Below are 57,671 nucleotides of genomic sequence, written 5' to 3' on the forward strand. Positions count from 1 at the left end.
TGTAGGTACATCGTGACTGCTTCAATTTGTACTTCTTTTGAAAACATAGTAAAACCCCGTAAGTTTTGGAAATTACTCCAACTTACGGGGTTCAGTTCAGGTAGAAGAAATTCTATCTCAGTTTTTTTACTAAAAAATAATATAGATAATTAATGTCTGGTATAATAGAAAGGTGTATATATAAAAGAAGGTAGGACTATGTTTAAACAATTACAAGCAGACTTAGCAAAAGAACACCATATTCATTTTAATGACTTAAAGTTGTTGGAAGAAGCGCTAACACAAGCAAACTATATCAATGAGCACCCGGGTTACACTGGGGGCGATTATCAACGTCTTGAGTTTTTAGGAGACGCTATTATGCAACAATCCACGGCGGTCTACTTATTTAAACGTTTTCCAAACTGGGATGAAGGTCGATTGACAGAGTTGAGGATTTCAATGGTCCAAACAAGAGCGTTCGCAGCTTTGTCACGTGAGTTGCATCTAGATCGTTATGTGCAATTAGGTCGTGGAGAAGAATTATCTGGGGCCCGAAATCGAGATTCATTGTTAGAAGATTTATGGGAAGCATTCATCGGTGCTTTGTTCTTAGATCAAGGACAAAAAGTTGTTATGGACTTTTTGAAAGAAATTATGTTTGTCAAGATTGATGAAGGTTTCTATGATCAATTTGTAGATTATAAATCTAAATTACAAGAGTTTTTGCAACGACATGGAACAGTTAAAATTTCTTATGAAAAGCTTGACGAGCGAGCTATTTCTAATAATGAACAAGTCTTTACGATACAAGTATCCGTTGATGGTAAACCATTAGCAACTGGTGAAGGGAAATCTACCAAGGATGCCGAAAAAGCGGCTGCCCGAAAAGCTTACCAAACTTTAATGAACAACTAGGACTATGAAATGAAATTAAAAACTTTGGAAATAACTGGTTTTAAGTCGTTTGCTGAACGAACTAAAATTGAATTTATGCCAGGTATTACCGGGGTTGTCGGCCCCAATGGATCAGGAAAATCAAATATTATTGAAGCAATTCGCTGGGTAATGGGTGAACAGTCTGCTAAGGGATTACGCGGTGATAAAATGGCCGATGTTATTTTTGGCGGTACGTCAGAAAGGGCGCCTTTAAATCGTGCTGAGGTTGCAATAACTTTTGATAATACTGACCATTATTTAAATTCAGATTATTCAGAAATCACAATCACACGAACGTTATACCGCAATGGTGATTCAAACTATCAAATCAATGGGGTGCAGGTACGGCTGAAGGACATTCATGAATTGTTTATGGATTCAGGGCTAGGTCGTGAAAGCTTTTCTATTATTTCACAAGGGCGTGTTGAAAGTATTTTTAGCGCAAAGCCAGTTGAACGACGCAGTATTATTGAAGATGTTGCGGGTGTTTATAAATATAAGCAAAATAAAGATAAAGCAGAAAAAGAACTAGGCGATGTCCATGATAATTTAACACGTATTACAGATATTTTGTATGAATTACAAGGACGCGTTGAACCGTTGGCGCAAGAATCAGCAAAAGCGGAAGATTATTTAACAACCAAAGCCTCTTATGATCAGTTGGATCAATCACGAATTGTGCTTGAGTTACTTGATTGGTATCAAGAAAAAGACGAGTTAACGACCAAATTAACAACGGTTCAAGATGACTATGATACGCAACAAAAAGTTGTGCATACTAAGAAAAAAGAGCTGGAAAAATTTAGGCAAGAACAAATTGCGTTGAATGAAAAACAACAAAAATTGCAAGAAGTCTTGTTAGAAAGTATCAAGCAAGTTGAACAATTGACTGGTGAACAAAATTTGCAGTCAGAACGTCTTAAAAATCGAACTGAAACAACGACTGACTTAAATAATCGTTTAAAAGTAGCAACTGAGCGTTTAACCTCACTTGAGGAAACATATCAAACATGTTTACAAGAGCTAACGGATCAGCAGGCTAAATATACGCAGTATCAACAAGCAATCCAGCAAGCAACTGATAGTCATCCGCGAACTAAATTAGCAAAGCTCAATACCACTATTGAGCAAGTTCGTCATGATTTAGTTGCTATTATGCAAGATTTGACGAGTGCTAAAAATGAGCAGAATTATTTAGCTCAAGAAAACCAACGTAGTGATGCAGAATCATTACGACTACGCCAACGTCAAGCGAAAATCGATCAACGGTTAACTGAGGCGAACAGTTTGGTTGAAGAGCAAAATCAACATGTTGATCAGACAGAGAAAACATTAACCGAGGCTCAGAGGTCATTTGAAGAACTTAAGAAAAAAGGCCAAGAGTTGGAGCAACAACGTAATACTGAGCGACAAGCTTGGTTTACGAAGATGGAGCAGGAACAACGGTTAAGTACACGGTTGCAATCGTTACAACACTTATCAGAAAATTATGATGGTTATTATCAAGGTGTTAAGAACTTAATGAAGGCGCAACAACAATTTGAAGGTATTCAAGATGTTGTTGCGAACTTGATTTCGGTTGATGATCAACACCGGGTTGCTATTGAAACAGCATTAGGATCAGCATTGCAACATGTTGTTGTTCAAAATGAACAGGCTGGAAAAACGGCCATTCAATATTTAGCTAAACACCGTTTAGGGCGGGTTACTTTTCTGCCACAAACGACAATTAAAGCACGTCAGTTACCTGATTATCAGATAACAACGGCCCAGAACCTACCTGGATTTGTAGGAATTGCATCGAGCTTAGTGACAACAGCAGCGGCCTATCAAAATATTATTGCGAACCTATTAGGAACCACAGTGGTTGTTACCGATATGTCAGCAGCTATTCAGATGGCTAAGCAATTAAAACATCGTGTCCGTTTAGTTACTTTGGATGGACAAATCATGAATGCTGGTGGATCAATGACCGGAGGAGCCACGCGTCAGCATGGTAATGGTTTACTTTCTCAAAAAACTGAGATCGACCAATTAACGCAACAAGAGTCTGAATTACATAAGGCTACGCTGGCACTAGAACAGCAAGTTAAACAAATCGATCAGCAGCTTAAGGAAGTTACAGAAGCATTCAATCAACAGCAGGCACGAGTGTTATCAGCTAACGAAGAATGGCAAAATAATAAAGCTAATTTACAATTAGCAAAATCAACGCTCAAACAAGTCAAAAAGGAACAAGCTGCGTTACAATATGACTATCAGTTGGCTGCTGATTCTCAGCACAAGAAAGCATCTGTTGATCAGAACGAACAGTCTATTGCAGAGTTGTCTGCGCAACAACAAAAATTGCAACAGAATTTGGATGACTATTTGCGGCAACGATCAGACCTGGAGTCTGAGATTGCACAAGCAGATCAGCAAATCAGTGACTTCAAATCAGCTTTTGCTAAAGCTGAGGCAACGTTATCTTCATTGACTACTCGAAAAAAAGACTTACTTGAGCAGAAAAATGCTGAACAAGATCAGGTTAAAACCATTCAGCGGCAAATTACTGATTTGAAGCAAGATAAGAATGATGTTCAAAAACGTTTGGCACAACAACTAAAAGATGTGCAACAACAGAAAATGATCGCCGAACAGGATTTGGAAACGCTAAAATTTGAGTTACAGCAAGTTCAGGAGCAATATGATACAACGAACAGTGAATTAAGTATTATCCAAGATACAGTTAGTGATATGCTGACAAGTATTTCGCAATACAATGGTCGTTTGGGTGAACTCCGATCATCTATTAATACTAATGAACAGTTGTTAGAAACAACTTATGATACGTCATTTGAGTTTGCAAAATCTGAGATGTTAAATCTTGATATTGCGACAATTAGGACAAAGTTGAAATTGTTAAAACAGGGCTTGGACGAAATTGGTCATGTTAACTTAAATGCTATCGATGAGTATCAAACAGTTAAAGAGCGGTATGATTTTCTGACGCAACAAAAACAAGACCTAATTGCGGCTAAAGATAATTTACAAGAGACAATGTCTGAGATGGATACGGAAGTGATTACACGGTTCCAATCAACATTTGATGCGATTGCAGAGCAGTTTGCTAAAATCTTTGTTAAGATGTTTGGTGGCGGTCAAGCGTCATTGGTCCTAACAGACCCAGAACACTTATTAACCACTGGCATTGATATTAAGGCGCAACCACCTGGAAAAAAGTTCCAACAAATGAGCTTGTTATCGGGTGGGGAAAAAGCGTTAACCGCAATTAGTTTACTATTTGCAATTCTTGCGGTTAGACCAGTGCCGTTTGCAATTCTTGATGAAACTGAAGCTGCGTTAGACGAGGCGAATGTGGATAGATTTGCACATTATCTTCATGAAGTAAACCATCGTACACAGTTTATTGTTATCACTCATCGAAAAGGAACTATGACGGAAGCTGATGTACTTTATGGTGTAACAATGCAAGAGCCAGGAGTCTCAACCATGGTTTCAGTTAATTTGACTGATCTGGATGAAACACTGGTAGAAAATTAGGGGGATATGAATAATCATGGGATTATTTGATTTTTTTAAAAAGAAGCCAGTCAAACAAGTTGAAGTTGAAATCTTATACCCAAGTAATTGGGAAAATGGGATGCCACCAGTAAAAGTTGTCGCTGTTGAAATATTACAACCAACACCTGGGGAAGCAATTGACATTGAGTTGCCCAAGGCCGATACTACAGAAACAGAAACAGAAACAGAAACAGAAACAGAAACAGAAACAGAAGATGCTGGTGAAAAACTAGATACTGGTCTACAAAAGACTAAGAAGACTTGGTCTGAACGTTGGAATGCCTTTATGGCCAATTTTCGCTCAGTCGATGAAGACTTCTTTGACGACTTAGAAGAAACACTAATTGGTGCCGACGTTGGTGCACAAACAGCATTACAATTAACAGATGAATTACGCGATGAAGTTAAATTACAAAACGCTAAAAGTAAGCAAGAAATTTCTGAGGTAATTATTGACAAGCTGGTTGATCTATATCGTAGCCAGGGAGTTAATGAAGATGCCTCAATGCACTTTGCACCTGAAGGACCAACTGTGATTTTGTTGGTCGGTGTTAATGGTGTTGGTAAGACGACCACAATTGGGAAACTATCTGCTTATTATAAGCGGGCCGGTAAAAAAGTTGTTTTGGCGGCTGCCGATACATTTAGAGCTGGGGCCACTGAACAATTAGTCGCATGGGGTGAGCGTAATGATATTCCTGTTGTGACTGGATCATCAAAGGCTGATCCGGCGTCAGTTGTTTTTGATGGTGTTAAAACGGCTATTGATACTCAGGCCGATATATTATTTGTTGATACAGCTGGTCGTTTACAGAATAATGTTAATTTGATGCAAGAATTATCAAAAATGAAGCGCATTATTACACGTGAATTGCCAAATGAACCACAGGAAGTATTATTGACATTAGATGCAACAACTGGTCAAAATGCTGTACAACAAGCAAAACTATTTAAGGATTCAACGGATGTGACCGGTATCGTGTTAACAAAGTTGGATGGAACAGCCAAAGGTGGTATTGTGCTACCAATTCGAAATGAGTTGCACTTACCAGTTAAATGGGTTGGATTAGGTGAAAAGGTTACGGATATTCAACCATTTGAGGCAAATGACTTTGCCAAGAGTCTATTCGGTAGTTTGTTAACGGAGTCAAAATAATGGAACTAGAAAAAAGTATGCGGCTTAATATGTTGTTTGACTTCTATCAGCCCTTACTGACAGTAAAGCAAAATAATTATTTGCAACTATATTATGCGGATGATTATTCTCTGGGTGAAATTGCTGAAGAATATCAAGTTTCTAGGCAAGCAGTTTATGATAATATTAAAAGAAGTACCCAGTTGTTAGAGAATTATGAAGACAGATTACATTTGTACGATGACTATCAAAATAGACAACAAGCAGCTGACCACTTGAATGACTATATTCAACAAAATTATCCTGATGATGAAGCTTTGATTCGCTTAGCATCGAGATTATTGACATTAGAAGAGGAGTAAAGCAATGGCCTTTGAAGGTTTAACAGATCGACTACAGAAAGCCTTGAGTGGCTTACGTCGTAAAGGGAAAGTTACAGACGCAGACTTACGCGAGACGATGCGTGAAATCCGGCTAGCATTATTGGAAGCCGATGTTAACTTTAAAGTTGTTAAGGACTTTGTACGCAGTGTTCGTGAAAAAGCAGCTGGTGCTAAAGTCTTAGACGGACTTAATCCAGCCCAACAAATTGTCTCAATTGTTAATGATGAGTTGACGGCAATGATGGGTGAGTCAGCCGTAGAACTTAATAAGTCGCCTAAGATACCAACAGTGATTATGATGGTTGGTTTACAAGGTGCTGGTAAAACGACGACAGCTGGTAAGTTAGCACTGAAATTAAAAAATGAACAAAATGCACGACCATTAATGATTGCAGCCGACGTTTATCGTCCAGCTGCCATTGATCAATTAAAGTCATTAGGTGAACAAATTGATGTGCCCGTATTTGATATGGGGACGGATGTTAATCCACGTGACATTGTTAAAGCAGGAATGGAAAAAGCGGCTGAGTTAAAGTCGGACTATGTTTTCATTGATGCGGCTGGTCGTTTACAAATTGACGAAGAACTGATGCAAGAGTTGGCTGATGTTAAGGATATTGCGCAACCTGATGAAATCATGTTGGTTGTCGATGCGATGACTGGTCAGAACGCGGTAGAGACCGCTGAAGGATTTAATAATCGCCTTGATATTACTGGTGTTGTTTTGACGAAGTTGGATGGTGACACCCGTGGTGGAGCTGCCTTGTCAATTCGTGCGGTGACTGGTAAGCCAATTAAGTTCGTTGGTCAAGGAGAAAAAATGACTGATCTGGATATTTTCTATCCAGACCGGATGGCTAGTCGAATTCTTGGTATGGGTGACTTATTAACTTTGATTGAAAAGGCCCAAAAGGATTATGACGAGAAGCAAGCCAATGAAACAATGGAAAAGATGAAATCAAATACGTTTGATTTCAATGATTTCATTGATCAGATGGATCAATTGCAAAATATGGGATCAATGGAAGATATTATGAAAATGATTCCAGGTATGGCGAATAATCCAGCTTTGAAGAATGCCAAAATTGATCCGAAAGATATGGCACATATTCGCGCAATTGTGATGTCTATGACCCCTGAAGAACGTGAAAATCCCGATGTTTTGAATCCATCACGTAAGCGCCGTTTAGCAGCAGGAGCTGGTCGGCCAGTGGTCGAAGTCAATCGTATGGTTAAACAATTTAATCAGATGAAGAAGATGATGAGCGGCGTGATGAATGGTAACATGGCTGGTATGGAACAAATGATGAATGCTATGGGTGGTGGTGCTAATGGTGCCGGCTTCCCAGGAGCTGGTGGCGGTATGAAAGGTAAGATGGCCGACATCGCAATGAAACAAATGGCACGCAAAATTCGCAAGAATAAGAAAAAGCGTCGTTAATTTTAAAGTGTAAAGGAAAATCACTTTACAGCATTTGCTAAGTCTGTTATAGTTATAAATGTAGAAAACAATTGGAGGAATTATTTAAAATATGGCAGTTAAAATTCGCTTAAAGCGCATGGGTTCAAAGAAGCACCCTGTATACCGTATCGTTGTTGCTGATTCACGTTCACCACGTGATGGTCGTTTTATCGAAACAGTAGGTACTTACAACCCACTTGTACAACCATCAGAAGTTAAATTAGACGAAGAGCTAGTTTTATCATGGTTGAACAATGGTGCACAACCATCAGATACTGTTAAGAACTTGCTATCAAATGCAGGCATTATGACAAAGTACCATGATGCAAAGTATTCAAAGTAATTTGATACATTAAAAAAGGAATCCATTTTTGGATTCCTTTTTTTGTGCCTTTTAACTATTAGTATGTTTTAATTGTCATTCAAAACCCTTTTATTTTGCGTATTTACCAGATAGTTTCTAAGTCATTAAAGACGCGCAATGTTAAATGATCACCAGTTAGTTGCCAAAGACTGACCGCACCATTATCGGGTTCCGCATGGTCACCATCAAGTTGTGCAAAGTGTTGACCTAACGTACTCAATAATCTGCCGTGTGAAACTAAAAGTACGTTTGCATTTTCAGGGCTTTCGGCAGCAATTTGCTTAAAGCCATTCATCAGTCGTTGCCAAAATATAACAGCTGTTTCGGCATCCCCGGTCGGGTCGGCCTCATGAATGGCGTTTATTATTTTGAATGGACCAAGTTGACGAGTTAACTGGGCAAACGTCGTTGTCGTGGATAACCCACGTTTTTTGGCAATTGCTTGCGCCGCAACGTTGTTAGAAATACCGTCAAAATAACCAAAAAATTGCTCTCTTAATTCAGGTAAGGATTGTAATAATGAGGCATCAGTATGATTATTTTGTTCTAAAACCATTTGCGCCGTTGTTACCGCACGTTCCAAGTCAGAAGAATAGGCGCGATCAAATATGATGTGTTGTAGGCGCTCACCGGCGGCTTGGCCATCTTGGATGCCTTTTTCGGTAAGTGGGGCATTAGTCCAGCCTTGAATACGATTGTATTTATTGATGTACGTTTCACCGTGCCTGACGATATAAAGGTTGATACTCATTGATTACTCTCCTTAAAATGCCGTTGTTAGTTAGATTTTATCAGATAATTCTCAAGATTTCCTATTCAGTTAGTTTTCTTTTACTGGTATACTACAATTAATATGACTATTGAAAAGGAAGAGAACATGGCACTTTATAAAGTAGGTAAAATTGTTAATACGCACGGTATTCGTGGTGAAGTACGCATTGTGCCAACGACAGATTTTCCTGCAGAACGCTTTAAAAAGAACCAAAGTTTGGTTATTCAAGCACAACAAGGTAATGTAACAGTAAAAATTGCGACAGCACGTCAGCATAAACAGTTTATGCTGGTTAGCTTCGTCGATATGGCAAATATTAATGACGTTGAGCAATACAAAGAGTGCGAGGTTTTTGTGACTGACGAGTTGCAACAGGGCTTGCCTGATAATGAGTATTATTATCATGAAATTATTGGCTTGAGTGTTATTGATAATGCAACCAATGAAAGCCTTGGTCAGGTGAGTGAAATCATGCCATTGCCAGCAAATGATGTCTGGGTTGTTCGTGCGCGGGGTAAGGAAGACTTATTCTTGCCATTTATTGCGGATGTTGTTACCGACATTGATTTAGATGGCGGTACTGCCAAAGTAAATTTGTTAGAGGAAATTTAAAATGCGAATTGATGTATTAAGCCTATTCCCAAATATGTTTGCGCCAATGCGAGAATCTATTATTGGTAAAACAGTTGAACGGGGCTTGGTTGATTTTAATGTGACTGATTTTAGAGATTATACAGAAAATAAACATAATAAGGTTGATGATGAAATTTATGGTGGTGGACAAGGCATGCTTTTAATGCCACAGCCATTATTTGACGCGATGGATGCCGTAGAAAAGCAAGCTGGCAGCCGTGGTCGCGTTATTTTGATGGATCCAGCTGGTAAGACTTTCAATCAATCCATTGCCGAGGAACTTGCGCAAGAAGATCATCTGACGATTATCGCGGGTCATTATGAAGGTTACGATGAACGTATCCGGACGTTAGTTGATGATGAAATTTCCCTGGGAGATTTTGTATTAACTGGTGGTGAACTAGGGGCGATGACTGTGGTTGATGCCACAGTACGTCTATTAGATGAGGCTCTTGGGGATGAACGTTCTGCTGTTGATGAATCATTTTCGACTGGCTTACTTGAATATCCACAATACACACGGCCAGCTGATTTTAGGGGCTTGAAAGTGCCAGATGTTCTACTATCTGGTCACCATGCTAATATTGCAAAATGGAAGCATAAAGAGGCGTTACGTCGTACCTATCAACGACGACCAGACTTGCTGGCTGATTATGAATTAACGCCGGCAGATCAAAAATTGCTAAAGGAAATCAAACAAGAAGAACAAATCAACTAGCCATTGCTTGTTAACAGATTATTAATGTGGTATTATTTTAATCAGTGCTTATAGCACAAAATAAAACCCGATAATCCGCTGGCCGAGTGGTGCAATGATTGTCGAAGAGGAGATTTAATTATGCGTCAAAACGCTTTGTTAGAGAAGTTGGTTGCTGACCAATTACGTACAGATATCCCAGAGTTCCGTGCCGGAGATTCAGTTCGTGTTCACGCACGTATCGTCGAAGGTTCACGCGAACGTATCCAAATTTTTGAGGGTGTTGTTATCAAGCGTAAGGGTACTGGTATCCAAGCTACTTACACTGTTCGTAAGATTTCAAGTGGTGTTGGTGTGGAACGTACATTCCCATTGCACTCACCACGTGTTGACAAAATTGAAGTAATTCGTCATGGACGTGTACGTCGTGCCAAGTTGTATTACTTGCGTGCATTGCACGGAAAGGCTGCTCGTATTCCAGAAGCACGCCGCAACTAATAAGGGTAAACTATTAGTAAAAAGCCAACCTCTGTGGGTTGGCTTTTTTTGCAGATAAGATGATACGTTAGAGGGGTTAAGTTTGTGAGTGTTGGTAGAAAAACTAAGAGAGAAAAACGTAGTATTGGTTTAGGTTGGCGAATTGTTATTGGCTTAATTGTAGGTATTATTCTGGGGGTTATCTTCTTTAAGAATAAGACGGCTATCACTGCAATGCAAAATATTGGAACAATGTTTATTGGGCTAATTCAAATGATTGTGTTGCCAATCGTGGTATCTAGTTTAACAGTGGGTATTGCAAAGATGGGTGATATCCGTAAATTAGGTCGTGTCGGATTGAAGACGTTGATTTACTTTGAAATACTATCAACGATTGCAATTATATTAGGAATGATTGCAGGAAACGTTTTCGAACCAGGGGCCAATGTCAATGTGCACAACTTGCAAGCAACCAATATTAGTAATTACTTGTCGACGGCAAAATCAGCCAGCGATGGTGGTATTTGGGCAACGATAATGGATATCGTACCAACCAATTTCTTTGCATCATTATCAGAGAGTAACATGCTACAAGTTATCTTATTCTCGGTATTCTTCGGTCTAGGAACTGCAGCAATTGGACAAAAAGGGCAGATTATTATAGATCTTTTTGATGCAGTGGCAGAGGTCATGTTTAAAGTTACAAATTGGGTCATGCAATTAGCACCTATTGGTGTTGGTGCTTTGATTGGTGCAACAGTTGCCCAAATGGGACTAAAGTCATTGGAGTCACTAGGATACTTCATATTTGTTTCTTACCTGACGATGATTTTCTTTATGGTTGTTATTCTAGGTATCGTGTTGAAAATTTATAATGTTCGTGTATTTACCTTATTTAAGGTATTGCGTGATGAAATTATCTTAGCCTTTACAACCGCATCTTCAGAAGCAACATTACCAAGAATTGTGTCAAAGATGGAAAAGTTCGGAGTCAGTCAAGGAATTGTTTCCTTTGTTGTTCCAACAGGTTATACATTTAATCTTGATGGTTCCGCTATATACCAAGCAATTGGTGCGTTATTTATGGCACAGGCCTATAATATTCATTTGTCATTGGTCCAACAGTTGACCTTATTGGTTGTCCTAATGATTACCTCAAAGGGAATGGCTGGTGTGCCAGGGGCATCGTTCGTTGTACTTTTGGCCACGGTATCATCAATCGGTGTACCGCCTTCAGGATTAGCCTTTATTGCCGGTGTTGATCGTTTGATCGATATGGGACGTACGGCAGTTAATGTTGTTGGAAATTCAACGGCATCAATTGTCATCGGTAAGTCTGAAAAGGACTTTGACGAAGAGAAAAATGTTAAATATTTAGCAAGCTTTAACGATTAACAAAGCAACAACAGCTAGATATAGCCATCTCGGTTATATCTAGCTGTTGTTTTGTTTATAAGTTAAAAAACTGCGATAAATGGGCTTTGTGTATGGAATAATGCCTTTTTTTGTGTGATAATGGATAAATGATTTTTGTTTAAGATAGGAGGGAGATGTTGTGACAATGGTACGTGTACGTGAATATGGTATGAAGACGATTGTATTTGTTTTAGCAGCCGTTCTTGTAGCCATTTCAATGAATAGTTTTTTCATCCCAAACAACATCTTTTCAGGTGGTTTCAATGGTGTGGCACAACTAATTAGTTTGTTTTTTGATTCAGTAGTTGGGATACATATTGAAGTTGGGGCAATTATTATGGGGTCAAATATCCCACTAGCGATTGCTGGTTGGATTTTTGCAGGACGTAAGTTTACAATTTTATCATTTTTAAATAATTTTGCTGCTTCGTTTATGCAAATTGTATTACCTAAATCTTCTTTGGTGTCCCAAGAGCCAATTTTGGCAGGTTTGTTTGGTGGCCTATTATTAGGTATTTCAATTGGTTTAACATTTAAAATGGGCTTTTCTACCGGTGGTATGGATATTGTCGCCATGATTGTCCAAAAGACAACCGGGAAATCAATTGGCTCGATTAATATGTTTATTAATGGTTTCATTGTCATCGTTGCTGGTGCCTTTATTGGTTGGCAAAATGCGATGTATACGATTATTGGTATTTATGCCACATCTGTTGCCGTAGATGCTATTCATACACGTCATCAAAAGTTAACAGCGTTTATCGTTACCAGTCATCCGGATGAGGTCATCAAAGCCTTACAGGAAGCATTGGTTCGTGGGATTACGGTTATGCCTTCCCGTGGTGCATTTACGCAAGAACCTAATACAACACTAATGATGGTTCTATCACGTTATGAGCTGACAGAAATGCAAAATTTGATTAAATCTGTGGATGTCGATGCATTTGTGAATATTGTTAGTACTGTTGAAGTTTCTAATAACTTTTGGAATGAAGACCTACAGTCGCAAATTAGGCGTGAGCGCACGGTTGCTAAGGCACAGATTACGGATGCGTTGAATATCAGTGAAGAAGCTGATAAAATTGATGCAGACACTAAGAAAGATAATGAGGGACGTATATAATGCCATTAGTTCATATTGATTTGGTTGCAGGACGTAGTGATGAGCAGTTAAAAGCGATGATGACGGATGTCACAACAGCTCTTGAGAAACACATTGGTGTGCCTCGTGAAAATGTTAAAGTGGTTGTTAACGAAATGCAACCCGATCGTTTCATGGATGGCGGCGTTTTGCGTTCTGAGAAATAATTTCGTACAATGGAAGATGAAGCACGTTATGTGTTTCATCTTTTTTTGTCATGAGGGGCATAATCAATTATTGGTTATTGAAAAATAAAAGTAGGAGCTATAGAGATAAATGGCTGATCAATATATATTGGCGCTCGATCAAGGTACAACAAGTACACGAGCAATGTTGTTTGATAAAGACGGGCAAGTAGTTGCCACGGCGCAAAAAGAGTTACCCCAGATTTTTAATAATCCGGGTTGGGTAGAACATGATGCGAATGGTATTTGGGAAGATGCCCGCCAAGTAATGGCTGAGGTTGTCATTAAAGCTAATATACCGCCGTATAAAATTGCGGGGATTGGATTAACCAATCAACGTGAAACAACGGTTATTTGGGATCGTTTAACAGGTGAACCAATTGCACCAGCAGTTGTTTGGCAATCAAAACAAAGCGTTGAAATTGCTGAAGAGTTAAAAGCTGAAGGATTGACGGACTACATTTATCAGAAGACAGGATTATGGGTCGATGCCTATTTCTCAGCGACAAAAATTATGTGGCTGTTAGATAACGTACCTGGTGCACGAGAACGTGCTGAAAAAGGCGATTTGTTATTTGGGACAGTTGACTCATGGTTGTTATACAAACTAACTAATGGGCATGTTCATGCGACTGACTATTCAAATGCATCGCGTACAATGTTATTTAACATACATTTAAAAGAGTGGGATCAAGATTTACTCGAGAAATTCAATATTCCCGTCACGATGTTGCCTGAAGTTCGCGATTCCTCAGGGATATTTGGTTATACCGCCGAATATGCTTTCTTTGGTATTCAAGTACCGATTGCAGGAATTGCAGGTGATCAACAGTCAGCATTGATTGGTCATCAAGCATTTCAGCAAGGGGATGTTAAGAATACATATGGCACAGGTTCATTTATTGTGATGAATACAGGTCAAGAAATTGCAACGTCAACTAATGGATTGCTATCGACAATCGCCTACAGTATTAATGGACAAGTAACTTACGCCCTGGAAGGCTCTGTCTTTATAGCGGGGGCGGCTATTCAGTGGTTACGTGATGGGTTACAACTAGTTAAGAGTGCCAAAGAAACCGCAGCATTGGCTGAAATTGCCCGTGAACAACATGTTGATCCGATTTACTTAGTGCCTGCTTTTGCTGGGTTAGGGGCACCTTATTGGGATCAGAATGCACGCGGAGCTATGTTTGGACTAACTCGTGCGACAACTAAGGAAGACCTTGTGAGAGCCACATTGGAATCAATTGCATACCAAACGCGAGATGTATTAGACGCTATGCAGGACGATACAAATATTGATATAACAAATCTGGTTATTGATGGTGGGGCTGCTGCAAATGATTACTTGCACCAATTCCAAGCTGACTTAATCAATACAGTGGTTAAGCGACCTGAGCAATTGGAGACAACTGCATTAGGTGCAGCATATCTAGCTGGTTTAGGTGTTGGTTTCTGGGAAGATATAGCTAGTTTACCAGTGTCTAACCATCTACAGCTAAAAGAACCTATTGCCGAACGCCAAACTCAAGTGCAACATGCTTATAAGGGCTGGCAACGTGCAGTGGAAGCGACACGACTTTTTCCGACAGATTAATATGAGTTAAACGAAAATACAAAAAGTTTAAGAGACATTGATTTACTGTGCCAAGATAGCTAGATTGATGTCTCTTTTTTGGTTATAATAAAGGCGAACAAAGTTTCCCCTAAAAATTTAAGGAAAATTAAGGTATGATATAGATGTTAAATAAAGTTTAAATATAAGCTGGTGTCTGTGTATTTAAACCTGGGTTTAACGATTAGGATTTGAGAGGAGTTATGCCTATGGTACAGGTTTCAAAAAAGGTGATTACAACTGGTCTTGTTGGTGCACTGGGTGTTGTGGCAACCACACAAGTTCCAGATGTACAAGCTGCGGTCAGGGGCGCTGTGAACTTAGCCCCTGATTCGGAACATGTGACGCAATTTCAGAGTGTGACGAATTTTATTCAAGAAGTGGCATCTGGACAGAATCACGGTAAAGTGACAACGAAGTCGGATGTTCTTCGAGAAAAGGGATCAAAAAAATCAGCAATTGCGACCTTTACGGATACGACCAAGCATGCTGATAAGAAAACGACAACTGATGTGGACAATGTAGCATCTGAAGCAATGACAGAAGCGCTAGTCACCTCTAGTCAAGCAGATGAGACAACATCGTCATATTATGATGATTCAACAACGGATACAACAGAAACCGATGCTTCAACGACACCAGCTGAAGATGCTGTGGTTTCTGAAGCAAATAGTGATAGTACACAGTCGGACGCAACGAGCGTTTATACGATTAAAGACGGTGATACATTAGCAAAAGTAGCAGCTGCTACCGGAATTTCAATTGCTGATTTACAAGCGGCTAATCCAGATGCTGATACTAGTATGTTACAAATTGGGCAGTCAATCTCTGTGCCAACCGCTGGCACAGATGATGTTTCCCAAACGGCTAATTATGACACACAGTATGACGCAACAGCGGATACAGCAACGTACGGAGCGGATACAACGGTAGTTGACGATGCACAGACACAGTCAGCTTATACTGATACTGAACTAGTACCACAATCTGTGCGTGATTTCACTGCAGATACGACTTCAGCAACTTTGCAATCGGATATGCAAGCCGATGTACAATCCTTGGAAAGTGCACCAATAGAGAATCAACAAAGTCATGAGACAACGACAAGCGGCAGCCAGGTGATGTCTAATGGTGATGTTGTGCTAGATGCCTTACCAGCTAAGCAAAGTAGTGCAGATACGGTAACTAAAGATTCTAGTTCATCAAATGAACAGACGTTGAGTGCGCGGAATGTTGAAACTGACACATTAACACAGACCCAAAGAAATGATATTGTTTCGGCAGCGTTAAAATATACCTCACAAAATATTCCTTATGTGTGGGGTGGTAAGACTGCTGCTGGATTAGATTGTTCAGGATTAGTGGCAAAAGCATATCGGACGGCTGGCGTTTCAATTCCAGCATATACGGTCGCTGAAGAGGCCTATGTTGCAACACAAGATGTCCAAAGTGAGTCAGATATTTTGTCTGAAGCACAGCCAGGTGATTTATTATTCTGGGGTGGTCATGGGGCCACTTGGCAAGTCGCTATTTATGTTGGTGATGGGCAATATGTCATTGCTTCTGAGCCTGGGCAACAGGTTCAAGTTGCTAACATAGCGGATACAGATGTCTTACCTGATTTTGTTGGGGCATATAGTTTTCATTAAGTAAAAAGTACGTTAGAGATTAAAAGGGACGTTAATCTAACCAATTTAACTTGGTAGATTAACGTCCCTTAAATTTATAGTTTCACTTACTTTTGTGTAATCAATTAAACAGTTTCTAATTCTTTTAGACGGTCATCAATTTGTTGTAAAACAATTTTTTGACTGTCTTTATTTTCAAGATCATATTTTTGCAAATCAATTTTCATTTTTGGTGAAGCATCATAATCTGCATACCATTTCTGATAGGCTGACCACATCTTAAAGTAGTACTGTCGTAAATCAGCATTGTCTTCAAATTGCTCATAATCGCGACCGCGTTTTTTAATACGGTAAAGGATGGTGTCAAAATCGGCATCAGCAAATACCATTAAGTCTGGACGACCTTTTTTCATCGTTTGGATTTCATCCATCATGTTTTTAAGTAATGTCATATAAACATTTAACTCAGCATCAGAGATGTTACCTTCACGATGATTTTCTTGGGTGAACAGCGCATCTTCGTAAATAGAACGATCTAAGACATTATTATCATCCGATAAAGCTTTCTTGATCATTGCGAAACGCTTGTTCAAAAAGTAAATTTGTAGTAAAAATCCATATTGTTTTGGATCTGCATAATAAAGAGGCAACACAGGATTTTCACCTACAGGCTCAAAAAAGGCCTGTGTATTAAGATGTTTTGCAATCAAATCAGTTAGTGTGGTTTTCCCGACACCGATCATACCAGCTGTGATAATCACCATGGTAGTCCTTCTTCCTTCAGGATTATATTTTCTCTAAATACTCATCTTATAAAGTACATGAGTGAGCTTATCAGCTGATAACTATATTAGCCAATATAATAAATAAATTCAACATCTTGACAAAATAAAAAGAACGTCCTTTCATAGACAAATGCCTATATATCAAGGGCGTTCCCGTTTGAAAATAAAAAATTAGTCTTTCTTTTCTGCTAATGCGTCACGAATTTCTTGAAGAACAACCAATTCAGTTTCTTCTTCTTCCTCTTCGTCTTCGTCTTTTTTAGCTAGTGATTGTGCTTTGCGGATAGACTTCAAGATCAAGAAGATGGCGAAACTCGTCAATAAGAATGTAATCAATGTACCAATGAATGATCCAATCTTGATATTAGCTGAACCGACATGCCAAACAATCGTTGAAAATGAGATTGAGCCAGTAATAATACCAATTAAGGGCATAACTAGATCATCAACGACTGAAGTCACAACTGTTTGGAAAGCAGCACCCATAATAAAGGCAACGGCCAAGTCCAAAACGTTACCACGCATGATAAAGTCTTTAAATTCATTTATAAAATTACGCATAAAATGTCTCCTTTTATTAACCTACTAATAAATATGTCACAGTGTTCTATTCAAGTCAAAATAAATGTGCAAGATACTAGAATTTTTTTAATTATCTCTTTTTATATTAAATATCGTTACAAGCAAATTAATTTTTTCTGGTAGAATAAAGAAAATATGTGACATAGAGGGAGTAGTTAATGAGTTATAAGATGTTGGTATCCGATTTAGATGAAACGTTTCTAAATGATGATGGTACCATTCACAAAGAAAATGTACGCGCAATTAAGCAAGCAATGGCAAAAGGATTTAAGTTTGTTCCTAATACCGGTCGATCATTTAAATCTGTCCAAAATATGTTAAAAAAGTTAGGATTATTTGATCAAGCAGACCAGTATGTTATTTCATATAATGGCGCTGCAATTGTTGAAAATCATGGTAATCGTGTCATAGCCACGCAAGATATGCCAGTATCCCTAGCAAAGCAGATAGTTGCTGCGGGATATTTGAGCAACCAAATTGACGTTCATATTTACACAGTGGATAAATTATTTATTTACGATCTTAACGAGTCAGATAAACATTATATGGCAACTCGCGGCGTGGTATATGAAACAATCGATCAACTTGATTTATCATTTTTAAATGATGAACAGCCAATTATGAAAGTGATTTTTGAAAATGAGGATGCTACCATTCAAAAACAAATACATGATGCTGTTCTTGAGAAAGTAGGCAGTGACAGTGTTGAAGCAACGTATTCATCAGGACGTTATGTTGAGTTTAACTTGCAAGGCGTTGATAAGGGGAGTGCTTCATTATTATTAGGTAAGAGACTAGATATCAAGCCTTCTGAAATAATGGCTGCTGGTGATAATAATAATGATTTAAAGATGATTAACGCCGTAGGATTAGGTGTTAGTGTTGCTAATGGGATTACATCAGTTAAAGCAGCTGCAGATTTTGTAACGCAACGCACGAATAATGAAGGTGCGATTGCCGAGATATTAGATCAATTTGTATTGGTAGGTGAAGACTAGTATGCGTTTTGCAATTCAAATTGGTGCGAGTTTTATCGTTGTTATTGTTTTTATTGGTTTTGTCTGGTTTGCAAAAATAGCAAATTGGCCAACATGGGTGATTGGTGTCGCCTTGTTTGTATTGTTTGTCCTATTCACGATTTTGATAACAGTGTTATCATTAGCGCTGCAACCAAAAAATCAGGAGGATGAACATGAAAAAGATTAATCAAGTCGGCAGCTTGATAACTGGAATCATTTGGGTAGTTGTTGGGATTATTTTAGATTTTGTTATTCAGTTAGGTAGTACTTACAGTAAAGTGGGAATCGTAAATTGGCTAGGTGTTGATAAAAATCATCCCATTGGTATTGCGGTGATGTTAATTGTTGCCGCTATATTAACAGCGATAACAGTCTGGATATTATCTTATGCAGTCAAAAGAAAGGCTCCCAAGACAAGCTTACACCCGTTTCGTGGAGACAAACTAGCTTGGGTTGGCTATGGTTATGCCATGATTCTTGGGGCTGGTATGGTAACAGTCGCCTTACAGTATGTTTTTTCTCATCAAAAGATGACCGCTAGTAATCAAGTCGCACTAGAGGAAATGGCTAAAAAAGGGGGCGCAGCACTTGTTTTTGTTGTTGTCCTGGCCGTCTTTGTTGCACCGTCGGTCGAAGAACTAATTTTTCGTGGCATAATTTTGAACTACTTTTTTAAAGAAGGACCTTGGTGGTTTAATGTTATTATTTCGGGTGTTTTATTTGGTTACTTCCACGTTTATCAAGATTTCCAAATTTTTGCTCTTATTCAATATTCATTAATGGGGATATCGTTGGCAGTTGTTTATAAGAAGACCAAGCAAATTCAGTATTCAATAGCTACACACATGTTGAACAATGGGATTGCCGCTCTTAGCTTAATTAGCATGGCATTTGGTTCATAATAAAATAATTCGTATAACTATATTTTTTAATCAATTTAGATTATGATTGATGTAGATATATTGCGAAGTACGATGTGAATGGGGGAAACATTATGACTGAGTATTTACATGTGACGTTTGGCTCAAAGGATGTTCTACAAAATGTGCGAAATAATAATTTAGAACGTGGACTTCTACTGATGAGTGATGAGTCCGATCGGCAGAAGTATGAATTGCTGGAAAAAACAACTGATAAAAAGTCTGTGTTCGCTATGCCGGTAACTTATGAGATTCTTGCTAGCCATGGGGAGACTGATGAACTAAGAGGTTGGATGAATTTTACTTTTATTAGGTTAAACGACTTAGAGCGAGACAATTTTATTCGGCGATATAAAGCCAGCAAGTTAGATATTGAGACACCTGGCTTTATCAGTTCATATATTTTACAAAAAACAACGAATGCGCATGAACTCGTTATTTTGTCGACATGGCGTTTAAAGGAAAATTGGTCTGATTGGCAAGAATCAACTGATTTTCCATTACATCGCTATGAGTATGCCCAATACAATTTATACAGAAAACAGCTTAGTTTTGCAGCCTTAGCAAAGCAAAAGCTATAAAAATACTACCCAATGACATTGATTTCTGTTATAGTTATCATTGTTATGTAATGGGTATGCCGTCGTGGCGGAACTGGCAGACGCGCACCGTTCAGGTCGGTGTGAGATTTATCTCGTGCAGGTTCGATTCCTGTCGACGGCATATAAATGGCTCTAAGAAACCTTTATTTATAGGTTTCTTGGAGCTTTTTTTTGCATTTGTAGCACTCATGAATTTTTTATTTGATTCATAGATTTATTTACTCTTGTGAGCACATATATTTAAAAAACTATCGCTTCATACCTTGGTTTGGTAATATGGAGATAGTAAATAAACGGAGGATATCACATGGGATATAAGCACCTTGAAAAAGGATATAATATTTTTTTAGGCGTAGGCATGCTTATCTTAGGAATCATTATGTTTGGTTTCTTTGTGAAAGATTTGTGGGTCTTATTGCAAATGATTTGGCAAGTTGATCTGCAAAAAAATTTCTATAGTATTGCACAATTAATTTTGGAAACCTTTCTATTCTTTGAGTTTGTCGTATTAACGCAAGAGTACTTTTTACAAAACCATATTTCATTGCAAAATTTCATGTATATTGGTGTAACGGCAATGTTACGTAATTTATTGGTTTATCACGATGATACGATGGGGATACTGATTCAATCGGTCTCAATTGCCATTATGATACTTGTTCTAGTTATTTATCGCTGGTCACGACGTTACTTAGCAGATTTAGAACAAGAAGAGGCTAGGAAAGAAGCGATATTTGCTGAAGAACATCACAAACAAGAACTAGAGAATAAAAAATAGTCAATATGACAAAGTATGTATGCTGACGTACTTGACTGCCGCATGTTAACTAAAGTGAAAAATGGGTTGGGGGCACAGAAATGTTTGATCTAAACAATATACCAAAACAATATTGGTACAAAATAAGATGGGGCTTTTTCTGGGGGCTATTTATACTTGGTATGTTATTTAGTAACTATACAAATGCAGCAACCTGGCTCTTTATTGGTGGTATTACTGTATTAGGTGTATCAATCAAACAAATTTTTCGCTGGGTTTTACCGATTGCTTTTGTTTTGTTAATTATCGGTACGCCACAATTAGGATTGATGACGCAAGGAATATTGGTGCTGACTGTCATCGGATTACGTGAATTATTAGTTATTCCACATGCAAACAATAAACGATTAAAACACCAGTCACGATTAAAAATTAATACGAATGATTTAACACGGCGGGATGTGCGTGTTTTTAAACAAACGTTTAAACGATTGCGAGCATCTGCGGCGCATATTGAAGTTTTGTTGGCGGAAACAGTCGGACTAAGGCGCATTAACGTAGAAACAAAAGTCGTCACATATATTAATGCTACACTAGCGGAACTGGCAGCGAATCCTACCCAACTTACGGTAGTGGATGATTTTGCATACCGACGATTGCCTAACTTAGAACAATTGTTGGTAAGCTATGTAGAAATCGCACACCATGCGGTTATTAGTGATAACGATAAAAAGAAATTAAAAGAAGCGCGACAACTGATTAAGCAATTAGCAATTGCTGTCCATGACGATTATCGCTTGGTGATTCGTAAAGATGTGAATAATTTAAATGATCGGATGAGCACAACGAAAGATACTCTGGGAGGCAATCATGATTGAAGAACAACAATCAAAAAATGATGATATAGCAACTGATGAACATGACAGTGTCGGTGATTTAACGGCACAGGAAAGGTCAGAGGCTTTGAAGTTAGCACAACAGCTTGATGTGGAACACATGGATTCAATTATTTCGTATGGTGCTGATACACAACAAAACTTAACCGATTTTTCTCAGGGGGTACTAGACAAGGTGCAATCACAGGATGTTGGACCAATTGGTGATACACTCTCAGAATTAATGAGCAATTTGTCGCAAGCCAATCCATCTGAATTAGCACCTGTTAAGCAGGGATTTTTTGCACGACTATTTAAAAATATGCAAAAATCCATCTATGAATTAACCGCAAAATATCAAAAAATTGGTGCTCAAGTTGATCAGGTAGCTGGGCAATTACAACATGATCAAGCAGAGTTAATGTCAGATAATCGTATGTTAGATGATTTGTATAGTGAAAACATGGCTTTTTTCCAGCAACTCAATGTCCATATTGTTGGTGCAGAGATGAAATTAACGGATATTGAAAAAAGAGAATTACCAACCGCACAAAAACGTGCCCAGGAATCAGATAATCAATTATTGGCGCAAAAAGTGCAAGATTTAGTGCAATTTCAACAACGACTTGAAAAACGTGTGCATGATTTAAAATTAACACGACAAATGACGCTGCAGCAGGCGCCTCAAATTAAATTGATTCAAACGACTAACCAGGTTCTGGCTGAAAAAATTCAAACGTCGATCAATACGTCTATTCCGCTTTGGAAAAATCAGGTTACTATTGCGTTAACATTATTAAAGCAAAAGAAGGCTGTGACAGCGCAGCGTGCCGTATCTGATACGACGAATGAATTACTTAAGTCAAATTCAGATATGTTGCAGCAAAATACGATTGAGACGGCTAAGGAAAACGAACGTGGTGTTGTTGATATTGAAACGTTGCAACATACACAAGACCAATTGATTAAAACAATTGAAGAAACCTTGACCATTCAAGAGGAAGGTCGGAAGAAACGTGTAGTAGCCGAACAACAAATGAAGGAAATGGAAGTAGAACTTAAAAAGAAATTACTATCAATGGCAACAGAAGAAAATAATAAACAATAGTCATCCTGCTAAATGAGGTTTTTTTAATTTATTACAATTATTTGACAAAAAAGGGTTACATGTTTGGGGCAATACCGTTATAATGGACACTATAAGGAACAGTAGTATGAATAGTCGTATCATTGTAGTGCCGAGAGGAGGCCCATTATGGTAACGTTATATACATCACCAAGTTGTACCTCATGCCGAAAAGCGCGTGCATGGCTCGAGGAGAATGAGATTTCTTATCAAGAACGAAATATATTTAAAGAACCATTGACTCGAGAAGAGATTAAGAACATTTTGCGTATGACTGAAGATGGTACTGAAGAAATCATCTCAACAAGGTCAAAATTGTTTACAGAACTAGACATTAAATTAGATGATATGTCATTAAGTTCATTAATTGATTTACTACATAGTCAGCCAGCGTTGTTGAAGCGTCCATTAATAATGGATGAAAAACGTATGCAGGTTGGTTATAACGAAGATGAAATTCGGCGATTCTTGCCTCATGAAATGCGTCAGGCAGAGTTAGCACGGGTTACTGCTATGGTTGACCTATAGTGGCTGTCTTTTTATGAAAATAGTTTATTATGAAGTTGATGTTCTGTTGTGACATCAACTTTTTTGTATAATGTATTCGACTAACAAACTAAGAATTTGTTATAATGTATTATTGAAACGATTTCTCATGATTGAATGAGAAGAAAGGGGTGCCCATTATGGAAATGGAACGAATAAATGATGATACCATTCGCGTTGTTGTCACAAATGACGATTTAGCGGAGCGTAGTATTTCAATTGTTGATTTGCTGGGCAACCAAGATGAAATTGAAGAGTTCTTCTATAATATTCTAGAAGAGGTCGATGTCGATGGCGATTTCGAAGATAATGAAGCAGTCACCTTCCAAGTATTACCAAATCGAAATGGGTTAGAACTATTTATTTCTAAGAATATCGATGATAAGTCAATGATGGAAGGAATGCTAAATTCCGTATTAGGTAAGCGGGATACCGGTGAGGCTAATGATGACGTTTCTGATGATCTATTAGACAAATTATTAGCTAGTGATAGTATGGATAATCAGAACAAGCCAGAACAACCCGTTATTAAACAGCCCGAGGTAAAAGATGTGACAACGTCAGATAAGCAGAACCATTTAGTTGATAAGTTGTTGGACTCAGACAATGTTGCTGACCAAGAACTAGTACTGCAATTTGATGACTTTGAAAACATTATTCAGTTTTCGTTAATTATGCAGAAACAGGATTTTGCTTTTAGTACAGAGTTGGTCAAATACCATGGCAAGTTTTATTATATCTTGGGAGTCGATGGCCAAGCCCTGCAAGATAATTATGATATGAAAGACTTAACAGCTGTTGCTCGTGAATTTGCTAAGGTAGCAGAGGTATCGGCGGAAGTTTTGATAGAACATGGTCAAGTTATTTTTGCAAATGATGCACTTGAACAAGTGCTAACTTACTTTAATTAAAAAATAAATGCACTGGGACAGAGTAATCTGTCTCAGTTTTTTTGTAAAACAGACATCAACGTACGTCTATTATTACGGAGGTTGGTGAATGTTTATTGCTAAGAATACAACGACAATGGCGTATATTGATGCTAATTCAGCAAATGTAATAGATAAATACGAATGTCCAGGTTGTGGTGAACCAGTTCATTTAAAAAAAGGGAACATAAAAATAGCTCACTATGCGCATAAGCAATTTGGACAATGCCATGTGAGTACTGAAGGTGAATCGGCTACGCATCTTCAAGGAAAGCTGGCTTTGTTTCAATATTTTAATGATAGGTATGATGAAGTTAAATTGGAGCCATGGCTCAGTGAAATCAAACAACGTCCTGACTTAATGGTAAGAAAAGGGACTACTTGGACCGTCATTGAGTTTCAATGTGCGCCAATTACAATTGAAAGTATTCGGGAGCGAATGGCTGGTTATCGGCAGTTACAGCTGCAAGTTATTTGGATTTTGGGAGAACCCTATCAGAAAAAGCGAATACAGTCATCAACAATGGCGAAATTTGCCACTTTACATCGTAAAGAATTAAAAATATTTTTCTGGCATGCTCAGGAGGGGATTTATTACAAGGCATGGTGGCAAATTGATCATAGAAAACCTGTTAACCGGCATAAAAAAGTTGATAATCAAGTACAGCAACTGTTTAAAATACAACAAGCAATTATACAGGCAAGACCACAAGTTTGCGCAATACAAAAACAACTCTATGCACAGAATAGGAACGTTGTCGGTATACCTTGGATTTGCCATCCAGCTTATTCATTACCAGGGGGACTTAAGATACCGCAATGGCAGGTAACTGTACGAATCATTATGTTATTAGAGCATAAACCAATTACCATAGATGCGATGTATCAACATTTATTTGCACAAGAATGGCACGAATTCGGTTGTTTAAAATTGGCAGATGTACAAAAGTTATGGCTTGAATGTTTTTTAAACGATGCTATTAAGTTGGAAAAAATTCAATTTATAAATAGTCGATTTCAATTGGCAGGTACCGTCAGTTGGTTTGATAATTACCATGATAAATTAAAGGCATTTCAGGAAAATAGATAAAAAATTGAAGAGAAAAGTATATTGAACGTTAGAACTCACTCTGAAGAGATAGGTAAACTATGGTAGAATGAAAGTTATATTAGACTGAAATGAGGGAAAACAATGGCTAAAGAATTACCTTTACGTGAAGATTTACCAGAGTCTGCGACATGGGATTTGAGTACGATCTTCCAAAGTGATGAAGACTGGCAAGATACCTATAATGAAGTAGCGGAGCGTCTTGATACGGCAGAATTTTTTGCTGCTAATGCAACGCAATCGGGAACCGCGTTATATAATGCATTGCAGTATGGGTTAGGATTGATGCGTGATTTAGAAAAGCTATATGTGTACGCTTCAATGAAATCTGACCAGGACACAGCTAATGGATTCTACCAAGGCTTAAGTAACAAAGCTGAAAGCTTGGCCGCCAAAGTTTCTGCAGCCATTTCATTCTTTGATCCAGCAGTGTTGTCACTATCGTCAGACCAATTGGCCGACTATTTTGCAGCTGAGCCACGTTTGAATGATTATAAACACTATTTTGACGATATTTTGACGCAAAAAGGACATGTTCTGCCTGAAAATGAAGAGAAATTATTGGCCGCTGCTGGGGATGTATTTGGCGCTCCAGAACGTGCTTTTGGTATGTTAGATAACGCTGATATCCAATTTGACGCTGTGGAGAATGATGAAGGTGAATTAGAAACACTATCAGATGGTGTGTATTCACGACTTCTAGAATCTGTTAATCCCGATGTACGTAGAAATGCCTTTAAAACGTTCTACGCATCTTATATGGCACTAGATAATACGTTTGCCTCATTAATTGGTAGCCATGTTAAGGGACACAACTACCTAGCAAGGGTTCATCATTATGATTCAGCTCGTCAAGCGGCCTTAGCTGCTGATAATGTTCCTGAAACAGTTTATGATACGTTAGTTACTGAAGTAAATAAGGCGTTGCCATTATTGCATCGTTACATGAAGTTACGTAAACGTTTGTTAAAGCTATCAGAATTACACTCTTATGACCTTTATACACCTATTCTCGGTGAGCCGGATTATGAGATTGACTATCCTCGTGCACAAGCTGAAGCATTAAAGGCATTAGCACCTTTGGGTGAGGATTATCTGGCTATTGTACAAAAGGCCTTTGATAGTCGTTGGATTGATGTTATTGAAAACAAAGGTAAACGATCAGGTGCTTACTCAGGTGGTTCTTACGATACCAATCCATTTATCTTACTAAACTGGGTAGATAATTTGAATAATTTGAGTACATTGGTACACGAAATGGGACACACCGTCCATTCATATTTGACGAGGACAAATCAACCATATCAATATGGTGATTACCCAATCTTTCTTGCCGAGATTGCCTCAACAACCAATGAAAATTTGTTGACTGATTACCTGTTACATACGATTACTGATAAGAAATTAAAAGCTTACGTATTAAATCAATACTTGGATGGTGTCAAAGGTACTCTGTTCCGACAAACACAATTTGCTGAATTTGAACAATGGATGCATGAAACTGACGCTGCAGGGACACCGTTAACGGCTGAAGTACTTAATGATGCTTATGCCGAATTGAATCAACGGTACTATGGCCCCGCTTTAACTGTAGATGAAGAAATTGCGCATGAGTGGGAGCGCATTCCGCACTTTTACTATAATTATTATGTTTTCCAGTACAGTACTGGTTTTGCGGCAGCAACGGCTTTGGCAGATAAAATCTTACATGAAGGTCAACCGGCAGTTGATGCATATAAAGAATATCTTAAGGCAGGTGCGTCAGCCTTCCCAATCGATGTTATGAAAAAAGCAGGTGTCGATATGACGAAACCAGATTACCTACAAGAAACTTTCAAAGTATTTGAAAATCGTTTGAATGAATTTGAGCAGTTGGTAGAAGAGCTAGATTTCGAATAAGCAAAGGTCTGGTGATTGATAGAAAATAATGGTGATATGGTTATCATATCTGGTGGTATACATTTACCTATAAAAGTCTTACAATTGCCAGCAAGCACATAAAACGTTAGAATAGTGGATATACACAGGATGCTAGGAGGGAAAATATGACAGGTGGACAAATTGCTTTAATAATTTTAGCTGTAGCCGTACTATTATTAGTTCTATTTATTGGACTTTTCTTGGTGAAGTTAACGCAAACATTAGGTGTTGTCACGAAGGATGTTGATATTATTGCACGCGAGGCTAATGATATATTAGCTAATGTAGATGTATTGTTAAATGACGTAAATGGCAAGGTGGCGACAGTTGATCCTGCCTTCCAAGCAATTGCTGACTTGGGGACTTCAGTATCAGAATTGAACGATGCAACACATAACTTAACTGATAAAGTAAAATCATCATCTGGTTCAAATAAAACGAAAGTAGCGTCAGCAGTGTTTGCTGCTAACGCGGCACGCAAGAATCGTAAGAGTGCCAAAAAAGCTGCGGCTGCGGAAAAGTAGTCATTAGTTAATAAAACAAAACGGAGGATACGTTCATGTCAAAAACAAAAGGATTTTTAGCAGGTGTCGCATTTGGTAGTTTAGTTGCTGCGGCAGGTTATGGTTATTACAAGATGTTAACTGTTGAACAACAAGAGGACTTAAAAGACAAGTTCGATGAAACAGTCGCTGACGTCCGTGATAAGGTAGTAGATTATAGTTATGCTGCAACTGATGCAGTAGCTTCAGTTCGTGACAAAGCGGACGACTTTGTATCTGATAAAAGTTATGCTTTCGATGAGAAAGTGACTGATTTAAAAGAATCAGCTGAGGAAAAGTCAGCTAACTTACGTGCAAAGGCTGATGAATTGGTAGCTTCAGCGCAAGAAAAGGCAAACGACTTGCGTGACCAAGCGCAAGATTTGACTGATCAAGCTAAGGCAAAGGCCGACGATTTCAAAGAACAAGTTAAGGCCGATGTTGCTGAACAAACTGAAGAGGATATTGTTCTTTCACCAGCTGATGACGCGGTTGCATCAGAAACTTTTGAAAGTTTTGAAGATGATGTTGAATCGGAGGTATTAGAACCAACTTCAGGTTTGTCAAAAACTGATAAAGAAGGACTATCTGAAAAAGCTGACAAGTAAATTGCGTATGTTTGGATAATTCAATATAAATTAAAAAACGCTAGCTCGAATTAGTTAATCGAGTTAGCGTTTTTTAGTTATACGTATTAAATTTTACAAATTATTCAATGATACGTAATTCCTTAGGTGAGTGTGTATAAGGATCAACACCAGATTCGGTAACAATGACAGAATCTTCGATACGAATACCTAAGTCACCCGGAATGTAAATACCTGGTTCAATTGAGAATGACATACCTGGTTGTAGGACTAGATCATTTCCTTGAGCAATTTGAATTGACTCATGGACAGATGAACCAATACCATGACCAAGACGGTGAACGAAGTATTCACCATAACCGGCCTTAGTGATAATGTCTCGGGCAATACCATCTAATTCACCAGCCGTCATACCTGGTTTTGCAGCTGCTTGAGCAGTGAGTTCAGCTTCTAGGACAACATCGTAGACTTCACGTTGATGATCTGATACTGATTGGAAGGCAACAGTACGTGTGGCATCAGATACGTAGCCATCGTAGATAGTACCAAGGTCGAATAGTGCAAGGTCACCAGACTTTAACGTATTGTTGCTTGTGTCACCATGTGGTTCAGCAGCATGGGCGCCGAATTGAACAAGTGTATCAAATGACATACCAACAACGCCTGATGATTTTAGATCATATTCTAATTTTGCCATGACTTGTAGTTCTGAAACACCAGCTTGCAAGGCCTTAAAGGCAAATTCAAATGCACGATCGGCATCTTCACCAGCTTTATGTAATTTAACAATTTCGTCGGGAGTTTTGATCAAATGTAGTTTGGTCATTAATGGTGATAGATTACCAATAAACTTTGCCTCTGGGATGGCTGTTTGAATAAGAGAAGCGCGCTTTAGCGTTAATTGCTCTTGTTCAACTGCCCATTTTTCTGTATGTTGTGTGTGGGCATGTAAGTGTTGACTAATTAAATCCCATGGGTTTTCTTGGTCTTGGTAACCATAAACAGGGTGTGTCCAACCTGCGCTTTTCACGGCTTCAACTTCAAGTGCTGGTGCAAAGATGAATGGTTCATCTTGTGGGAAAACCACTAGAGCAAGCACACGTTCGATAGGGTCAGAATTGAAACCTGTTAAGTAATCAATTGAATGAAAATCTGAGAAGTAAGCAACATCTAATTGTTGTTCTTCTAGCCAACTTTGGATTGATGAAAGTTTATCGGTCATTAAAAATTCTCCTTTGATTGAAATACATGGTTAATTGTACGCTCATTTTAAAAAAATGCCTATCCATGATTAAAAGTTATGTTACAATAAATCGTTGTGTGAAATTTTTATTAAATAATGAAACAAATCATGAAAACATGTTACAATCACATTGTAAGCGTTCCCGTAAAATAAAGAAGGTCTTTAGTTATTATATGAAATACTTTCATTTAATGTTTAGGCTGAATTAAAAATTTGTATTTTTTAGGAGAATAGTAATGGATAAACAAACGGTCACAATTTATGATGTGGCACGAGAAGCCAAAGTCTCAATGGCCACAGTTTCACGTGTCGTGAACGGCAATGCAAATGTTAAAGCCGAAACAAAAGAAAAAGTCAATGCAGTGATAGCAAAGTTAGGTTATCGACCAAATGCAGTTGCTCGAGGATTAGCTTCACGACGGACAACGACCATTGGTGTGGTGATTCCTGATGTAACCAATCATTATTTTGCGGAACTAGCTCGTGGAATTGATGATGTTGCCGCAATGTATCATTATCAAATTATTTTAGCAAATTCGGATGAATCTGATACAAAAGAAGTGCAAGTGATGGAAAATCTACTTGGTAAACAAGTTGACGGGATTATCTTTATGGGTAATACGTTAAATGATGCAATCCGTGATGAATTTAAAAAAGCCGATGTACCAGTTGTCTTAGCTGGTTTACTAGACGAGGCTGAAGAACAGCCTTCAGTTAATATTGCATACCGATCAGCAATGAGCGATGCAACGACAGGATTACTTAAAGCAGGTCATAAAAGGATTGCTTTTGTAAGTGGTGACTTGGATCATTACATGAACAAAGCCCATAAGTTACTGGGTTATCAAGATGCTTTGGCAGCTTATGATATTGCCTATGACGAAAAACTAGTTTTTGAAGGAAAATATGATTATCAATCGGGTTATCAGTTAGCTGATCAAATAAAGAACTCAGCGGCGACCGCTGCAATCGTTGCCAATGATGAAATGGCTGCGGGCGTCATTAATGGTTTAACTGATGCAGGTGTTAATGTGCCAGAAGACTTCGAAATTATTACTAGTAATGATTCAAAGGTGGCTGTTATCACACGTCCTCAGTTATCTTCAATTACGCAACCAATTTATGATATTGGTGCGGTTGCTATGCGGATGTTAACGAAGTTAATGAATCATGAAGAACTTGCGGTTAATGACATTGTTTTGCCACACGGATTTGCTGATCGTGGATCAACAAAGGATGTTAAATAAATGTTGCCGTAAAGTGGGGAGATCCCAAAAAACGTGTTAAATTATGGCGTTATATTTTGGAATGCCTTTATGAATAAAATTGAGCTTATTAACTGGTAGAGCAGGGTAAGTAGGATGGTATTTTTCAATTATTTTTGAAAAGTGCCATCCTATTTTTTATTTTAAAAGGCTAGTCTTATAGCAAGTCTAATCGTAAAATTATAAATAAATTAGAAAAATATTGACTTTTATAATCAGCGCGGTATCATTGAAATAATCGATTGATATTTTACTATCACTACATTATAAAGCTATTATTTTTAAAATTTTTAGTGATTGAATAGTAATGCCAAAATCAATCAAAAGTATTGTAACAGGTGTTTTTTTTATTTAAAATCAGATATCTTTTTAACCTTCTGATCGTTAAATCTTAAAATTATACTTGATAAAGACACCCAAGTTAGGAGAATTTTTATATGGGGCTATGGTCAAAATTTTTGGAGCGTGAGGATGCTTCAACATATATTAGTAAAGATGCGGATATGCCACGTATCCTACATACAAAGGACTTTTTAGCATTAGGTGTTGGAACTATTGTTTCAACAGCTATTTTTACTTTACCAGGTGTTGTCGCGGCTAACTATGCCGGACCTAGTGTGGTATTTTCATTCCTTTTGGCGGCAGTCGTTGCTGGTTTTGTTGCTTTAGCGTATGCCGAAATGGCATCAACTTTACCAGTTGCTGGATCAGCTTACTCATGGATTAATGTATTATTTGGTGAAGGATTCGGTTGGATAGCTGGCTGGGCTTTATTGGCTGAATATATCATTGCGGTTGCGTTTGTTGGGTCCGGTTTATCAGCGAATTTTAGAGGACTGATTTCTCAAATTGGTATTAACTTGCCACCAGCAATATCAGGTGCGCTTGATACCCATTCATTATTTGGTTGGGCATCATCGGTTAGTGGTCCTAAAGGCGGGGTTGTTGATATTGTTGCCTTTATCGCAATTATTGCCGTTGCATGGTTGTTATCGCATGGTGTGCATGAGGCATCTCGTGTTGAAGTTGTACTGGTTGTTATTAAAGTGCTAGCCGTTTTGCTATTTATTGTGGTTGGTTTAACAGCTATTCACCCTGAAAATTATTCACCATTCGTTCCTGCATACACGCCTAATGGCACAACCATCGGTGGTTTCCAAGGAATTTGGGCCGGTGTGTCTGGTATTTTCTTGGCGTACATTGGGTTTGATTCGATTGCTTCAAATTCTGCCGAAGCGGTGAACCCACAAAAGACAATGCCTCGTGGTATTTTGGGATCATTATTGATCGCAGTTGTCTTGTTCGTTGGTGTTTCACTTGTCCTTGTAGGAATGTTTAAGTATACAAAGTATGTTGATAACGCTGAACCGGTTGGTTGGGCCTTGCGTGAAGCTGGTCATCCAATCGTGGCAACCACAGTTTCAACGATTGCGGTTGTTGGAATGGTAACGGCCTTGATCGGGATGATGATGGCTGGTTCACGTTTGCTTTATTCATTCGGACGTGATGGTATGTTGCCAAAGTGGTTAGGTGAAGTTACTGAAAATAAAGGATTGCCAAACCGTGGTCTACTCGTTTTGACAGTTGTCGCTGTTATTGTCGGATCATTCTTCCCATTCTCGTTCCTATCAGAGCTGATCTCTGCCGGTACGTTGATTGCGTTTATCTTTGTTTCATTAGCAATGTACTCACTACATAAGCGTGAAGGTAAAGATTTGCCTAAGGCTGGCTTTAAAATGCCAGGTTACCCAGTAACGCCTGCAATTGGTGCATTACTATCAATTTGGGTCTTCTGGGGCTTGAGTACTGAAGCAAAGCTTTACGCATTGATTTGGTTCATTATTGGAATTATTGTGTACTTCCTTTATGGCGCAAAGCATTCCGTATTAAGAAGTAAATCAAACAAGTAGCTATTTATTTTTACTAGGGGAGTGAGTTATCAAACATGGTTGAAAATAATGATATCTTAAACCAAGAAGAACAAAATTTTGCGGGTGCGGGCCGCGTTTATTATTTTGATGTGGTGCTCGATTCAGGAAAAGGGGCCATCTTAAAAGATGTCGCTGGTAACGAGTACATTGATTTGTTAGCAAGTGCTAGTGCAACGAATACAGGTCATGCGCATCCAAAGATTGTTAAGGCTATTAAAGAACAAGCAGAAAAGTTGATTCACTACACGCCAGCTTATTTTGCAACGTCGACTGAGGCTAAGCTAGCTTCAGAGTTGGTAAAATTAGCTCCTGGTGATGAAGAAGACTGGATGGTCGTATTTGGAAATTCAGGCTCAGATGCCAATGATGCAGTCATTAAGTTCGCGCGTGGTTATACGGGGCGGACGAATGTCGTCTCATTTGTTGGTGCTTATCATGGTTCAACTTATGGTTCGATTTCTGCGTCGGCTGTTAGCTTGAATATGACTCGTAAAATTGGACCATTATTGCCTGGATTTTACAAGGTGCCATTTCCATCACCTGATAAGCGTTTGCCTGGTGAAAGTGATGCTGATTTTTCAGAACGATTGTTTGCAGAGTTTAAAGAACCTTTCGAAAATTACTTACCAGCTGAAGAGACAGCGGTTATTATGATTGAAGCAATCCAAGGGGATGGCGGCATTATGGCCCCACCAGCAGGCTACTGGCAAAAAGTAGCGGCTTTTGCTCACGAACATGGTATTCTGCTAGCAGTTGATGAGGTTAATCAAGGTTACGGTCGTACAGGTAAGTTCTGGTCTTTTGAGAACTTTGACTTACAACCAGATTTGATTGCCATGGGAAAGTCGATGGCTTCTGGCTTGCCATTAAGTGCTGTCTTAGGTAGACGAGAGATTATGCAAAGTCTGGATGCACCAGCTAATGTATATACAACGGCTGGTAATCCTATCAGTGCTGCTTCAGCGTTAGCAACGCTAGATGTGATTAAGTCTGAAAACTTAGTCGCACGATCTGCTGAACTTGGTAAGTTTGCCAAGAAGTTTTTCGCAAAAGAACAAGCCGCATTTGATTTTATAGGCGATGTTCGCCTGTATGGGTTGAATGGTGGTATCGATATCATTGACCCAGAAACTGGTTTGGGGGGACGAACAAGCCACTAATACAATTATCTATAACCTATTTAAGCAAGGTGTGTTGATGATTTCATTACGTGGTAGTACCTTGCGTTTCCAACCGCCGCTAGTGATTAAAGAGAAAGAATTACAACAAGCATTTGATGTGATGCATAAGGTCTTTACTAGCTATCAAGCTGGTGAATTAGTTGAACCAAGTGGACGTCATCATATTGGTTGGTAATTAAAAAACGGCCAACTGACCATAACGAATTGTTATGATTGGTTGGTCGTTTTCGTATGTAAAATACTTTTACTTTTCTGCTTGTGAGATAGCAGCATGCAAGCCAGCAAAGTCGATATCATGTTTTGCAAAGTCGGTATTGTTCGTTGGCAAATGTAAGTTCAGGGTATCAAATATATCAATTTTTAAGTCTACACTATCGGTATCAAAACTTAGTACATGGCCACCGACAGTACGATCATCACTAATAAAGGGAATATGCCATCCGCCGGCCATCACGCCAGTGTATAGATCATTACCAAAGTCACCAACTAGGGTACCCGTAACATTTTCATAATTGAATACGGGTTGGTTAGCAGCGACCGTACCGAAATCTGGATATGGTTTTTCCTGTTTAGGAGCAACCCGAACTTGAAGATTTTTAATCGTACCGTGGGCTTTGATTGATAGAAATGTGTTATTTAACTTTTGTTCGTTGACTAATTTTTCTAGTAGTTCAAACGTTAGTGGTGTATCGTTAACTTTTACTTTATTAGTTGAGGCCTTATGAGCTGAAGCAAAGGGTGTGGTTGTATTCAAATCAGTGATTTCAACTGTTTCGCCTGAAGACTTTGTTTGGTAAGCATGGCCGTCAAGAATAGTGACTTCACCATCTAAGCCATGTGTTGTACCAATGCCGTCATCACCATTTTCAAGTAATTCTGAAAAACTAAGAGTACCATCATATAAACCAGCCATGATTAATTCGAGGGTGCCGTGTTGAAAAATTTTATTCATTGTCTACTCCATATTTCTTATTAAATCTAAACGCTTACTTAATGTTCGTACATTTAATAAGTAATTATAGCACTTTAGAACTTAAAAAGAGCTTACAAATTATTAATAATATTGGTCGATTTTGTATCAAACTTCTGTTTTGGTGTAGAAGTGCGTGTTTATAAACTGTACACTGAAACAAAAGATAATGGGAGCGAATCGAAGATATGACAGAAGTTTATGTATTAGGACATAATCATCCAGACACGGATGCGATTGGATCTGCTATGTCCTTAGCGTATTTATTGAATGAAATGTACAATGTTAAAGCGATTCCGGTTATCTCTCAAAAGCCAGATATAGAAACAAGATATGCCCTAGATTATTTTGAAATACCAACGCCAATGGTTGTTAGAACTATTGCTAATAAGCAAATTATATTAGTTGATCATAATGAGATTGCACAATCATTAGCTGACTTTGAAAACTCAGAAGTATTAGCAATTATTGATCATCATAAGCTTGGCATTAAGACCAATAAACCAATCTATTTATTAAGTGAGCCCGTTGGCGCAACAGCAACAATCATCTATTTTAAATATAAAGAATTAGGAATTAGTATACCTGAAAAAATAGCTGGCTTAATGTTATCAGCTATTATTTCCGATACTTTACTATTAAAAGGTCCAACAACAACTAAAAAAGATTGTGTGGCCTACCAAGATTTAGCCGATATTAGTGGTGATGTTAAAGACTATTTTATTCAAGGCAAACACATTCGCATAGCACAAGTATACGTCACGGATATGGCACCAGTTTTAGAAAAAATAACGGATATTAAGAATGAAATGAATAAACACATTTCAAAAAATTATTGTGATTTATTTATGTTTGTTATAACAGATATTCTAAAAATTAATTCTATGATAGTGGTACTGGGGGATGAAAGGGCAGTTGTCGAACGAGCGTTTAATACTAAACTAGCGCATGATATGTGTTATCAGCCAGGTGTTGTTTCGCGCAAAAAACAGATTATTCCACTATTGATCAAAGCCTTTTTAGCTAAATAAAAAACGCTATTCAGTTAATTGAATAGCGTTATTTTAGTATGATGGCAGTTCAGGGTAGTTAATTTTTGAATATTGATTACTAAAGTATATTGAAAGTGAACCTATTGATTAATTTTGAGTGGTTAACAAGTCTTGTAAGCCATCTTTATTGGTTTCTGATAGTGCTGGTGTCTCAGTTTTAGAAAGTGGTGTGACACTGGCTTTTGAGAGGCGCTTTTCAGTTGTTTTAGATAAACCTTTCCAGTACATAGTATCGTCCTTTCTGAATGAAAACATAGAGTGTATGTCTATTGCTTGTTATCATATATGATAATTCTAGCACATATTGGAAACTTCTATTTTTTATATCATGGATTACTTGTTATTTCTCAATATTAGCTGCAATATTGATGTAGTAGGAGAGGCTTAGTTTAGAAATTTAAAAAATAGAGAGGTGAATATATGAGTTCAAGGCAGGAACGGGCAAAAGAGCAACAACAGCATAAGAGATTTAAAAATCGCATTATTGTGATTGTTGTTGCCATATTAGTTATTATTAGTAGTATATTTGTTTTTCATCAGTTAAATAAGCAAAATAAAATAGACGCACGAGAGTCAGCGTCCCCAGTACAAAAACATACGGTAGCTAACAATAATCATGAAGAATCTCGTAGTAGCTCATTAGGTGTAGCAAGTCATGGTAACGAGGTAGAGGCAGGCAATGAAATAACGAGCGTGCAGGATGTTGTGACAGACGAAAGCCAAGAAGTTAATGCATACGGGCATTCGGTTGAAGAAAATCAGTAGGATAATACGGGTATTGCTGAAAGCAATCGACAGCGAAATGAAGATTTAGAAAACTTAGATTATATAGTCACTGCGCCTTTAACGTATGAGCAAAAAATGATTCCAATGAAAGCTTGGGGCTTTTCCTTTACACCAGCGCCACCATCAGAAAATTTAGTTATTTGGGGGCGTGATGTCAGGTCAAGTACTGGTTCAATTGGCATTATTTATCCAGATGGAAGTGTTGAAAAAGTCAATTAATTTTTAATTGTTAGGTACCATATAAGAATCATGATTAAACACTAGTATTTATTTACTGGTGTTTTTTTAAGGGGTAAATTTACACTTGAAGTGGAATACAAAGATAAATAAAAACGCTATTCATGTACATGAATAGCGTTAAACTTCTTTGTAAAAATACTTGTAAAACTCTAATAAGGAGCCAACGGGATTTGAACCCGTGCGCCGGTTCAACACCGGTTCGGCGGATTTCGAGTCCGCTGCATTACCACTCTGCCATAGCTCCATCACAATTAAATATTATACCGATATCGCACGTGTGTTTCAAGTATAAAAAAACTAGGATAAAAATATCCTAGTAACATCAATAGCTCATCAGGGAGTCGGACCCTGGATGCCGGTGTGAAAAACCGGAGTCTTAACCGCTTGACCAATGAGCCAAAAATATAAAGTTTTTTGGTCGAAACCAATAGCTCATCAGGGAGTCGAACCCTGGATGCCGGTGTGAAAAACCGGAGTCTTAACCGCTTGACCAATGAGCCATGTAAATGTTGAATATGATGCCTCTGCTTCAACAACAAATAATAATATACCAGATGAATTGAAACGATGCAAGGACTTATTGAAAAAATCTTGAATATTGTTATTTATCATGGTTGCCATTTAAAATAACGTGTAGCAATTTGTTTTAATTTAAGGCTTGTTGTTCATGGTAAACTAAATGTATCTGGATTTTTAAACTAAGGAGAACAGCGTATGTTTTCACAAAAAAACATAGTATTAGTCATTAGTGGAGGTGTTGCAGCATATAAGGCTGCGTCATTTGCACGTTTATTGGTAAAAATGGATGCAACAGTGAAAGTTGTCATGACGGCAACAGCTACCGAATTTATCACACCGAAAGCAATGGCTGTATTAACAAATCAGCCCGTTTTGACAGATTTATTTGCCGATAAGACGGGAGAATCCATTGACCATATTGCCTTAGCCGATTGGGCAGATTATTTTTTTGTCGTCCCAGCAACAGCCAATATCATTGCGAAAATTGCTAATGGGGTAGCCGATGATGCAGCTAGTTCCGTATTAGCAGCTAGACATACACCCATGATTGTTGCGCCGGCAATGAACGAAAATATGTACTTACAACCTGCTGTGCAAAGAAATCTACAACAAATTCAGTTAGATGGAGACATTGTCGTTGAACCAGTTGATGGCATATTAGCAGAGGGTTATGCAGGGAAAGGTCGTTTACCAGAGCCTCAGGAAATCTTCACGCTTAGCGAACTTGCTGTTTATCAAAAACATGGTCAGCTAAAAGATAAGCGCATTGTTATTTCTGCAGGCGGTACCGTTGAAGCGATTGATCCGGTGCGTTACATTTCAAATCGCTCGTCAGGTAAAATGGGCTATGCTCTAGCACGTGCGGCAGCTGAGCAGGGAGCTGATGTTACCTTGGTATCAGCAACGACACAGCTTCCTGATCCAGTTGGAGTTACCACGATTCATATCCAATCCGCGCAGGAATTATCGGAACAAATGTTTGCGATGCTGCCAGAAGCGGATGCTATTATTATGGCTGCAGCCGTTTCAGATTACCGGATGTCACAGACGGCTGAAAACAAGCTCAAAAAGCAAGATTCAGGTCAACTACACTTGACCTTAGTTGAAAACCCTGATATTTTAGCTCAATTAGGTTCAGCCAAAACCAATCAGTATTTAGTTGGCTTTGCAGCTGAAACCCAAAATTTGATGACTTATGCCCAAAATAAGTTGAAAAAGAAAAATGCTGACATGTTAGTTGCGAATGATGTGTCAAAAGATCAAGTCGGCTTTGGTTATGATACAAACCAAGTGACTATTTTGACAAAGGATAATGAACCAGAGTCATTGCCATTACAGAGCAAAATCACGTTGGCTCGTGAAATTATGAAAAAAATTAGTGTTGCAATCAATGGATAGGTAGAAAAATGACAATTATTGGAATTGATAAAATGAGTTTCTTTTCACCACATCAATATATTGATATGGTCGAATTAGCTAATGCACGTGGTGAAGAACCCAATAAGTATTTAATTGGTATCGGTCAGACGGAACAAGCAGTCATACCAGCAACACAAGATGTTGTGACGATGGCTGCAAATGCGGCTGATGAAATGTTAACAGCTTCAGATCGTAAGAAAATTACGATGATTCTGTTTGCAACGGAATCGGGAATTGACAATTCTAAATCCGGTGCCGTTTATTTACAACGCTTACTCGGTATCAACCCTTATGCGCGAACAATCGAGCTGAAGCAAGCCTGTTATGCAGGGACTTTTGCACTAATGCAAGCTCGCGATTATGTAACCTTACATCCTGACGAAAAAGTGCTTGTGGTTGCCTCTGATATTGCCCGCTATGGGTTACAAACAAGTGGTGAAGTTACTCAAGGTGGTGGCGCTGTTGCCATGTTGGTAGCTGCTAACCCCATGATTGCTGAAATCAACCAAGATAGCCAATTCTTATCACGCGATATCATGGACTTTTGGCGCCCTGTTTATGCTGATACTGCTAGGGTCGATGGTAAATATTCATCAAATGTCTATCAAGACTTTTTCAAAACGGTTTGGACACGTTATAAAGCTAAAACTGGGCGTGACATTGCTGATTTTAAAGCATTAGCCTTTCACTTGCCGTTTACTAAAATGGGCTTGAAAGCCTTACGTGATGTATTGCCTGAAGCAACTGATGAACAACAGGTTGCATTAATGGATGAATTCGAAGCCAGCCGTGTGTACAATAAGCGAATTGGTAACCTATATACGGGTTCATTGTACCTAAGTTTGTATTCATTACTAGACAATTCACAATCTCTTAAAGCTGGTGATCGTATTGGGATGTTCTCTTACGGATCTGGTGCAGAGGGGGAGTTTTATTCACTAACTTTGCGTCCACACTTTAGTGCTGGCTTAGTAACCGGGCAAATTGATACCCTGTTAGCTAATCGACAGTATGTAACTATTGCTGATTACGAAAAAATATTTAATAGTCAGTTGAAAGGTGCAGCAGATCGGGAATTTGACTTCAAAAGTGATCCTGCCAAGTTTGTTCTTCATGGATTGAAAAATGAACAACGTCAGTATATCTGCAATTAAAAACTGATAAAACTATCAATAAATTTCATTAAGTTCACAAATTAATCAAAAAACGTACTATTTTTAATTGATTGTTCGTCATTTATTCGATAAAATAATATCATTAAAATGATTGATAAAAGAGGATAGTACTATGAAGCGCGTTTATCTTGCTGGACCATTTTTTGATGATGAACAAATTGATCGTATTGAGCGTTTAGAAGAGGCGTTGACAAATAACCAGACAGTGTCTGAGTTCTTTAGTCCCCGCACAGAAGTGCATGATGAATTTGAATTTGGTTCGCCAGAATGGGCGGAGGCAATTTATAAAGGTGACAAAGATCATTTAGATCCAGCTGATGTGGTTGTGGCAGTTATTGATTATGATAAAGAGCACGTTGATCCAGGGACAGCGTGGGAAATTGGTTATTCTGAGGCAACTCAAAAACCGGTAATTTTAGTCAAGGAAAAAGAAGGTGCTATTAATTTGATGATTTCTGTACCAGCGCATGCTGTTGTGACAGATGTTGCGGATATTGCGACCTATGATTTTGATGAATTACCTGCAAGTAAGTGGACTGGGAAGGCTTTTTAAGAGACTTCGGTCTATACTGAGATAGATTACAATGCACTAGAGGATGGGACAAGAAATGTTCCATCCTCTTTATGGTTAAAATTCAATATTGGTGATTTTAAAAATATCAATCATAAACGCGTCCTCAAAACAATTTTTTCTCATTATTTTTTATGAGTTTGTATCGCTATTTAACCAAAAAAAGGGTAAACTAGTTGTTATATATCCAGAATATGAGGTCAAATCATGAAAGATTTAATACAATTATTGCGACAGTGGTTAATGAAATTCTGGGTGCCGTTAACAATTGTGATTGTCATGCTTGGGACGGCGATTTCGTTGACAGTTGTGTTGTTACATAAACAGCAAGTAACTGTGCAAATTCCTAATTTGACATTGCGAAAACAAAAAGGTGTTCAAAGTGCGCCAGTTTCAGTATTAAAAAAAGGTGAACATTTACAAATTCTAAAAAAGTCTGAAGGTTGGTATCAAATTCGTCGCGAGGATGAATCAACTGGCTGGGTAGCCGGCTGGCTATTACATAGGCAAAAACCGTTAAAGACAGTAACACCGCTATCAGAAACAACTATTGTTCTTGATCCAGGCCATGGTGGTTCCGATGTTGGTTCTTTGTCGACGAATAATAAATACGAAAAAACATACACGTTACAGTTGGCAAAGCGTGTTGCCAAACAATTACGTCAACGTGGTGCTCGTGTGATTATGACTCGTAATACAGATAAATTAGTTTATTTGGCTAAAATACCTAAAGTAGCAGAAGATAATCATGCAGACATGTTTATTTCGTTCCATTTTGATTCGTCACCCGAACCGAACTCGGCCACAGGATATACGTCATACTACTATCATAAAAATAATGGGTCGTATGACCTTGCTAGCAACATCAATGCTGAATTGTCACTGCCGTTGGTTAATAAAGGTGTTGAATATGGTGATTTTTTGGTTATTCGTGATAATTCTGTACCAGCAGTTTTGCTTGAAAATGGCTATATGAATTCAAAAGATGATTTTAAATCAATTAAATCAAAGGCTTATCAAGATAAGATTGCTAAGGCAATTCCAGTGGGAATTCAAAATTATTTAAGTAATCAAACGACAACAGCCCAATAGGATGTTTACTTGACGGCATTTTAGAACTATAAGATAATAAGATGTAATAAATAAAACCGATGAGAAAGAAAACTCATTAAGAATAACCAAAGCGAGCGGAAATAGGTGAAAGTCCGTGTTGTTGTTTTTGAGGGGACACTTTTAAGGTCACAGTTTTTGTGCGTGGAGCCACGTTACGGCTATTAGCCAAAAAACAAGGTGGTACCGTGCTGTTGTGATAAGCACCCTTGACGATGTTTGCGATATCGTTAAGGGTGTTTTTTATTTTATGAAAACGAATAGGAGAAGAGTTTTATGGCAAAGCAATTATTTCAAAAGCCAAAGGGAACAGCTGATTTACTACCTGCTGAGTCAATCAAGTGGCACTATGTAGAAGAAACAGCTAGGTTATTGTTCAGCGATTACCAGTATGCAGAAGTTCGCACACCAATTTTCGAGAACTTTGATATTTTTGCACGATCAGCTGGAGATACTTCAGATGTTGTGACAAAAGAAATGTATGATTTTAAGGACAAGGGAGATCGACACATTGCGCTACGCCCTGAGGGAACAGCCGGTGTAGTCCGTGCTTTTGTGGAAAATAAACTGTTTGGACCAGAACATGCTAAGCCATACAAACTATTTTATGTGGGACCAATGTTTCGCTATGAGCGACCACAAGCAGGTCGGATGCGTCAATTTCATCAAATCGGGGTTGAAGCACTAGGTTCAGAATCACCAGCTCTTGATGCTGAGGTCATTGCAATGGCGGTTGATTTCTTCCAAACCTTAGGGATTACTAACTTAAAGGTTAAGGTTAATTCATTAGGTGATAAAGAGTCTCGTGAAAACTACCGCCAAGCATTGATTGATTTCTTAAAGCCACACTTTGATGAATTGTCACATGACTCTCAAGAGCGATTAGAGAAAAATCCATTGCGAGTTTTGGACTCAAAAGATGCTAAGGATCAAGAAATTGTGGCTGATGCACCATCAATTTTGGATTATTTGATGGAAGATGCGCAAAATCATTGGCAAAAAGTCCAACAGTATTTGGATGCTTTAGGCATTGATTATGAAATTGATGAAAATGTGGTTCGTGGCCTTGATTACTATAACCATACAATTTTTGAGGTGATGACGCAGTCAAAGGCTTTGGGACATGGTTGGTCAACGATTACTGGTGGTGGTCGCTACAATGGATTAGTATCAGAATTCGGTGGCCCCGAAATGGCTGGTGTTGGTTTTGGAATCGGCTTAGAACGACTAATGTTATTGTTAGAATCAGAAAATGCACCTCTACCAGAAAAAAATAAATTAGACATTTATGTCGCTAATCAAGGACAGGATACAGATATTACAGCAATGCAAATGGTCCAAGCCATTCGTTCATTTGGTTACAGTGCCGATCGTGATTACGAAGACCGCAAGCTTAAGGCGCAATTCAAGACAGCTAATCGTTTAAATGCTCGTTACATGATTACCATTGGTGAGCGCGAACTAGCTGAGCAGTCTGCTCATTTGAAAGATATGACCACTGGTAAAGAAACTTCTGTGAAGCTTGCTGAATTGTACACTAACCTACCAGAGTATATAAAATCACCTGAAGATGAAGGAGAATAAGCAATAATGAAACGAACAAACTATGCAGGATTAATCGACGAAGAATATTTAGAACAGGAAGTAATGCTTCAGGGATGGGTACAGAAGCGCCGTGATTTAGGTGGCTTAATTTTCGTTGATTTACGTGATCGTGAAGGTATCGTACAATTAGCCTTTTCAAATGAATTTGGCGAAGCAGCTTTAAAGGTTGCTGAAGATATGCGTACGGAATATGTTATCGAAGTTACTGGAACTGTTCAGTCACGTGGTGAAGGGGCAGTTAATGAAAATTTGCGTTCTGGTAAAATTGAGGTACACGTCACAGCAGCTAAAATTTTGTCAGAATCAAAGACGACGCCCTTCTATGTTGAAGATGACATCAATGTTTCTGATGAACTACGCCTAAAGTATCGTTATTTGGACCTACGTCGCCCTGAAATGCAACGCAATTTACGGATCCGTTCAAAGATAACAGCTGCAACGCATGAATTCTTGGATGCAAATGGCTTTATCGATATTGAAACACCATATCTTGCAAAATCAACACCTGAAGGAGCTCGCGACTATTTGGTGCCATCACGTGTCTATCCTGGTTCATTTTATGCATTGCCTCAGTCACCACAATTGTTTAAGCAATTGTTGATGGGAGCTGGTTTTGACCGCTACTATCAAGTTGCGCGTGCCTTCCGTGATGAAGATTTACGTGGTGATCGTCAACCTGAATTTACACAACTTGACGTTGAAATGTCATTTATGAATCAAGATGAAATCATGGACTTGGTATCTGATTGGGTAGCAGCCATTATGAAGCGGACTGTGAACTATGATCTTGATAAAACGGCTATTCCTGTTTTGGATTATGCTGATTCAATGCGCCGTTTTGGAACTGATAAGCCGGATATGCGTTTTGGCTTGGAATTGCAGGATCTATCAACGTTGATGGCTGATTCAGAATTCGGTGTCTTTGCGAATGCTATCAAGAATGGTGGTGAAGTAAAGGCCATCGTCGTACCTGGTGGGGCGGATCACTATTCTCGTAAGGATATTGATAAGATGGCCCAATATGTTGCACGTTTTGGTGCAAAAGGATTAGCTTGGCTAAAAGTTAGCGATGAAGGTATTTCTGGTCCAATTGCAAAGTTCCTTAAAAATAAAGAAGCTGATTTGTTAGCAGAAACCAATGCACAGGCTGGTGATTTGCTCTTGTTTGCGGCAGATAATGAAAATGTTGTTGCTGCAACTTTGGATGCATTGCGTCGTCGTACGGCACAAGAATTAGGTTTGATTGATGAAAGCAAGTGGGCCTTTGCTTGGGTTGTTAACTGGCCATTGTTTGATTACCAACCAGAAGAAAAGCGCTGGATTGCTGCTCATCATCCATTTACAATGCCAAATGAAGAAGATTTGCCATTATTGGAAACAACTGAAGGTGCCCATAAAGCGCATGCGCAATCTTATGACTTAGTGCTGAATGGTTATGAACTAGGTTCTGGTTCGATCCGTATTCACCAGATGGCCGTACAAGAGAAGATGTTGTCTGCGCTAGGATTTACTAAAGAAGCAGCACATGAAGCCTTTGGTTTCCTATTAGAAGGTATGGAGTATGGTTTCCCACCAATGGGTGGAATTGCGCTAGGACTTGATCGCTTAGCAATGTTGTTAGCTGGTCAGGATAACATTCGTGAAGTGATTGCCTTCCCTAAGAATTCTAAGGCAACAGAGCCAATGACTGAGGCACCAACACCGGTAGCTAAAGCACAAATTATTGGCGATTTGAAGTTAACGGCACCAGAATATGCTGATGTCGCCGCACCAAATATGGCAGAAGAGTAACAACGTGCAGTTATGCATACGTTGAATATTAGTAAATAGTTATTAATTTAATCAATTAATAGGTCGGAACAGATAAAAATGTTCCGACCTTTTTATTAACTAAAAAGCTCATAAATCGTGGCTAGGGATATACAATAAAAGATTGTCTTGACGGGACACAAGCTTTTAATTTAATAATTTGGATAAAAGTACATCGCATGATAAAATCATAAACGGACTTATTGCAGTGTATTATGAAAGAATAGGGAAAATGGAGCAGTTAGAACAGTATTTTAATCAGCATCAATATTCAAGTCGTTTTGGTAGTGCCATGATTTATGCTTTGGCCTCGGCAGTTGCCTTAAACTTTTTTTGGACACCAGGTCATATTTACTCATCGGGATTTACTGGGTTAGCGCAGTTACTAAATACATTAGTCACTAGATTAATTGGTGTTCAAATACCGGTTGGTGTTTGGTTGGTTTTGCTGAATTTACCATTATTTATCTTGGCTTATCGTAAAATTGGTAAGCGTTTTGCTTTCTTTACTGGTATGGCAATTTTGTTAGCAGCTATCGCTATGAATTGGATAAAGCAACCTACCCATTTGTGGACAGATGATCCCTTAGCGATGGCAATTTTTGGTGGTGCTATCAATGGTTTTGGAACGGGATTTGCTTTACGTAATGGGTTATCGACCGGTGGATTGGATATTATTGGTATCATCGTTCGACGTAAAACGGGCGCCAAAATGGGGGCAGTGAATTTAACCTTTAATTTCTTTATTCTAGTAGCATCTGGTATGATGTTCGGTGTTCAATATGCGCTATTTACGGCAATTGGATTAGTAGTTAATGCACGTGTAATCGATTTAGTCTATACAAGACAACAGAAAATGCAAGTGATGATCGTTACAGAAGAGCCAGAGAAGGTAATTACTGAGATTCAAGATGGCTTGCACCGTGGTATCACGATTGTTCATCAAGCCGAAGGTGGTTATAATCATCGCAAAAAAGAAATTTTGTTTACAGTTATTTCGATGTACGAGCAATTTGAATTACACGAAGCTATTTCTCGGGTAGATCCAACAGCATGGGCATCGTTATGGCGAGTTGATCGAATCTTTGGTGGCTTCTATGAGCCGAAATTATAGATGGTTATTTTAAAAGTAACGATTGACAAACACGCTTATTTTGATAGAATAATAAAGAACAAAGTGTGCGACATATATTAAATATAAGTTGAAATCTTCACACGTGAAGGGAGGGTAAACATTATGGCAAAGACTGTTGTTCGTAAGAATGAGTCTCTTGATGATGCTCTCCGTCGCTTTAAGCGTGGTGTATCAAAGGACGGTACTCTACAAGAATACCGTAAGCGTGAATTTTACATCAAGCCATCAGTACAACGTAAGTTGAAGGCTGAGGCCGCACGTAAGCGCAAGAACAAGAAGGGCCGTTAAAACGGTTCGCACCGGGCTATCCTAGTTGGTAGTCCGGTTTTGTTGTATAATGAAGAAAAAATAGGAGTATAGCATGGGACTATTAGCACAATTAACAGAAGATATGAAAGTGGCCATGAAGGCAAAGGATAAGGAAACGCTTAGTGTCATCCGCATGGTCAAGTCTGCATTGTCAAATGAGCAAATTCAGTTAGGGCATGATTTGACAACTGATGAAGAAATGACAGTATTATCACGTGAAATGAAACAACGTGTGGAAGAAATGGCTTCTTATCAGGAAGCTAATCGTGATGATTTGGTACAAAATATTCAGCAACAAATTGATGTTTTAAATAAATATATGCCTAAACAATTGTCTGAATCAGAAGTGGAGGATATTGTTAAGGCAACTATCAGTGAAGTTGGCGCTACTAGCAAAGCTGATATGGGAAAGGTAATGGGTGCACTGATGCCAAAGGTTAAAGGAAAAGCTGATGGTAAGCTAGTTAGCCAAAAAGTGCAATCACTACTATAATTTCAAAACGGGGGTCTCCCCGATACATAAATAATTGCGTTATACTATACTTAAGCAAAAAGCAAAAACTTTGAAATGTGAGGGATTTAACGTTTGGCAACTCAAGTTGAAAAAATTTATCATTTTGAAAATGCAGAACAAGAAATTGGTTTAGTCGGGCCACAAGACAGTCAGCTAAAATTGATTGAAGAAGGTTTGGCAGTGACCTTATCGGTTTTGGGTGATCAATTAACGATAAAGGGTGATGCGGAAAAGGTTGCAGCTGCTTATTCAGTAGTCTCGGCGTTAACATCATTGATCAGACGGGGTGTCAAGATAGGTCCCGCTGATATTGTATCTGCTATCAATATGGCTGAGCGTGGTACAATAGAATACTTTGAAGATATGTACACTGAAACACTATTGCGTGATGTTAAAGGTCGTCCGGTGAGAGTTAAAAATTATGGCCAGCGCCGTTATATTCATGCTATTCGCCAAAATGATATTACATTTGGGATTGGACCAGCAGGAACGGGTAAAACATATTTAGCCGTTGTTATGGCGGTTGCAGCGATGAAACGTGGGGACGTTGAGAGCATTATCATTACACGTCCAGCTGTTGAGGCAGGCGAAAGTCTTGGCTTTTTACCAGGCGATTTGAAGGAAAAAGTTGACCCTTATTTACGTCCAATTTATGATGCACTGTATGCCATTTTGGGTAAGGAACATACAGAACGTTTAATGGAGCGTGAAACGATTGAAATTGCCCCATTGGCGTATATGCGTGGTCGAACATTGGATGATGCTTTTATTATTTTAGATGAGGCGCAAAATACAACGCCACAACAAATGAAAATGTTCTTAACACGTCTAGGATTTGGCTCAAAAATGCTCGTTAATGGGGATGTTTCACAAATTGACTTACCAACAAAGACGCGCTCTGGGTTAATCCAGGCCCAAAGAGTATTATCAGATGTGCCACATATTTCTTTTGTGACATTTGATGCAGATGATGTCGTCCGACACCCGGTTGTTGGGGCAATTGTTAATGCTTATGAAGCGTATGATGTTAAACAAAACCAAACAAGTGAAAAGGATTAAAAATGGATTTAGCAATAATCGATCAATCAAAACCAGGAGTTCCAGAGGAACAAGTAAAATTAGTTAACGATGTTTTAAATTATGCTGGTAATTATCTATCTTTGCCAGATAATACTGAAATGTCGGTAACTTTTGTTAATAATGATGAGATTCAAAGGTATAATCGGGAATATCGTGGTTTAGATAAAGCAACTGATGTCATTTCTTTTGCTATCGAAGATGATGGTGATGATATGCCTTTATTGATGGATGATGAGATGGTAGATGATATCGCGAAGAATATTGGTGATATTATTGTTTCGGTTGATAAAATTGGTGAGCAAGCTGAATATCTTGAGCACTCATATGAACGTGAACTAGGATTTTTGGTCGTACATGGATTCTTACACTTAAACGGATACGACCACATGCGAAGTGAAGCAGATGAAAAAATCATGTTTGATTTGCAGCGTGAAATATTAGATAGCTATGGACTCAAAAGATAATAAGAAAAAAGACGATACCCATCAAGTCCATAAAAATTCCCACTTTGTGCAAGCATTTGGTCATGCCATGGCGGGAATTGGTGAATTATTGGTACGTGAGCGTAATATGCGCTTTCACATATTTGCTGCTTGTGTGGTACTGATCGTAGGAATTTACGTTGATTTAGGACGCTCAGATTGGTTGTGGATCTCAGTCGCCGTCTTTACTGTGATTAGTGCGGAATTTTTGAACACAGTTGTTGAAGCCATTGTTGATTTGATAGTGGGTGAAAACTATCATCCATTAGCTAAAGTTGCTAAGGATGTTGCATCCGGGGGCGTCCTGGCTGCCGCTGCTTTTGCAATTGTTGTCGGTATCTTGATTTTTCAACCATATTTGCTACCTAATTTACAAATGATTTTTAGATAATAAAAAAGAAATAGAGAGAAGTTTAATGAGCGAACAAGAATTTAAGTCTGGGTTTATTGCCCTTGTTGGTCGACCAAATGTTGGAAAATCAACACTTTTAAATAAGATGATTGGTGAAAAAATTGCCATTATGTCACCCAAAGCGCAGACGACCCGTAATAAGATTCAAGGAATTTATACAACTAATGAAGGTCAGATGGTTTTCATGGATACACCTGGTATCCATAAGCCTCATAACTCATTAGGGGATTATATGGTGAAAACTGCGATGTCAGCGCTACGTGAGTCAGATATGGTCTGGTTGTTAGTGAACGCAGATCAAGAACGTGGTGTTGGTGACGATTTCATCATTAATCGTTTAAAGGAATCAAATACGCCAGTTTATTTGATTATTAACAAAGTAGACTTAATTGACCGTGCCGAGGTGTTGAATCAAATTGCAGATTACAATGCACAGATGGACTTTGCCGAAATTTTCCCAATTTCTGCTCTAACTGGTGAAGGTGTGGCGGAGTTACTACAGTTTACAATGGATCATATGGCTACTGGACCACAGTATTATCCAGAAGATCAATTAACAGATCACCCAGAACGTTTTATTATGAGTGAATTGATTCGTGAAAAAGTTTTGGAGTTAACTCGTCAAGAAGTACCGCATTCCGTTGCAGTCGTTATTGATAAGATTGCTCGTGAGGATGAGCAGAAACTACATGTTCAAGCAACGATTGTCGTTGAGCGTCCGAGCCAAAAAAATATTATCATAGGTAAGCGTGGTGCTATGATCAAGGAAATTGGGATACGTGCGCGTAAAGATATTGAACGTTTACTTGGTGACAAAATATTCCTTGAGACTTGGGTGAAGGTGGAAGATCGTTGGCGCGATAAACCACAAGCCTTGCAATCATACGGTTACAAGGAAGATTCAGATATATAGTAAAAAACAAGAGTTTGGCAGTGGTTTTGTCTCACTCTTTTTTAATAGGTGAATAAAATGACAGAAGTTTTTGATGCAATTGTCCTGTATCAACGCGACCATAAAGAAAAAGACTTAATGGTCAAAATGTTAACACGCCAAGCTGGCAAACGAATGTTTTATATTCGTCATGGTAAAAGTCAAAGGTACCAATTTACGGCCGAAATCCAACCATTGAGTGCAGCTACCTTTGAGGGGACTATTAATACAACGGGTTTAAGTTTTATTAATGATGTGAAGGCGACTAAAGATACGACATTCTTAATGACGGATATAGTTTTAAATGCATATATGACCTATATTTTGGGCTTGATTGATGCCGCCTTTGTTGATAATCAACCCATTACGAAATGGTACGATTTAATCATTGAAGCACTTGATAAATTGCAGAATGGCCTTGATCCACAGGGGATTGCAAACTATTTTGAGCTACAGTTACTACCTGTTTTTGGTATACGACCTACTTGGGGACAATGTGTAATCTGTGGTCGTAGTGATTTGCCATTGGATTTTTCCGAAGAATTAAATGGCACTTTGTGTCAACAACACTGGTCAGCTGATGAGCACCGTTTACACCTAGATACTAAGGCAGTTCGTATCTTATCTAAATTAGCAAATATTGATTTAAGGTTAGTTGGTACGCTGGATTTAAAGACGCAAACTAAGCAAGAAATGGCGCGTGTGATGGACAAGTTGTATGATGACCAGGTTGGTATTCATTTAAAATCTAAGTCATTTATTCAGCAATTAGCTTCTTGGCAAAATAGAATGGTGCAACGTGAGAAAAAAACTGACGATCGAACACCGTGAAATGTCCTTATTGACAAGTAAGTAAGGCGTGCTAAACTTATAAATTGTAAAGCTTACGACAATTAGTGGAAAAATTAATCTATTATTAGCACAGCAAGCCATCGTTAATGTGAGGGTGGTCTAGTAATAATTAAGGGGCACTACTAATTAATAAACTCAATTAAAAAAGCTGCTAGTATTTCGGTACTAGAAGTAGGGTGGAACCGCGAAATTATCGTCCCTACATTAACCAATGTTTGATGGTTGATGTAGGGCTTTTTTGTGGCTTTACTCAGTAGAAAGAAAGGAATATTTGTCATAATGAGCGCAAAAATGAGTGTGCAAGATATTATTTTGACGTTACAAAAGTTTTGGGCTGACCAAGGAGCCATGTTAATGGAGGCCTATGATACCGAAAAAGGTGCGGGAACGATGAGCCCCTTTACCTTTTTACGTGCGAATGGTCCCGAACCATGGCATGCGGCCTATGTTGAGCCATCACGTCGACCAGCTGATGGTCGCTATGGTGATAATCCTAATCGTCTTTATCAGCATCATCAGTTCCAAGTGGTTATGAAGCCATCTCCTGATAATATTCAGGAATTATATTTGAATTCATTACAGGCGCTGGGAATTGATCCGTTAGCTCACGATATTCGCTTTGTTGAAGATAACTGGGAAAACCCATCAATGGGAGCTGCCGGTATTGGTTGGGAAATTTGGCTTGATGGTATGGAAGTGACCCAGTTTACTTATTTCCAACAAGTTGGAGGTATCCAAGTTGATGCTGTAACGTCTGAAATTACTTATGGTTTGGAACGTTTGGCTTCGTATATTCAAGATGTGCCAACTGTTTATGATTTGGAATGGGGAAATGGCGTCATGTATGGTGATATCTTTAAGGAACCTGAATATGAACATTCCGTTTATTCATTTGAAAAGTCAGATTCAGAGATGTTACTACGTCACTTTAACGAGTATGAAGCGGAAGCTAAAAAATTATTAGCAGAAGGCCTTGTTCATCCAGCCTATGATTATATTTTGAAGTCATCACACACATTTAATTTGTTAGATGCTCGTGGTACTGTGTCTGTTACCGAGCGTGCAAAATATCTTTCACGTATTCGAAACATGGCTCGTTCAGTCGCACGTGCATTTATTGACGAGCGTAAGAAACTAGGCTTCCCACTATTAAAGGATGAAGAATTGCGGGCAAAGTACTTGCCAGCTGACGAGGAGGAAAACTAATATGGCAAACTTTTTATTAGAAATTGGTTTAGAAGAAATGCCAGCACATTTGGTGACACCAGCAATTGATCAACTGGTTGAACGAGCAGCAGATTTTATGAAAGAAAACCGGTTACAATATGGTGACATCAAGCCATTTTCAACACCTCGTCGTTTGGCAATCTTAATTTCAGATGTTGCTGATAAAGCAGATGATTTAACGAAAGAAATTAAAGGACCTGCTAAAAAAGCTGCTTTTGATAAAGAAGGTAATTATTCAAAGGCCGCCCAAGGATTTGCTCGTGGTCAAGGCATGACGACGGATGATATTACTTTTAAAGAGTTCAAGGGTAATGAATATATCTTTGTAACAAAGTTCGAGGCTGGTCAACCAGCTACAGAAGTTTTGGCGGGCTTTAAAGAAGTCATCACAAGCATGACCTTTACAACAACGATGAAGTGGGCACGTCATACATTTGAGTATGTACGACCAATTCGTTGGATTGTTGCCTTGCTTGATGATACAGTTGTACCATTTAATATCTTGGATGTTGCTTCAGGACGTGAAACACGTGGTCACCGTTTCTTGGGTCAAACCATTAACATCAACAATGCGGCTGATTACGAGAATGATTTGGAAAAAGTGTACGTTCAGGCTGATGCGGATAAGCGTAAGGCTAATATTGTTTCTCAAATTGATGCACTTGCAACAGAAAACAAATGGCAGATCGAAAAAGACGCTGACTTATTAGAGGAAGTTAATAATATTGTTGAGTATCCAACCGCCTTTGTGGGCCGTTTTGATGCTGAATACTTAGAATTACCTGATGAAGTTTTGATTACTTCAATGCGTGAGCACCAACGATTCTTCCATGTTATTGATGAGTCAGGATCATTATTACCATATTTCGTCTCAGTACGTAATGGTAATAATGAACACTTAGATAACGTTATTGCTGGAAATGAAAAGGTGTTGGTTGCTCGTTTGGAAGATGCCAAGTTCTTCTATCATGAGGACCAAAAGAATGACATAGACTTTTATAATAATAAGTTGCAGGTTGTTTCGTTCCACGCCAAATTAGGTTCAGTTGCGAGTCATACAACTCGTGTTCAAGCATTAGCTGCTATAATTGGACACAATATTTCATTGACTGACGATCAACAGCAACAATTAGCTCGTGCTGCCGAGATTTATAAGTTCGACTTAATGACGGGCATGGTTGGTGAATTTGATGAATTGCAAGGTGTGATGGGTGAGAAGTACGCCTTGTTATTTGGTGAAGATCCAGCTGTTGCCCAGGCTATCCGTGAGCATTATATGCCAATTTCTGCGGATGGTGACCTACCAGAATCCGTGCTTGGTAAAGTTTTGGCCTTGGCTGATAAGTTAGATAGTCTACTATCATTCTTTGCGGGTGGTATGATGCCATCAGGTTCTAATGATCCATATGCGCTACGTCGTGCTGCTTCTGGTGTGGTTAATATTTTGCATGCGAATGATTGGCATTTGCCAGTCAATGATCTCCTATCAGCATTGGTTGATGGTGTCTTAGCAGATGATAGTTACATGGGTCTTCCTGAAGATGTCGCACATAACTTACAAGCTGTGATTAGCGATGTACTTGCATTCTTAACTGACCGTGTTGTCAAAGCATTACAGACTGAAAAGGTTCGTTATGATGTTATCAACGCGGTAACTACTGGTAAATTAACAGATACAACGCAAATGTTCACATCAGCAAATGCGTTATTGGCGCATAGTGAAGACGCAATGTTCCGTGAAGGTGTCGAATCATTGACTCGTGTGATGCGCTTAACTTCTAAGAACCCAACGGATTCAGCTGTTGATACGGCTTTGTTTGAAAATGATGCCGAAAAGCAACTTTATGATCAAATCGGATCATTCGCTGATAAAGCATTTACGACTGATGAATTAATTGCTGCATTATTAGGGTTGCAACCAGCTATTGCTGCATACTTTGACCAAACTATGGTTATGGTTGACGATGAAGCTGTCAAGCAGAATCGTCTGGCAACTTTGCAATTAGTTTCTGATGAAGCAGAAAAAGTCGCTAACTTTATGGCGCTTGATGTGAAATCAAACTAATATTCTGATAAATACAAATAATTTTCATAACAGAGGTTGGAACAAAATGATTGTTCCAACCTTTTTGTGTTAAAAATATCGCAAATCACGTGACATATCGGCTTCAAAACAACTATTGTCTCGCTCTGCATTTTTTAATTATATTTAAGGCTTCATCAGGTATATTTGGCACATTAATTTTATTGACAATGTCGCTCTATCAGTACCATAAAAGAAAGTTGAGATATCGATGGCGGTTAGTTTAGGTTATTGGGTGTTGTTTTTTGTTTTTGTCATTATTATGTTGGCATTGGATTTAGGAGTATTTCATCGGGGTAACCATGCACCAACGATGAAATCATCATTATTGTGGAGTGCCTTTTGGATTGCTTTGGCTTTTATATTTAGTGGTATCATTTGGCAGACAATGGGTAGTAGTCATGCATTGGATTTTATTACGGCATACCTATTAGAAAAATCATTAAGTATCGATAATTTATTTATTTTCATACTCGTTTTCGGATTTTTCAATATTGATATCAAGTATCAACATCGCTTATTATTTTGGGGTGTCTTTGGTGCTTTGATTATGCGAGTGCTGTTTATCTTTGGTGGTGCAGCCTTATTGCATCGTTTTGTTTGGTTAATGTATCTATTTGGTATTTTCCTAATTATTACGGGTGTTAGAATGCTCTTTGAGAAAGATGAGCAACAGGATCTGAATGATAATCGCTTTATTAAGTTACTACGTAAATTTTTACCGATTAAAGAAGGGGTTACTGAACCACATTTTATTGTGAAAGAAAACGGTAAGCGCTATGCAACAAAGTTTTTGATAGCACTATTATTTATTGAAGGAACTGACCTATTATTCGCAGTTGATTCAATCCCTGCCGTATTAGCAGTCACTCAAAATACTTTTATTGTGGTGACGTCAAATATTTTCGCAATTATGGGATTACGTTCGCTATACTTTGCTTTGTCTGGTATCTTGCCGATGTTTCGGTACATTAAGTATGCACTTGCCATTATTTTGGCATTTATTGGTACTAAGATGATCTTTAACGAAGGAATGAAAGCGCTAGGGAGTGCATGGCATATTTCCAATATTGTGTCATTAATTATTATTGTCACGCTATTGATTATTTCGATTATTGCATCAGTGATCGTGGGTCGCGTGCAAGAACGTCGTAAATTTTAGACCATATGGATGCCAGTTAATTATATATGCAAATTATGATATAATGTAGGCAACTTGAATCAATACTAGTGAGAAAGTGAGCGTGAAAATGGCAATAGAACATATTTTATTTGGAACTTATACAAAACGCGTTTCAAAAGGAATTTATGTTGCAGATTTCGATACTGAGTCAGGGCAGTTATCTAATCAAAATCTTGTAGCAGAACTTGGTTCACCTACTTATTTGGCATTAAGTAAAGCCAACAAGTTATACGCAGTTGATAAGGGTGACGGCGAAGGTGGTGTTGCTGTCTATGATTATAAAGATGGTCATGCAACATTACAGCAAGAGCTGCTTACTGAAGGGGCAGCACCAGCATATGTTGCTGTCGATGAATCACGTCAATTAGTATATACAGGAAACTATCATAAAGGGACGTTGGATGTGTATGCAATTTCTGAAGACGGTAATTTGACTTTAACTGATTCATATCAATCTGAAGGAAAAGGTCCTCGTCCAGAGCAAGAAGGCACACATGTCCACTTTAGCAATTTAACACCTGATAATCGGGTGGTCGTTGCTGATTTGGGGGCTGATAAGGTGCTCACATTTGATGTTTCTAGTGAAGGTAAATTAAGCTTAGTTGCAACGTTTAATACTGAAGCTGGTTTTGGACCGCGTCACATTCGTTTTAGTCCCGATGGCCAGTATGCTTATCTACTTGGAGAACTATCATCTAAGTTATCAGTATTAAAGTATCATGAAGATGGTTCGTTTACTTTGTTACAAACCGTTTTGATGATTCCTGAAAACTGGGATGCTCATAACGGTGGTGCTGCTATCTATGTATCAAAGGATGGCCGCTTTATTTATACATCAAATCGTGGGCACAACTCAATTGCGGTATTTGCGGTTAAAGCAGATGGTGCTGCCGTTGAACACATGCAATGGGTTTCAACTGAAGGGGACTTCCCACGAGATTTTGCTTTAAATCCTGAGGAAAATTACTTAGTTGCAGCTAACCAAAATACTGATAATGTTTCAGTATATTCACGTAATAGTGATACTGGAAAGCTTAGTCTGGTTCAGAAGGACTTTGCCATACCAGAAGCAATTCGTGTTTTGTTTGTTTAATTAATGATTTGTTATTAATCATGGATGATTCCCACTATGGTGATGCATATTAAGCTGTATGTGCACCAGATGGGGATTTTTTATAAAAAATAATTGTGTAAATATTATTAAAGAGAGGCAAAAACATGAAAGAAAAGCCAAATAGTCAATCAATTTTCCAGCGTTGGATGCTGGATAATAAGGTTGTATCTGCAATGTTAATGATTTTATTATTTTTAATAATTATCTTTATGCTTCATAAAGTAGAATTTATTTTCGCACCAGTTGCGGAATTCTTTAGGGCTGTTGGTGCGCCAATCATTATTGCAGGTGTATTTTATTTCTTATTGAATCCGATGGTCGATTGGGCAGAACGTCGGTATAATTTTCCGAGAATCGCCACTATTTCAATTCAATTTTTAATTTTGGCTGTTTTGATTGTTTGGGGTTTAGCAGTGTTTATTCCCTGGGTAAGTAGTCAAATTGGTAGTTTGGTTGAAGAATGGCCAACCTATTGGCATAAAATTGTGCATATGGTTGATCAATTTACGTCAAACAAACAATTTAATGCTATTAATAAATGGTTTAATACAACTAATACCGAAATATCAAGTTGGTTACAAGATTATTCAGCCGAATATGCTAAGAAAGGGCTACATGGTGTGTCTTCTGTTGTGGGGACAGTCACTAGTGTTGTGATTGCCATTATTACTTTCCCATTTGTCCTATTTTACTTGCTAAAGGATGGCCATCAGATGCCAGCGTATGTAGCAAAGTTTTTGCCAGCCAAGGCACGCCGCTCATTTTTAGAGACACTAAAAGAAATT

Annotated in this window: 57 protein-coding genes, 4 tRNA genes and 1 pseudogene (1 of these 62 running past the window's edge); 53 read left to right on the top strand and 9 right to left on the bottom strand. The window is 38.4% G+C overall.

Annotated features, from left to right (window positions below; all coding sequences use genetic code 11):
* The first annotated feature begins 198 nt into the window (after positions 1-198).
* From rnc to rpsP, 6 genes are all read left to right on the top strand, one after another.
* The gene (gene rnc / locus FFM62_RS05975; protein WP_075269987.1) at positions 199-897 is read left to right on the top strand and encodes a ribonuclease III; all 699 of its coding nucleotides are present in this window, start codon (positions 199-201) and stop codon (positions 895-897) included.
* A 9-nt stretch (positions 898-906) separates the two neighbouring features.
* Positions 907-4,461: a chromosome segregation protein SMC gene (smc, locus tag FFM62_RS05980; RefSeq protein ID WP_115471263.1), complete on the top strand. Its 3,555-nt coding sequence runs from the start codon at positions 907-909 to the stop codon at positions 4,459-4,461.
* 16 nt (positions 4,462-4,477) lie between these two features.
* Complete coding sequence (ftsY, locus tag FFM62_RS05985; RefSeq protein ID WP_115471264.1) at positions 4,478-5,638, top strand: signal recognition particle-docking protein FtsY; 1,161 nt, start codon at positions 4,478-4,480, stop codon at positions 5,636-5,638.
* Complete coding sequence (locus FFM62_RS05990) at positions 5,638-5,979, top strand: putative DNA-binding protein (protein ID WP_115471265.1); 342 nt, start codon at positions 5,638-5,640, stop codon at positions 5,977-5,979. Before ftsY ends, FFM62_RS05990 begins: the two co-directional genes overlap by 1 nt.
* Positions 5,980-5,983: 4 nt before the next feature.
* The gene (ffh, locus tag FFM62_RS05995; protein ID WP_115471266.1) at positions 5,984-7,441 is read left to right on the top strand and encodes a signal recognition particle protein; all 1,458 of its coding nucleotides are present in this window, start codon (positions 5,984-5,986) and stop codon (positions 7,439-7,441) included.
* A gap of 91 nt (positions 7,442-7,532) precedes the next feature.
* A complete protein-coding gene (rpsP, locus tag FFM62_RS06000; RefSeq protein WP_115471267.1) occupies positions 7,533-7,805 on the top strand; it encodes a 30S ribosomal protein S16 in 273 nt (90 codons plus the stop codon).
* Positions 7,806-7,908: 103 nt separating this feature from the next.
* Here rpsP and FFM62_RS06005 read toward each other — a convergent pair whose 3' ends face one another.
* Complete coding sequence (locus FFM62_RS06005) at positions 7,909-8,577, bottom strand: histidine phosphatase family protein (RefSeq protein ID WP_115471268.1); 669 nt, start codon at positions 8,575-8,577, stop codon at positions 7,909-7,911.
* Between the two features lie 126 nt (positions 8,578-8,703).
* Here FFM62_RS06005 and rimM point away from each other — a divergent pair, with 126 nt between their 5' ends.
* The 8 genes from rimM (at position 8,704) to FFM62_RS06045 (ending at position 16,411) form a co-directional block, all read left to right on the top strand.
* Positions 8,704-9,210, top strand: a complete 507-nt coding sequence (rimM, locus tag FFM62_RS06010) for a ribosome maturation factor RimM (protein ID WP_115471269.1) — start codon at positions 8,704-8,706, stop codon at positions 9,208-9,210.
* A 1-nt stretch (position 9,211) separates the two neighbouring features.
* Complete coding sequence (gene trmD / locus FFM62_RS06015) at positions 9,212-9,949, top strand: tRNA (guanosine(37)-N1)-methyltransferase TrmD (protein WP_115471270.1); 738 nt, start codon at positions 9,212-9,214, stop codon at positions 9,947-9,949.
* 120 nt (positions 9,950-10,069) lie between these two features.
* A complete protein-coding gene (rplS, locus tag FFM62_RS06020; protein WP_115471271.1) occupies positions 10,070-10,426 on the top strand; it encodes a 50S ribosomal protein L19 in 357 nt (118 codons plus the stop codon).
* Positions 10,427-10,510: 84 nt separating this feature from the next.
* On the top strand, positions 10,511-11,800 hold the full coding sequence (locus FFM62_RS06025; protein ID WP_115471272.1) for a dicarboxylate/amino acid:cation symporter: 1,290 nt from the start codon (positions 10,511-10,513) through the stop codon (positions 11,798-11,800).
* A 166-nt stretch (positions 11,801-11,966) separates the two neighbouring features.
* Positions 11,967-12,944: a YitT family protein gene (locus FFM62_RS06030; protein WP_210727720.1), complete on the top strand. Its 978-nt coding sequence runs from the start codon at positions 11,967-11,969 to the stop codon at positions 12,942-12,944.
* Positions 12,944-13,129: a 2-hydroxymuconate tautomerase gene (gene thmT, locus FFM62_RS06035; protein ID WP_075269976.1), complete on the top strand. Its 186-nt coding sequence runs from the start codon at positions 12,944-12,946 to the stop codon at positions 13,127-13,129. The genes FFM62_RS06030 and thmT overlap by 1 nt, the downstream gene beginning before the upstream one ends.
* Before the next feature lie 109 nt (positions 13,130-13,238).
* Complete coding sequence (gene glpK, locus FFM62_RS06040) at positions 13,239-14,744, top strand: glycerol kinase GlpK (protein ID WP_115471274.1); 1,506 nt, start codon at positions 13,239-13,241, stop codon at positions 14,742-14,744.
* Positions 14,745-14,971: 227 nt separating this feature from the next.
* Positions 14,972-16,411: a C40 family peptidase gene (locus tag FFM62_RS06045; RefSeq protein ID WP_165845912.1), complete on the top strand. Its 1,440-nt coding sequence runs from the start codon at positions 14,972-14,974 to the stop codon at positions 16,409-16,411.
* A 104-nt stretch (positions 16,412-16,515) separates the two neighbouring features.
* Here FFM62_RS06045 and FFM62_RS06050 read toward each other — a convergent pair whose 3' ends face one another.
* On the bottom strand, positions 16,516-17,154 hold the full coding sequence (locus tag FFM62_RS06050; protein ID WP_075269973.1) for a deoxynucleoside kinase: 639 nt from the start codon (positions 17,152-17,154) through the stop codon (positions 16,516-16,518).
* Between the two features lie 192 nt (positions 17,155-17,346).
* On the bottom strand, positions 17,347-17,736 hold the full coding sequence (gene mscL / locus FFM62_RS06055) for a large conductance mechanosensitive channel protein MscL (protein WP_115471276.1): 390 nt from the start codon (positions 17,734-17,736) through the stop codon (positions 17,347-17,349).
* A gap of 179 nt (positions 17,737-17,915) precedes the next feature.
* On the opposite strand from mscL, the gene FFM62_RS06060 reads away from it, so the two are divergent.
* From FFM62_RS06060 to FFM62_RS06125, 14 genes are all read left to right on the top strand, one after another.
* Positions 17,916-18,755, top strand: coding sequence for a Cof-type HAD-IIB family hydrolase (locus tag FFM62_RS06060; protein WP_115471277.1), 840 nt, complete (start codon positions 17,916-17,918; stop codon positions 18,753-18,755).
* A 1-nt stretch (position 18,756) separates the two neighbouring features.
* Entirely contained in the window at positions 18,757-18,963 is a 207-nt protein-coding gene (locus FFM62_RS06065; protein ID WP_075269970.1) for a hypothetical protein, read from the top strand.
* Entirely contained in the window at positions 18,950-19,678 is a 729-nt protein-coding gene (locus tag FFM62_RS06070; RefSeq protein WP_115471278.1) for a CPBP family intramembrane glutamic endopeptidase, read from the top strand. The genes FFM62_RS06065 and FFM62_RS06070 overlap by 14 nt, the downstream gene beginning before the upstream one ends.
* A gap of 92 nt (positions 19,679-19,770) precedes the next feature.
* Positions 19,771-20,277: an antibiotic biosynthesis monooxygenase family protein gene (locus FFM62_RS06075; RefSeq protein WP_115471279.1), complete on the top strand. Its 507-nt coding sequence runs from the start codon at positions 19,771-19,773 to the stop codon at positions 20,275-20,277.
* 58 nt (positions 20,278-20,335) lie between these two features.
* Positions 20,336-20,419, top strand: a tRNA-Leu gene (locus FFM62_RS06080).
* A gap of 186 nt (positions 20,420-20,605) precedes the next feature.
* Positions 20,606-21,076, top strand: a complete 471-nt coding sequence (locus FFM62_RS06085) for a phosphate-starvation-inducible PsiE family protein (protein ID WP_165845913.1) — start codon at positions 20,606-20,608, stop codon at positions 21,074-21,076.
* Between the two features lie 80 nt (positions 21,077-21,156).
* Entirely contained in the window at positions 21,157-21,933 is a 777-nt protein-coding gene (locus tag FFM62_RS06090; protein ID WP_133296305.1) for a 5-bromo-4-chloroindolyl phosphate hydrolysis family protein, read from the top strand.
* On the top strand, positions 21,926-23,038 hold the full coding sequence (locus FFM62_RS06095; RefSeq protein WP_115471282.1) for a toxic anion resistance protein: 1,113 nt from the start codon (positions 21,926-21,928) through the stop codon (positions 23,036-23,038). The genes FFM62_RS06090 and FFM62_RS06095 overlap by 8 nt, the downstream gene beginning before the upstream one ends.
* 147 nt (positions 23,039-23,185) lie before the next feature.
* The gene (gene spx / locus FFM62_RS06100) at positions 23,186-23,584 is read left to right on the top strand and encodes a transcriptional regulator Spx (RefSeq protein ID WP_115471283.1); all 399 of its coding nucleotides are present in this window, start codon (positions 23,186-23,188) and stop codon (positions 23,582-23,584) included.
* 158 nt (positions 23,585-23,742) lie between these two features.
* Complete coding sequence (locus FFM62_RS06105) at positions 23,743-24,513, top strand: adaptor protein MecA (protein ID WP_115471284.1); 771 nt, start codon at positions 23,743-23,745, stop codon at positions 24,511-24,513.
* Positions 24,514-24,601: 88 nt separating this feature from the next.
* Positions 24,602-25,621: a competence protein CoiA gene (locus FFM62_RS06110; protein WP_115471285.1), complete on the top strand. Its 1,020-nt coding sequence runs from the start codon at positions 24,602-24,604 to the stop codon at positions 25,619-25,621.
* 102 nt (positions 25,622-25,723) lie between these two features.
* On the top strand, positions 25,724-27,538 hold the full coding sequence (gene pepF / locus FFM62_RS06115) for an oligoendopeptidase F (RefSeq protein WP_115471286.1): 1,815 nt from the start codon (positions 25,724-25,726) through the stop codon (positions 27,536-27,538).
* 146 nt (positions 27,539-27,684) lie between these two features.
* Positions 27,685-28,083 carry a DUF948 domain-containing protein gene (locus FFM62_RS06120; protein WP_115471287.1) on the top strand — a complete coding sequence of 133 codons (399 nt, stop codon included), beginning with the start codon at positions 27,685-27,687 and terminating at the stop codon, positions 28,081-28,083.
* Positions 28,084-28,118: 35 nt separating this feature from the next.
* Positions 28,119-28,709 (top strand): hypothetical protein, encoded by a 591-nt coding sequence (locus tag FFM62_RS06125; protein WP_115471288.1) that lies wholly within the window; start codon positions 28,119-28,121, stop codon positions 28,707-28,709.
* Positions 28,710-28,809: 100 nt separating this feature from the next.
* On the opposite strand, the gene FFM62_RS06130 is transcribed toward FFM62_RS06125, so the two are convergent.
* Positions 28,810-29,910 (bottom strand): M24 family metallopeptidase, encoded by a 1,101-nt coding sequence (locus FFM62_RS06130; RefSeq protein ID WP_115471289.1) that lies wholly within the window; start codon positions 29,908-29,910, stop codon positions 28,810-28,812.
* A 257-nt stretch (positions 29,911-30,167) separates the two neighbouring features.
* Between FFM62_RS06130 and ccpA the strand changes: the two genes are divergently transcribed.
* The 3 genes and pseudogenes from ccpA to FFM62_RS06145 all read left to right on the top strand — a co-directional run bounded on the left by ccpA (position 30,168) and on the right by FFM62_RS06145 (position 34,483).
* Positions 30,168-31,178, top strand: a complete 1,011-nt coding sequence (ccpA, locus tag FFM62_RS06135) for a catabolite control protein A (protein WP_115471290.1) — start codon at positions 30,168-30,170, stop codon at positions 31,176-31,178.
* Positions 31,179-31,633: 455 nt separating this feature from the next.
* On the top strand, positions 31,634-33,106 hold the full coding sequence (locus tag FFM62_RS06140) for an APC family permease (protein WP_115471291.1): 1,473 nt from the start codon (positions 31,634-31,636) through the stop codon (positions 33,104-33,106).
* Positions 33,107-33,141: 35 nt separating this feature from the next.
* A pseudogene (locus FFM62_RS06145) lies at positions 33,142-34,483 on the top strand (aspartate aminotransferase family protein).
* Positions 34,484-34,552: 69 nt separating this feature from the next.
* Here the strand turns inward: FFM62_RS06145 and budA are convergent.
* Positions 34,553-35,260, bottom strand: a complete 708-nt coding sequence (gene budA, locus FFM62_RS06150; RefSeq protein ID WP_115471292.1) for an acetolactate decarboxylase — start codon at positions 35,258-35,260, stop codon at positions 34,553-34,555.
* Between the two features lie 206 nt (positions 35,261-35,466).
* Between budA and FFM62_RS06155 the strand changes: the two genes are divergently transcribed.
* A complete protein-coding gene (locus tag FFM62_RS06155; protein WP_115471293.1) occupies positions 35,467-36,309 on the top strand; it encodes a DHH family phosphoesterase in 843 nt (280 codons plus the stop codon).
* A 108-nt stretch (positions 36,310-36,417) separates the two neighbouring features.
* Here the strand turns inward: FFM62_RS06155 and FFM62_RS10125 are convergent, their stop codons facing one another.
* Positions 36,418-36,558: a hypothetical protein gene (locus tag FFM62_RS10125; RefSeq protein ID WP_165845914.1), complete on the bottom strand. Its 141-nt coding sequence runs from the start codon at positions 36,556-36,558 to the stop codon at positions 36,418-36,420.
* Between the two features lie 192 nt (positions 36,559-36,750).
* Here FFM62_RS10125 and FFM62_RS06160 point away from each other — a divergent pair, with 192 nt between their 5' ends.
* Both FFM62_RS06160 and FFM62_RS10130 read left to right on the top strand, forming a co-directional pair.
* A complete protein-coding gene (locus FFM62_RS06160; protein WP_115471294.1) occupies positions 36,751-37,095 on the top strand; it encodes a hypothetical protein in 345 nt (114 codons plus the stop codon).
* Positions 37,096-37,191: 96 nt separating this feature from the next.
* The gene (locus tag FFM62_RS10130) at positions 37,192-37,335 is read left to right on the top strand and encodes a hypothetical protein (protein ID WP_165845915.1); all 144 of its coding nucleotides are present in this window, start codon (positions 37,192-37,194) and stop codon (positions 37,333-37,335) included.
* A gap of 176 nt (positions 37,336-37,511) precedes the next feature.
* On the opposite strand, the gene FFM62_RS06165 is transcribed toward FFM62_RS10130, so the two are convergent.
* From FFM62_RS06165 to FFM62_RS06175, 3 genes are all read right to left on the bottom strand, one after another.
* Positions 37,512-37,600, bottom strand: a tRNA-Ser gene (locus FFM62_RS06165).
* Between the two features lie 82 nt (positions 37,601-37,682).
* A tRNA-Glu gene (locus tag FFM62_RS06170) sits at positions 37,683-37,754 on the bottom strand.
* Positions 37,755-37,784: 30 nt separating this feature from the next.
* A tRNA-Glu gene (locus FFM62_RS06175) sits at positions 37,785-37,856 on the bottom strand.
* A gap of 214 nt (positions 37,857-38,070) precedes the next feature.
* Between FFM62_RS06175 and coaBC the strand changes: the two genes are divergently transcribed.
* The 19 genes from coaBC to FFM62_RS06270 all read left to right on the top strand — a co-directional run.
* Complete coding sequence (gene coaBC, locus FFM62_RS06180; protein WP_115471295.1) at positions 38,071-39,273, top strand: bifunctional phosphopantothenoylcysteine decarboxylase/phosphopantothenate--cysteine ligase CoaBC; 1,203 nt, start codon at positions 38,071-38,073, stop codon at positions 39,271-39,273.
* Between the two features lie 8 nt (positions 39,274-39,281).
* The gene (locus FFM62_RS06185; RefSeq protein ID WP_115471296.1) at positions 39,282-40,448 is read left to right on the top strand and encodes a hydroxymethylglutaryl-CoA synthase; all 1,167 of its coding nucleotides are present in this window, start codon (positions 39,282-39,284) and stop codon (positions 40,446-40,448) included.
* A gap of 133 nt (positions 40,449-40,581) precedes the next feature.
* On the top strand, positions 40,582-41,022 hold the full coding sequence (locus FFM62_RS06190; RefSeq protein ID WP_115471297.1) for a nucleoside 2-deoxyribosyltransferase: 441 nt from the start codon (positions 40,582-40,584) through the stop codon (positions 41,020-41,022).
* A gap of 225 nt (positions 41,023-41,247) precedes the next feature.
* The gene (locus tag FFM62_RS06195) at positions 41,248-42,132 is read left to right on the top strand and encodes an N-acetylmuramoyl-L-alanine amidase family protein (protein ID WP_115471298.1); all 885 of its coding nucleotides are present in this window, start codon (positions 41,248-41,250) and stop codon (positions 42,130-42,132) included.
* A 294-nt stretch (positions 42,133-42,426) separates the two neighbouring features.
* Positions 42,427-43,734 carry a histidine--tRNA ligase gene (gene hisS / locus FFM62_RS06200; protein WP_115471299.1) on the top strand — a complete coding sequence of 436 codons (1,308 nt, stop codon included), beginning with the start codon at positions 42,427-42,429 and terminating at the stop codon, positions 43,732-43,734.
* 6 nt (positions 43,735-43,740) lie between these two features.
* On the top strand, positions 43,741-45,546 hold the full coding sequence (gene aspS, locus FFM62_RS06205; protein WP_115471300.1) for an aspartate--tRNA ligase: 1,806 nt from the start codon (positions 43,741-43,743) through the stop codon (positions 45,544-45,546).
* A 250-nt stretch (positions 45,547-45,796) separates the two neighbouring features.
* Positions 45,797-46,678 (top strand): YitT family protein, encoded by an 882-nt coding sequence (locus FFM62_RS06210; protein WP_115471301.1) that lies wholly within the window; start codon positions 45,797-45,799, stop codon positions 46,676-46,678.
* A 123-nt stretch (positions 46,679-46,801) separates the two neighbouring features.
* Positions 46,802-46,987 carry a 30S ribosomal protein S21 gene (gene rpsU, locus FFM62_RS06215; protein ID WP_002828392.1) on the top strand — a complete coding sequence of 62 codons (186 nt, stop codon included), beginning with the start codon at positions 46,802-46,804 and terminating at the stop codon, positions 46,985-46,987.
* Between the two features lie 73 nt (positions 46,988-47,060).
* The gene (locus tag FFM62_RS06220) at positions 47,061-47,501 is read left to right on the top strand and encodes a GatB/YqeY domain-containing protein (protein WP_115471302.1); all 441 of its coding nucleotides are present in this window, start codon (positions 47,061-47,063) and stop codon (positions 47,499-47,501) included.
* A gap of 93 nt (positions 47,502-47,594) precedes the next feature.
* On the top strand, positions 47,595-48,581 hold the full coding sequence (locus tag FFM62_RS06225; RefSeq protein ID WP_115471303.1) for a PhoH family protein: 987 nt from the start codon (positions 47,595-47,597) through the stop codon (positions 48,579-48,581).
* Between the two features lie 2 nt (positions 48,582-48,583).
* The gene (gene ybeY, locus FFM62_RS06230) at positions 48,584-49,066 is read left to right on the top strand and encodes an rRNA maturation RNase YbeY (RefSeq protein WP_115471304.1); all 483 of its coding nucleotides are present in this window, start codon (positions 48,584-48,586) and stop codon (positions 49,064-49,066) included.
* Positions 49,050-49,475 carry a diacylglycerol kinase family protein gene (locus tag FFM62_RS06235; protein ID WP_115471305.1) on the top strand — a complete coding sequence of 142 codons (426 nt, stop codon included), beginning with the start codon at positions 49,050-49,052 and terminating at the stop codon, positions 49,473-49,475. Before ybeY ends, FFM62_RS06235 begins: the two co-directional genes overlap by 17 nt.
* A 25-nt stretch (positions 49,476-49,500) precedes the next feature.
* Complete coding sequence (gene era / locus FFM62_RS06240; protein ID WP_115471306.1) at positions 49,501-50,409, top strand: GTPase Era; 909 nt, start codon at positions 49,501-49,503, stop codon at positions 50,407-50,409.
* 57 nt (positions 50,410-50,466) lie between these two features.
* Positions 50,467-51,258: a DNA repair protein RecO gene (gene recO / locus FFM62_RS06245; protein ID WP_115471307.1), complete on the top strand. Its 792-nt coding sequence runs from the start codon at positions 50,467-50,469 to the stop codon at positions 51,256-51,258.
* A 300-nt stretch (positions 51,259-51,558) separates the two neighbouring features.
* Positions 51,559-52,485, top strand: a complete 927-nt coding sequence (gene glyQ / locus FFM62_RS06250; RefSeq protein WP_115471308.1) for a glycine--tRNA ligase subunit alpha — start codon at positions 51,559-51,561, stop codon at positions 52,483-52,485.
* A gap of 1 nt (position 52,486) precedes the next feature.
* Positions 52,487-54,571: a glycine--tRNA ligase subunit beta gene (gene glyS / locus FFM62_RS06255; protein ID WP_115471309.1), complete on the top strand. Its 2,085-nt coding sequence runs from the start codon at positions 52,487-52,489 to the stop codon at positions 54,569-54,571.
* Positions 54,572-54,800: 229 nt separating this feature from the next.
* The gene (locus tag FFM62_RS06260; protein WP_115471310.1) at positions 54,801-55,751 is read left to right on the top strand and encodes a TerC/Alx family metal homeostasis membrane protein; all 951 of its coding nucleotides are present in this window, start codon (positions 54,801-54,803) and stop codon (positions 55,749-55,751) included.
* Between the two features lie 88 nt (positions 55,752-55,839).
* Positions 55,840-56,865 carry a lactonase family protein gene (locus FFM62_RS06265; RefSeq protein ID WP_115471311.1) on the top strand — a complete coding sequence of 342 codons (1,026 nt, stop codon included), beginning with the start codon at positions 55,840-55,842 and terminating at the stop codon, positions 56,863-56,865.
* A 125-nt stretch (positions 56,866-56,990) separates the two neighbouring features.
* Positions 56,991-57,671: the 5' portion of an AI-2E family transporter gene (locus tag FFM62_RS06270; protein WP_115471312.1), read on the top strand. The gene runs 462 nt beyond the window's last position; 681 of the gene's 1,143 nt are visible here — the first part of the coding sequence; it begins with the start codon at positions 56,991-56,993; its stop codon lies beyond the right edge, outside the window.

Source organism: Weissella thailandensis (assembly GCF_005405465.1).
Classification (GTDB): domain Bacteria; phylum Bacillota; class Bacilli; order Lactobacillales; family Lactobacillaceae; genus Weissella; species Weissella thailandensis.

Bases quoted from the DNA above. Each gene is read 5' to 3' on its own strand.
- rnc (WP_075269987.1), top strand. From the start codon at position 199: ATGTTTAAACAATTACAAGCAGACTTAGCAAAAGAACACCATATTCAT.
- smc (WP_115471263.1), top strand. From the start codon at position 907: ATGAAATTAAAAACTTTGGAAATAACTGGTTTTAAGTCGTTTGCTGAA.
- ftsY (WP_115471264.1), top strand. From the start codon at position 4,478: ATGGGATTATTTGATTTTTTTAAAAAGAAGCCAGTCAAACAAGTTGAA.
- FFM62_RS05990 (WP_115471265.1), top strand. From the start codon at position 5,638: ATGGAACTAGAAAAAAGTATGCGGCTTAATATGTTGTTTGACTTCTAT.
- ffh (WP_115471266.1), top strand. From the start codon at position 5,984: ATGGCCTTTGAAGGTTTAACAGATCGACTACAGAAAGCCTTGAGTGGC.
- rpsP (WP_115471267.1), top strand. From the start codon at position 7,533: ATGGCAGTTAAAATTCGCTTAAAGCGCATGGGTTCAAAGAAGCACCCT.
- FFM62_RS06005 (WP_115471268.1), bottom strand. From the start codon at position 8,577: ATGAGTATCAACCTTTATATCGTCAGGCACGGTGAAACGTACATCAAT.
- rimM (WP_115471269.1), top strand. From the start codon at position 8,704: ATGGCACTTTATAAAGTAGGTAAAATTGTTAATACGCACGGTATTCGT.
- trmD (WP_115471270.1), top strand. From the start codon at position 9,212: ATGCGAATTGATGTATTAAGCCTATTCCCAAATATGTTTGCGCCAATG.
- rplS (WP_115471271.1), top strand. From the start codon at position 10,070: ATGCGTCAAAACGCTTTGTTAGAGAAGTTGGTTGCTGACCAATTACGT.
- FFM62_RS06030 (WP_210727720.1), top strand. From the start codon at position 11,967: ATGGTACGTGTACGTGAATATGGTATGAAGACGATTGTATTTGTTTTA.
- thmT (WP_075269976.1), top strand. From the start codon at position 12,944: ATGCCATTAGTTCATATTGATTTGGTTGCAGGACGTAGTGATGAGCAG.
- glpK (WP_115471274.1), top strand. From the start codon at position 13,239: ATGGCTGATCAATATATATTGGCGCTCGATCAAGGTACAACAAGTACA.
- FFM62_RS06045 (WP_165845912.1), top strand. From the start codon at position 14,972: ATGGTACAGGTTTCAAAAAAGGTGATTACAACTGGTCTTGTTGGTGCA.
- FFM62_RS06050 (WP_075269973.1), bottom strand. From the start codon at position 17,154: ATGGTGATTATCACAGCTGGTATGATCGGTGTCGGGAAAACCACACTA.
- mscL (WP_115471276.1), bottom strand. From the start codon at position 17,736: ATGCGTAATTTTATAAATGAATTTAAAGACTTTATCATGCGTGGTAAC.
- FFM62_RS06060 (WP_115471277.1), top strand. From the start codon at position 17,916: ATGAGTTATAAGATGTTGGTATCCGATTTAGATGAAACGTTTCTAAAT.
- FFM62_RS06065 (WP_075269970.1), top strand. From the start codon at position 18,757: ATGCGTTTTGCAATTCAAATTGGTGCGAGTTTTATCGTTGTTATTGTT.
- FFM62_RS06070 (WP_115471278.1), top strand. From the start codon at position 18,950: ATGAAAAAGATTAATCAAGTCGGCAGCTTGATAACTGGAATCATTTGG.
- FFM62_RS06075 (WP_115471279.1), top strand. From the start codon at position 19,771: ATGACTGAGTATTTACATGTGACGTTTGGCTCAAAGGATGTTCTACAA.
- FFM62_RS06085 (WP_165845913.1), top strand. From the start codon at position 20,606: ATGGGATATAAGCACCTTGAAAAAGGATATAATATTTTTTTAGGCGTA.
- FFM62_RS06090 (WP_133296305.1), top strand. From the start codon at position 21,157: ATGTTTGATCTAAACAATATACCAAAACAATATTGGTACAAAATAAGA.
- FFM62_RS06095 (WP_115471282.1), top strand. From the start codon at position 21,926: ATGATTGAAGAACAACAATCAAAAAATGATGATATAGCAACTGATGAA.
- spx (WP_115471283.1), top strand. From the start codon at position 23,186: ATGGTAACGTTATATACATCACCAAGTTGTACCTCATGCCGAAAAGCG.
- FFM62_RS06105 (WP_115471284.1), top strand. From the start codon at position 23,743: ATGGAAATGGAACGAATAAATGATGATACCATTCGCGTTGTTGTCACA.
- FFM62_RS06110 (WP_115471285.1), top strand. From the start codon at position 24,602: ATGTTTATTGCTAAGAATACAACGACAATGGCGTATATTGATGCTAAT.
- pepF (WP_115471286.1), top strand. From the start codon at position 25,724: ATGGCTAAAGAATTACCTTTACGTGAAGATTTACCAGAGTCTGCGACA.
- FFM62_RS06120 (WP_115471287.1), top strand. From the start codon at position 27,685: ATGACAGGTGGACAAATTGCTTTAATAATTTTAGCTGTAGCCGTACTA.
- FFM62_RS06125 (WP_115471288.1), top strand. From the start codon at position 28,119: ATGTCAAAAACAAAAGGATTTTTAGCAGGTGTCGCATTTGGTAGTTTA.
- FFM62_RS06130 (WP_115471289.1), bottom strand. From the start codon at position 29,910: ATGACCGATAAACTTTCATCAATCCAAAGTTGGCTAGAAGAACAACAA.
- ccpA (WP_115471290.1), top strand. From the start codon at position 30,168: ATGGATAAACAAACGGTCACAATTTATGATGTGGCACGAGAAGCCAAA.
- FFM62_RS06140 (WP_115471291.1), top strand. From the start codon at position 31,634: ATGGGGCTATGGTCAAAATTTTTGGAGCGTGAGGATGCTTCAACATAT.
- budA (WP_115471292.1), bottom strand. From the start codon at position 35,260: ATGAATAAAATTTTTCAACACGGCACCCTCGAATTAATCATGGCTGGT.
- FFM62_RS06155 (WP_115471293.1), top strand. From the start codon at position 35,467: ATGACAGAAGTTTATGTATTAGGACATAATCATCCAGACACGGATGCG.
- FFM62_RS10125 (WP_165845914.1), bottom strand. From the start codon at position 36,558: ATGTACTGGAAAGGTTTATCTAAAACAACTGAAAAGCGCCTCTCAAAA.
- FFM62_RS06160 (WP_115471294.1), top strand. From the start codon at position 36,751: ATGAGTTCAAGGCAGGAACGGGCAAAAGAGCAACAACAGCATAAGAGA.
- FFM62_RS10130 (WP_165845915.1), top strand. From the start codon at position 37,192: ATGATTCCAATGAAAGCTTGGGGCTTTTCCTTTACACCAGCGCCACCA.
- coaBC (WP_115471295.1), top strand. From the start codon at position 38,071: ATGTTTTCACAAAAAAACATAGTATTAGTCATTAGTGGAGGTGTTGCA.
- FFM62_RS06185 (WP_115471296.1), top strand. From the start codon at position 39,282: ATGACAATTATTGGAATTGATAAAATGAGTTTCTTTTCACCACATCAA.
- FFM62_RS06190 (WP_115471297.1), top strand. From the start codon at position 40,582: ATGAAGCGCGTTTATCTTGCTGGACCATTTTTTGATGATGAACAAATT.
- FFM62_RS06195 (WP_115471298.1), top strand. From the start codon at position 41,248: ATGAAAGATTTAATACAATTATTGCGACAGTGGTTAATGAAATTCTGG.
- hisS (WP_115471299.1), top strand. From the start codon at position 42,427: ATGGCAAAGCAATTATTTCAAAAGCCAAAGGGAACAGCTGATTTACTA.
- aspS (WP_115471300.1), top strand. From the start codon at position 43,741: ATGAAACGAACAAACTATGCAGGATTAATCGACGAAGAATATTTAGAA.
- FFM62_RS06210 (WP_115471301.1), top strand. From the start codon at position 45,797: ATGGAGCAGTTAGAACAGTATTTTAATCAGCATCAATATTCAAGTCGT.
- rpsU (WP_002828392.1), top strand. From the start codon at position 46,802: ATGGCAAAGACTGTTGTTCGTAAGAATGAGTCTCTTGATGATGCTCTC.
- FFM62_RS06220 (WP_115471302.1), top strand. From the start codon at position 47,061: ATGGGACTATTAGCACAATTAACAGAAGATATGAAAGTGGCCATGAAG.
- ybeY (WP_115471304.1), top strand. From the start codon at position 48,584: ATGGATTTAGCAATAATCGATCAATCAAAACCAGGAGTTCCAGAGGAA.
- FFM62_RS06235 (WP_115471305.1), top strand. From the start codon at position 49,050: ATGGACTCAAAAGATAATAAGAAAAAAGACGATACCCATCAAGTCCAT.
- era (WP_115471306.1), top strand. From the start codon at position 49,501: ATGAGCGAACAAGAATTTAAGTCTGGGTTTATTGCCCTTGTTGGTCGA.
- recO (WP_115471307.1), top strand. From the start codon at position 50,467: ATGACAGAAGTTTTTGATGCAATTGTCCTGTATCAACGCGACCATAAA.
- glyQ (WP_115471308.1), top strand. From the start codon at position 51,559: ATGAGCGCAAAAATGAGTGTGCAAGATATTATTTTGACGTTACAAAAG.
- glyS (WP_115471309.1), top strand. From the start codon at position 52,487: ATGGCAAACTTTTTATTAGAAATTGGTTTAGAAGAAATGCCAGCACAT.
- FFM62_RS06260 (WP_115471310.1), top strand. From the start codon at position 54,801: ATGGCGGTTAGTTTAGGTTATTGGGTGTTGTTTTTTGTTTTTGTCATT.
- FFM62_RS06265 (WP_115471311.1), top strand. From the start codon at position 55,840: ATGGCAATAGAACATATTTTATTTGGAACTTATACAAAACGCGTTTCA.